The sequence below is a fragment of the Bifidobacterium rousetti genome (assembly GCF_008698235.1).
GTDB lineage: Bacteria > Actinomycetota > Actinomycetes > Actinomycetales > Bifidobacteriaceae > Bifidobacterium > Bifidobacterium rousetti.
Genome location: NZ_PEBH01000012.1, coordinates 1 through 57,519, shown reverse-complemented (window position 1 = coordinate 57,519; position 57,519 = coordinate 1). Strand labels below are relative to the sequence as shown.

Annotated in this window: 55 protein-coding genes (1 of these 55 only partly in view); 23 read left to right on the top strand and 32 right to left on the bottom strand. The window is 61.5% G+C overall.

Translation table 11 applies throughout. The features are described 5' to 3' along the window. The 3 genes from CSQ85_RS11410 to CSQ85_RS11400 all read right to left on the bottom strand — a co-directional run. On the bottom strand, positions 1–1,085 hold the 5' portion of the coding sequence (locus CSQ85_RS11410; RefSeq protein WP_055427642.1) for a sugar ABC transporter substrate-binding protein. 226 nt of this gene lie to the left of the window's left edge; 1,085 of the gene's 1,311 nt are visible here — the first part of the coding sequence; its start codon is at positions 1,083–1,085; its stop codon lies off the left edge, out of view. A gap of 412 nt (positions 1,086–1,497) precedes the next feature. Next, positions 1,498–2,424: an ROK family protein gene (locus tag CSQ85_RS11405; RefSeq protein ID WP_055427665.1), complete on the bottom strand. Its 927-nt coding sequence runs from the start codon at positions 2,422–2,424 to the stop codon at positions 1,498–1,500. A gap of 134 nt (positions 2,425–2,558) precedes the next feature. Further along, a complete protein-coding gene (locus tag CSQ85_RS11400; protein WP_107043692.1) occupies positions 2,559–3,677 on the bottom strand; it encodes an ROK family protein in 1,119 nt (372 codons plus the stop codon). A 233-nt stretch (positions 3,678–3,910) separates the two neighbouring features. On the opposite strand from CSQ85_RS11400, the gene CSQ85_RS11395 reads away from it, so the two are divergent. Further along, positions 3,911–5,236, top strand: a complete 1,326-nt coding sequence (locus CSQ85_RS11395) for an ABC transporter substrate-binding protein (RefSeq protein WP_150381237.1) — start codon at positions 3,911–3,913, stop codon at positions 5,234–5,236. Positions 5,237–5,368: 132 nt separating this feature from the next. Here the strand turns inward: CSQ85_RS11395 and CSQ85_RS11390 are convergent, their stop codons facing one another. From CSQ85_RS11390 to CSQ85_RS11370, 5 genes are all read right to left on the bottom strand, one after another. Further along, the gene (locus CSQ85_RS11390; protein ID WP_107043690.1) at positions 5,369–6,655 is read right to left on the bottom strand and encodes an MFS transporter; all 1,287 of its coding nucleotides are present in this window, start codon (positions 6,653–6,655) and stop codon (positions 5,369–5,371) included. Further along, positions 6,652–7,401, bottom strand: coding sequence for a class I SAM-dependent methyltransferase (locus tag CSQ85_RS11385; RefSeq protein ID WP_107043689.1), 750 nt, complete (start codon positions 7,399–7,401; stop codon positions 6,652–6,654). Before CSQ85_RS11385 ends, CSQ85_RS11390 begins: the two co-directional genes overlap by 4 nt. A 14-nt stretch (positions 7,402–7,415) precedes the next feature. Continuing rightward, on the bottom strand, positions 7,416–7,925 hold the full coding sequence (locus tag CSQ85_RS11380; RefSeq protein WP_150384116.1) for a hypothetical protein: 510 nt from the start codon (positions 7,923–7,925) through the stop codon (positions 7,416–7,418). A 137-nt stretch (positions 7,926–8,062) separates the two neighbouring features. Beyond that, on the bottom strand, positions 8,063–8,584 hold the full coding sequence (locus CSQ85_RS11375; protein WP_150384115.1) for a periplasmic substrate-binding domain-containing protein: 522 nt from the start codon (positions 8,582–8,584) through the stop codon (positions 8,063–8,065). Further along, positions 8,581–9,525, bottom strand: a complete 945-nt coding sequence (locus CSQ85_RS11370; protein ID WP_190972687.1) for a ThiF family adenylyltransferase — start codon at positions 9,523–9,525, stop codon at positions 8,581–8,583. Before CSQ85_RS11370 ends, CSQ85_RS11375 begins: the two co-directional genes overlap by 4 nt. A 619-nt stretch (positions 9,526–10,144) precedes the next feature. On the opposite strand from CSQ85_RS11370, the gene CSQ85_RS11365 reads away from it, so the two are divergent. Both CSQ85_RS11365 and CSQ85_RS11360 read left to right on the top strand, forming a co-directional pair. Continuing rightward, positions 10,145–10,762, top strand: coding sequence for a DUF4192 family protein (locus tag CSQ85_RS11365; RefSeq protein ID WP_107043687.1), 618 nt, complete (start codon positions 10,145–10,147; stop codon positions 10,760–10,762). An 89-nt stretch (positions 10,763–10,851) separates the two neighbouring features. After that, entirely contained in the window at positions 10,852–12,411 is a 1,560-nt protein-coding gene (locus tag CSQ85_RS11360; RefSeq protein WP_107043686.1) for a ParB/RepB/Spo0J family partition protein, read from the top strand. A 115-nt stretch (positions 12,412–12,526) separates the two neighbouring features. On the opposite strand, the gene CSQ85_RS11355 is transcribed toward CSQ85_RS11360, so the two are convergent. Both CSQ85_RS11355 and CSQ85_RS11350 read right to left on the bottom strand, forming a co-directional pair. Further along, complete coding sequence (locus CSQ85_RS11355) at positions 12,527–12,859, bottom strand: hypothetical protein (RefSeq protein WP_043164796.1); 333 nt, start codon at positions 12,857–12,859, stop codon at positions 12,527–12,529. Between the two features lie 28 nt (positions 12,860–12,887). After that, positions 12,888–13,394, bottom strand: a complete 507-nt coding sequence (locus tag CSQ85_RS11350; RefSeq protein ID WP_107043685.1) for a hypothetical protein — start codon at positions 13,392–13,394, stop codon at positions 12,888–12,890. Positions 13,395–13,682: 288 nt separating this feature from the next. Between CSQ85_RS11350 and CSQ85_RS11345 the strand changes: the two genes are divergently transcribed. The 11 genes from CSQ85_RS11345 to CSQ85_RS11295 all read left to right on the top strand — a co-directional run bounded on the left by CSQ85_RS11345 (position 13,683) and on the right by CSQ85_RS11295 (position 23,691). After that, positions 13,683–14,087, top strand: a complete 405-nt coding sequence (locus CSQ85_RS11345; protein ID WP_107043684.1) for a MobC family plasmid mobilization relaxosome protein — start codon at positions 13,683–13,685, stop codon at positions 14,085–14,087. Continuing rightward, on the top strand, positions 14,078–15,529 hold the full coding sequence (locus CSQ85_RS13540; protein ID WP_107043683.1) for a relaxase/mobilization nuclease domain-containing protein: 1,452 nt from the start codon (positions 14,078–14,080) through the stop codon (positions 15,527–15,529). Before CSQ85_RS11345 ends, CSQ85_RS13540 begins: the two co-directional genes overlap by 10 nt. A 51-nt stretch (positions 15,530–15,580) precedes the next feature. Beyond that, complete coding sequence (locus CSQ85_RS11335) at positions 15,581–16,483, top strand: DUF3801 domain-containing protein (protein ID WP_107043682.1); 903 nt, start codon at positions 15,581–15,583, stop codon at positions 16,481–16,483. Between the two features lie 39 nt (positions 16,484–16,522). Next, a complete protein-coding gene (locus tag CSQ85_RS13440) occupies positions 16,523–17,533 on the top strand; it encodes a hypothetical protein (protein ID WP_223846961.1) in 1,011 nt (336 codons plus the stop codon). Continuing rightward, positions 17,533–18,990 carry an antirestriction protein ArdA gene (locus CSQ85_RS11325; RefSeq protein WP_190973025.1) on the top strand — a complete coding sequence of 486 codons (1,458 nt, stop codon included), beginning with the start codon at positions 17,533–17,535 and terminating at the stop codon, positions 18,988–18,990. Before CSQ85_RS13440 ends, CSQ85_RS11325 begins: the two co-directional genes overlap by 1 nt. An 18-nt stretch (positions 18,991–19,008) precedes the next feature. After that, positions 19,009–19,722, top strand: coding sequence for a hypothetical protein (locus tag CSQ85_RS11320; RefSeq protein WP_107043680.1), 714 nt, complete (start codon positions 19,009–19,011; stop codon positions 19,720–19,722). Then, positions 19,719–20,027, top strand: a complete 309-nt coding sequence (locus tag CSQ85_RS11315) for a hypothetical protein (protein WP_107043679.1) — start codon at positions 19,719–19,721, stop codon at positions 20,025–20,027. Before CSQ85_RS11320 ends, CSQ85_RS11315 begins: the two co-directional genes overlap by 4 nt. 2 nt (positions 20,028–20,029) lie before the next feature. Continuing rightward, entirely contained in the window at positions 20,030–20,458 is a 429-nt protein-coding gene (locus CSQ85_RS11310) for a hypothetical protein (protein WP_107043678.1), read from the top strand. Next, the gene (locus CSQ85_RS11305) at positions 20,455–22,122 is read left to right on the top strand and encodes a VirD4-like conjugal transfer protein, CD1115 family (protein WP_107043677.1); all 1,668 of its coding nucleotides are present in this window, start codon (positions 20,455–20,457) and stop codon (positions 22,120–22,122) included. The genes CSQ85_RS11310 and CSQ85_RS11305 overlap by 4 nt, the downstream gene beginning before the upstream one ends. A gap of 58 nt (positions 22,123–22,180) precedes the next feature. Further along, on the top strand, positions 22,181–23,299 hold the full coding sequence (locus CSQ85_RS11300) for an amidase domain-containing protein (RefSeq protein ID WP_107043676.1): 1,119 nt from the start codon (positions 22,181–22,183) through the stop codon (positions 23,297–23,299). Positions 23,300–23,376: 77 nt separating this feature from the next. Next, entirely contained in the window at positions 23,377–23,691 is a 315-nt protein-coding gene (locus tag CSQ85_RS11295) for a hypothetical protein (protein WP_146143583.1), read from the top strand. A 226-nt stretch (positions 23,692–23,917) separates the two neighbouring features. On the opposite strand, the gene CSQ85_RS11290 is transcribed toward CSQ85_RS11295, so the two are convergent. The 10 genes from CSQ85_RS11290 to CSQ85_RS11245 all read right to left on the bottom strand — a co-directional run bounded on the left by CSQ85_RS11290 (position 23,918) and on the right by CSQ85_RS11245 (position 33,825). After that, positions 23,918–25,159, bottom strand: coding sequence for a hypothetical protein (locus tag CSQ85_RS11290; RefSeq protein WP_223846960.1), 1,242 nt, complete (start codon positions 25,157–25,159; stop codon positions 23,918–23,920). A 21-nt stretch (positions 25,160–25,180) separates the two neighbouring features. Further along, on the bottom strand, positions 25,181–26,254 hold the full coding sequence (locus CSQ85_RS11285; RefSeq protein ID WP_223846959.1) for a CHAP domain-containing protein: 1,074 nt from the start codon (positions 26,252–26,254) through the stop codon (positions 25,181–25,183). Between the two features lie 515 nt (positions 26,255–26,769). Next, positions 26,770–29,166: a VirB4-like conjugal transfer ATPase, CD1110 family gene (locus CSQ85_RS11280; RefSeq protein WP_107043674.1), complete on the bottom strand. Its 2,397-nt coding sequence runs from the start codon at positions 29,164–29,166 to the stop codon at positions 26,770–26,772. Next, entirely contained in the window at positions 29,159–29,539 is a 381-nt protein-coding gene (locus CSQ85_RS11275; RefSeq protein ID WP_107043673.1) for a PrgI family protein, read from the bottom strand. Before CSQ85_RS11275 ends, CSQ85_RS11280 begins: the two co-directional genes overlap by 8 nt. 43 nt (positions 29,540–29,582) lie before the next feature. Further along, positions 29,583–30,428: a hypothetical protein gene (locus CSQ85_RS11270; protein ID WP_107043672.1), complete on the bottom strand. Its 846-nt coding sequence runs from the start codon at positions 30,426–30,428 to the stop codon at positions 29,583–29,585. Positions 30,429–30,446: 18 nt separating this feature from the next. Beyond that, positions 30,447–30,653 (bottom strand): hypothetical protein, encoded by a 207-nt coding sequence (locus CSQ85_RS11265; RefSeq protein ID WP_025263185.1) that lies wholly within the window; start codon positions 30,651–30,653, stop codon positions 30,447–30,449. Between the two features lie 104 nt (positions 30,654–30,757). Continuing rightward, on the bottom strand, positions 30,758–31,129 hold the full coding sequence (locus CSQ85_RS11260) for a hypothetical protein (RefSeq protein WP_223846957.1): 372 nt from the start codon (positions 31,127–31,129) through the stop codon (positions 30,758–30,760). Positions 31,130–31,240: 111 nt separating this feature from the next. Beyond that, positions 31,241–31,801 (bottom strand): TetR/AcrR family transcriptional regulator, encoded by a 561-nt coding sequence (locus CSQ85_RS11255; RefSeq protein ID WP_181281148.1) that lies wholly within the window; start codon positions 31,799–31,801, stop codon positions 31,241–31,243. A 63-nt stretch (positions 31,802–31,864) separates the two neighbouring features. Next, on the bottom strand, positions 31,865–33,166 hold the full coding sequence (locus CSQ85_RS11250) for a sensor histidine kinase (protein WP_150381232.1): 1,302 nt from the start codon (positions 33,164–33,166) through the stop codon (positions 31,865–31,867). After that, positions 33,163–33,825: a response regulator transcription factor gene (locus CSQ85_RS11245; protein ID WP_107043669.1), complete on the bottom strand. Its 663-nt coding sequence runs from the start codon at positions 33,823–33,825 to the stop codon at positions 33,163–33,165. The genes CSQ85_RS11250 and CSQ85_RS11245 overlap by 4 nt, the downstream gene beginning before the upstream one ends. 198 nt (positions 33,826–34,023) lie before the next feature. Between CSQ85_RS11245 and CSQ85_RS11240 the strand changes: the two genes are divergently transcribed. The 6 genes from CSQ85_RS11240 (at position 34,024) to CSQ85_RS11215 (ending at position 39,315) form a co-directional block, all read left to right on the top strand. After that, positions 34,024–34,428, top strand: a complete 405-nt coding sequence (locus CSQ85_RS11240; protein WP_107043668.1) for a hypothetical protein — start codon at positions 34,024–34,026, stop codon at positions 34,426–34,428. Positions 34,429–34,464: 36 nt separating this feature from the next. After that, entirely contained in the window at positions 34,465–35,151 is a 687-nt protein-coding gene (locus CSQ85_RS11235; protein WP_107043667.1) for a hypothetical protein, read from the top strand. 32 nt (positions 35,152–35,183) lie between these two features. Then, positions 35,184–36,248: a peptidoglycan-binding protein gene (locus CSQ85_RS11230; RefSeq protein WP_150384114.1), complete on the top strand. Its 1,065-nt coding sequence runs from the start codon at positions 35,184–35,186 to the stop codon at positions 36,246–36,248. 9 nt (positions 36,249–36,257) lie between these two features. Next, positions 36,258–36,986 (top strand): ATP-binding cassette domain-containing protein, encoded by a 729-nt coding sequence (locus CSQ85_RS11225; RefSeq protein ID WP_150384113.1) that lies wholly within the window; start codon positions 36,258–36,260, stop codon positions 36,984–36,986. Continuing rightward, positions 36,983–38,095 carry a hypothetical protein gene (locus CSQ85_RS11220; RefSeq protein ID WP_043164834.1) on the top strand — a complete coding sequence of 371 codons (1,113 nt, stop codon included), beginning with the start codon at positions 36,983–36,985 and terminating at the stop codon, positions 38,093–38,095. The genes CSQ85_RS11225 and CSQ85_RS11220 overlap by 4 nt, the downstream gene beginning before the upstream one ends. Before the next feature lie 218 nt (positions 38,096–38,313). Further along, positions 38,314–39,315 carry a LacI family DNA-binding transcriptional regulator gene (locus CSQ85_RS11215; RefSeq protein WP_043164836.1) on the top strand — a complete coding sequence of 334 codons (1,002 nt, stop codon included), beginning with the start codon at positions 38,314–38,316 and terminating at the stop codon, positions 39,313–39,315. Positions 39,316–39,366: 51 nt separating this feature from the next. Here CSQ85_RS11215 and CSQ85_RS11210 read toward each other — a convergent pair whose 3' ends face one another. The 3 genes from CSQ85_RS11210 to CSQ85_RS11200 form a co-directional block, all read right to left on the bottom strand. Then, positions 39,367–40,680, bottom strand: a complete 1,314-nt coding sequence (locus CSQ85_RS11210; RefSeq protein WP_043164839.1) for an N-acetylglucosamine-6-phosphate deacetylase — start codon at positions 40,678–40,680, stop codon at positions 39,367–39,369. 74 nt (positions 40,681–40,754) lie between these two features. Then, complete coding sequence (gene nagB, locus CSQ85_RS11205; protein WP_043164840.1) at positions 40,755–41,567, bottom strand: glucosamine-6-phosphate deaminase; 813 nt, start codon at positions 41,565–41,567, stop codon at positions 40,755–40,757. 96 nt (positions 41,568–41,663) lie between these two features. Further along, positions 41,664–44,825, bottom strand: coding sequence for a glycoside hydrolase family 2 TIM barrel-domain containing protein (locus CSQ85_RS11200; RefSeq protein ID WP_043164843.1), 3,162 nt, complete (start codon positions 44,823–44,825; stop codon positions 41,664–41,666). Positions 44,826–45,187: 362 nt separating this feature from the next. On the opposite strand from CSQ85_RS11200, the gene CSQ85_RS11195 reads away from it, so the two are divergent. Next, positions 45,188–46,669: a glycoside-pentoside-hexuronide (GPH):cation symporter gene (locus CSQ85_RS11195; RefSeq protein WP_107043664.1), complete on the top strand. Its 1,482-nt coding sequence runs from the start codon at positions 45,188–45,190 to the stop codon at positions 46,667–46,669. A gap of 172 nt (positions 46,670–46,841) precedes the next feature. Here the strand turns inward: CSQ85_RS11195 and CSQ85_RS11190 are convergent, their stop codons facing one another. Continuing rightward, positions 46,842–51,137, bottom strand: a complete 4,296-nt coding sequence (locus CSQ85_RS11190) for an LPXTG cell wall anchor domain-containing protein (protein ID WP_150384112.1) — start codon at positions 51,135–51,137, stop codon at positions 46,842–46,844. 389 nt (positions 51,138–51,526) lie between these two features. Here CSQ85_RS11190 and CSQ85_RS11185 point away from each other — a divergent pair, with 389 nt between their 5' ends. Further along, entirely contained in the window at positions 51,527–52,540 is a 1,014-nt protein-coding gene (locus tag CSQ85_RS11185; RefSeq protein WP_043164848.1) for an Abi family protein, read from the top strand. Between the two features lie 102 nt (positions 52,541–52,642). Here CSQ85_RS11185 and CSQ85_RS11180 read toward each other — a convergent pair whose 3' ends face one another. The 8 genes from CSQ85_RS11180 to CSQ85_RS13190 form a co-directional block, all read right to left on the bottom strand. After that, positions 52,643–52,963: a hypothetical protein gene (locus CSQ85_RS11180; RefSeq protein ID WP_043164997.1), complete on the bottom strand. Its 321-nt coding sequence runs from the start codon at positions 52,961–52,963 to the stop codon at positions 52,643–52,645. Between the two features lie 65 nt (positions 52,964–53,028). Next, positions 53,029–53,436 carry a hypothetical protein gene (locus tag CSQ85_RS11175; protein WP_043164849.1) on the bottom strand — a complete coding sequence of 136 codons (408 nt, stop codon included), beginning with the start codon at positions 53,434–53,436 and terminating at the stop codon, positions 53,029–53,031. A gap of 130 nt (positions 53,437–53,566) precedes the next feature. After that, on the bottom strand, positions 53,567–53,806 hold the full coding sequence (locus CSQ85_RS13435; RefSeq protein WP_033495367.1) for a hypothetical protein: 240 nt from the start codon (positions 53,804–53,806) through the stop codon (positions 53,567–53,569). Positions 53,807–53,810: 4 nt separating this feature from the next. Continuing rightward, positions 53,811–54,407: a ParA family protein gene (locus CSQ85_RS11170; protein ID WP_043164867.1), complete on the bottom strand. Its 597-nt coding sequence runs from the start codon at positions 54,405–54,407 to the stop codon at positions 53,811–53,813. A 43-nt stretch (positions 54,408–54,450) separates the two neighbouring features. Further along, on the bottom strand, positions 54,451–54,978 hold the full coding sequence (locus CSQ85_RS11165; protein ID WP_043164869.1) for a WhiB family transcriptional regulator: 528 nt from the start codon (positions 54,976–54,978) through the stop codon (positions 54,451–54,453). After that, complete coding sequence (locus tag CSQ85_RS11160; protein ID WP_043164871.1) at positions 54,975–56,186, bottom strand: helix-turn-helix domain-containing protein; 1,212 nt, start codon at positions 56,184–56,186, stop codon at positions 54,975–54,977. Before CSQ85_RS11160 ends, CSQ85_RS11165 begins: the two co-directional genes overlap by 4 nt. After that, positions 56,183–56,329, bottom strand: a complete 147-nt coding sequence (locus CSQ85_RS13195; RefSeq protein WP_190973027.1) for a hypothetical protein — start codon at positions 56,327–56,329, stop codon at positions 56,183–56,185. Before CSQ85_RS13195 ends, CSQ85_RS11160 begins: the two co-directional genes overlap by 4 nt. 50 nt (positions 56,330–56,379) lie before the next feature. Then, positions 56,380–56,553 carry a hypothetical protein gene (locus CSQ85_RS13190; RefSeq protein ID WP_162834849.1) on the bottom strand — a complete coding sequence of 58 codons (174 nt, stop codon included), beginning with the start codon at positions 56,551–56,553 and terminating at the stop codon, positions 56,380–56,382. Between the two features lie 470 nt (positions 56,554–57,023). Here CSQ85_RS13190 and CSQ85_RS11150 point away from each other — a divergent pair, with 470 nt between their 5' ends. Continuing rightward, the gene (locus tag CSQ85_RS11150) at positions 57,024–57,473 is read left to right on the top strand and encodes a helix-turn-helix domain-containing protein (protein ID WP_150384111.1); all 450 of its coding nucleotides are present in this window, start codon (positions 57,024–57,026) and stop codon (positions 57,471–57,473) included. Positions 57,474–57,519 lie beyond the last annotated feature (46 nt).

The following is a 57,519-nucleotide window of genomic DNA, read 5'->3' as shown; positions in this document are numbered from 1 at the left end:
TCGACGTAGTTGGGCATCCACCCGTCCTTGGCGAACACGTAGTCCTTCTGGATCTCGGGGCTCGCGGCGATCTTGATCCACTTGAGCGCCAACTCCTGACGCTTGCTCTTCTGGGCGACGCCCCACACCGAGCCGGCCATCATCGCCGGCTGGAGCTTGCCGCTGGCGCCGGGCATGGGGAACGATCCCAGATTGTCGGTCGTGAGGTCGGGGTTGTACTGCTGGATGGTGCGGATGCCGGCGCTGTTGTTCAGGATCGCGCCGGTCTTGCCTTCGGCCAGCAGCTGGCTGAAGTCGGGGTTGCCGGTGTCCAGCGAACGGGACGCCTCGGAGGACCACTTGTGCTGGAATTCCAGCCATTGGTCGATGCCCTTGAGCGATTTGTCGCTCGACAGCGTGCTCTTCCAGGTTCCGTCCGACTGCTGTTCGGCGAAGTCGCCGCCGGCGTCCCAGATCCACCGTGCCGCCGACTTCCAATCGCGTCCGGGCATGTAGAACGGGGAGAAGTCCTTGTCGGTGTTCGCGTCCCGGAGCTTCTGCAGGTCGGCTTCAAGCTCCTTGTACGTGCTTGGCGGATTGTCGATTCCGGCCTCGGACCACATCTTCTTGTTGTAGATCACGGCGCCGGCGGCCCCCAGCGCGGGGATGCCGTACAGTCTGCCGTCAATGGTGGCGGGCTCCTCAAGGCCGGACAGCCAGGTGTGCCCCTGCCTCATATCGTCGGCCTTGTCCGTCAGATCCAGCAGGCCGCCGCTCACGGCGAACCCGGCGACCTGCGTGTTGCCCAGATCGATAACGTCCGGCGGCGTGTCCGTGGACAGCGCGGTCGTCACCTTCGTATTGATGTCGGCCCACACCTGGGTCTGCACATCGACCTTGACGCCTGTTTCCTTGGTGAACCGTTCGTTGATCGCCTTGATGGTGTCCTCGCTCTGGTCTCCCTGCATGATCCACACCGTCAGCTTGCCGCCCGCGGACGCATCCTGCTGCGATCCTCCGGACGGGGCTCCCATCGAGCATCCCGACAGGGTGAGCGCCGCTGCGGCCGCCAAGGCGATGGCCGCGGAAATCCTCTTCGTTCTCATGGTGGTTTCCTTTTTCCTGGAATGCCTGCCCGGCGCCGCCGTTCGGAGGAATGGCGCGACGTGCCGCTGCGCACGACGGTCCCGGGGCCGTATCCGTCCGCGCTGCCATGCGTGGACGATGCTGTTTCGGACGCCGTCGCCGGCGCCCGAAACAGCGCCTAGGAACGTGATGTCACATCGTTCCTCGACATGACGTCACGGCAGGAATGACATGACTTTTGTTAGCCATCCTTGCTTAATTCCTTTAGCTGGTTTCAACCTCCTTGATAGCCAAGGATATGACGTCTTTATCTTTTTTGCAAGTCAGTCGAACAAAATAAGGGGCACGCTACGGCCTTGCTTGGCGAAACCGGACGAAACGCGTGGCATTCGGCCCGACGCGCCGAAGGGGGCGTTGCGTCGGGAGGTGCGGTCAGCAGGCGATGAGGGATGCACCGAGTGCGCCGATCGGAATCGACGGGTCGGCGAGTCTCAGACGTTCCGTCAGGCGCAGACCTGCGATGAAACCGCTGGAGGATTCCCTCCTGCGCAGTTCCCCGCGCAATGCGTCAAGCAACGGGGAGCCGACGCGCGAAACGCCGCCCCCGATGACGATGACCGAAGGGTCCTCACCCTGGGCGACGATCTGCACGACGTCAGCGAGGGCATGCAGCAGGATGCCGAGAACCCGCCCGGCTTCGGCATCGCCTTCGGCGGCCTTCGCGAGGATGTCGGGCAGCGGAGGATCCGCCATGGGCCACATGCGTCGCAGGGCTCCTCCCGAGCATGCGGTCTCCAGACATCCGCGTTGGCCGCATTTGCATGCCACGAGGTTGGGATCCACCGGAAGGTGGCCGATCTCCCCGAGGGCACCCGTGTCGCCGCGTTCGACGAGACCGGCGCGGACGAATCCGGCCGCCAATCCCGTCCCCAGATTGACGAACGCCATCCTTCCCCAACGGAGCCGTTCGGGAAGCGTCCCATAGGCTCCCAGCGCGGCGGCGTTCACGTCGTTGTCCACCCACACGGGCAGACCAAGCATGCCGGACGCGCGGCCCCCGAGCTCCAGTTTCTCGATTCCGAGATTGACCACGTTCTCCACCTGCCCGGTGTCTCGGTGGACCAACCCCGGGATGCCGATGCCCACCGATCTCACCTCGTCGAACCTCATGCCGGCCACCTGCCGCACGATGGCGGCCACGTCCTCCACGACCTCATTGCCGCCTTTTCGGGCCGTCCTGCGTCCGGACGCGAGGATGGCGCCGGCCGCGTCGGTCAGCACCGCCTCGATCTTCGTTCCCCCGACATCCACTCCGACGCGCAGGTTCTCCGTTCCCGTCGCGCCACCGGCGTTCATCATCATGGCAATCTCCGTTCCCGTTGGACGGACTTCTCTTTCGTCCGCCGATCATTATGTTCGGAATCCTTACATATTGGATTCGGGAAGCGATGATACACCACGCCATGCGCGCCCTGCGGCGGCGGCCGCATCCATCAGGACGAGACGGCTGCCGCGGACAGTCCGCGCCTGCCCACGATCTCGCGCAGAACCGAGACCGCCTGCCCCCGCAGGGTGGCGTCGTCGCCAAGCTCGCACCGACGCACTCGCATGTTGCTCTGGTAGTCGTTCCGCGACAAGGAGTTGACGGTTTCGCCGCATGCGCCGAGCAGCGTCTCGCCGACGATGTCGGGAGGCCCGTAGACGGCGATGTCGTGAAGGTTCAGCAGACTCGCCGGCATGGCCAGCGCGCCGCCGAGCCTTGCGCCGGCCTCGGCCAGGATGTCCGCGCGCCGCTCGGGATTCCGGCGGATGCGGTCGCGCAACGCGATGGCCGATACATAGGTCTCCAGACAGCCGCGCTTGCCGCAGGTGCACGCAGGGCCGGCGGGATCGATCACGACATGGCCGATTTCGCCGGCCGCATGGTCGTCGCCCTCCACGAACTCGTCGTTCAGCAGCACCGACGCGCCAATGCCCCGGGTGATCTGCACGAGCAGGCAGTTGGGATTGCCGTGCCCGAGGAAGCGGTCGGCGAGCAGGGCCGCGTTCGCGTCGTTGTCCACTCGGACCGGCAACGAGAACTCGCCTTCGAGCATGTCGCGAAGCTCCACGTCGTCCCAGCCGAGATTGGAACTGGAGATCACCCTCCCTGCGCCGGAGACCACGCCGGGAACGGCCACGCCGATGCCGACGAGCCCCGAACCGGCAAGCCGGATCATCTGGCCCACAAGCGAGAGCACATCGTCGAGATCGACCCGGTCGCCATCATCGAGCACGCGTTCGCGGCGCTCCACGATCCTGGCCCGCAGGTCCATCACGGCGCCGGTCATCACATACGGGCGGGACAGATCGACGCATACCAGACGAAGCATGTCCGCGTCGATGGCCAGCAGGGTGCCCGGCTTGCCCCGGCCGTCGCGCCTGCCCGACCCCAGTTCCCGCAGCAGGCCGTCGTCAATCATCTCGCCGGTCACGTCCGTAGCGGTGGCGCGGGAAAGCCCCGTCTCCTTGCACAGGTCGGCGCGCGACAGCTGCCGGTCGGGAAACAGCAGTCGGAACAGCAGTCTGCGGTTGTTGGCCCTTGCATCGCTGGGATTGGATTTAGCGTACATGGGAGCCTCCTCGGGTGGGACGATTGCGGAAAATGCGGAATCACATTATCGGGACGGACATCCCGGCGTCATCCTCGAACGGCTTTCAGGATAACACCCATCAGGGGACTGACAATATGAAAACCCCGGCACTTTGACAAGTTTCCCATCTTTGTACATAATCATGTTCGACATCCAAACAAAATAGTTGCGACATACGGCCAAAGATGGTCGAGCACGGAAAGAAAATCAACATGAACAACATCACACGCGCAGCCATCGCCACGGCCGCCATCGGAGCGCTGCTCATCCCTCTCGCGGGATGCGGCAACACGACCACGAGCTCGGGCAAGACCGAACTGACGGTATGGTCGTGGGACGCCAGCATCGATCGCGCCGCCAAAAACTTCATGAAGGCCAACCCCGACATCACGGTGAAGGTGAGCAACGTCGGCAGCACCGAGGAGACCTACACAGCGCTCAACAACGCGGCCCAGGCCGGCAACGGCCTGCCCGACGTCACCCTGATCGAATACCTCGCCATCCCGCAGTTCGTGCACTCGGACACGCTCATGGACCTGAGCAAGATCTACGACACCGTTAAGCTCAAGGACACGTTCACCCCCGGCACATGGAACTCCGTGAACATCAACGGCGGCCTGTACGCGATGCCTGCCGACTCGGGCCCCATGGCCTACTTCTACGACAAGGACGTGTTCGACAAGGCCGGCATCAGCGAACCACCGGCCACCTGGGACGAGTTCTACGAAGACGCGAAGAAGATCCGCGCCACCGGCTCTTACATCACCTCCGACTCCGGCGACGCCGGCCTGTTCAACGCAATGATGTGGGCCATGGGCGGCCACGCCTACAAACTCAACGACGACAAACTGACTATCAATATCACCAAGGACAAAGGCGCCCAGCGGTTCATGAACCTCTGGCAGAAGATGCGCGACGAAGACCTCATCGACGTCCACACGAAGACCTGGACCGACGACTGGATGAAGTCCCTAGGCGACAGCTCCATCGCCAGCCTCATCAGCGGCGCATGGATGGCCAACAACCTCCTGCAGGGCGTGCCCCAAGCCACCGGCAAATTCCGCGTAGCCCTCCTGCCCACCATCGACGGAACGCCCATCAACGGCGAATATGGCGGCAGCGGACTGGCCATCACCAAGAAGATCCCCGACGGCAAACTCGACGCCGCCAAGAAGTTCGTCGAATACGTCACCACCAACGACGAAGGCATCGACGCCCGCGTATCCAACGGCAGCTTCCCCGCCACCACCAAGACCCTCGACCAGAAGGACTTCCTCGCCAAGACCACGCTCAGGAACGCCGACGGCAGCGACAACGAGTTCTTCGGCGGCCAGCGGTACAACGAAGTCTTCTCCCAGGCCGCCAAGGACGTCACCGGCAAGTGGGAGTTCCTGCCCTTCGAGCCCTACGCCCGCTCCATCTACAACGACAATGTGGGATCATTCTTCTCCGGCAAGACCGATCTGAAGACGGCCGCCGCCAAGTGGCAGAAAGCGTTGCGAAATTACGCTATAGATCAAGGTTTCACTGTCCAATAGCCTAAAAATAATAGGAATGCTTTTTCGATAGAATATTCTTTTAGCATGCCAAACAATGACGGCTTTTCGGATATTAACTTCCGAGAAGCCGTCAGCAACTAAAGGATTAAAGGGTATATATCTGAAGAGATATTACCATTCCTTTGGTTTTTTGAAAGATAAAATTCCATCTTTGCCTAATGTCCATAAGGCAGAGGAGCCTAATCCAAGTACACAGATATATAATGCGATTTTCTCTCCAATGGCGCCGGCGCACAATCCACCAGCAAGAGCTCCGATTGGTTCGGCAACGAGTGCAATCATGCGTTCCGCAGAACTGACCTGACCAAGCATTCCCTCCGGCGCTACAATCTGCTTGATTGATTCACCAAGAATTACACTGACAGTTATAGCAAAACTCCAAAGGAATTGGGAGATACATACTGTAATCAGGACAATAGATGAATGGCCTGCAAAGATTGATGACAGAGGAACTAGGACAGCGGCCAGTGAGGGAACAATCAGCGAGTAGATATAAAGTGGGCCAGGCGTAATTTTTTTGATTATCGTGCCGGTTACAGCTGCGCTTACAATTCCCGCAATTCCACTAAATGTTGCAGCAAGTCCCACCTCAGTAGCATTCATGTTCAGGTTCCTGACAACGAAAACATAATAGACAGTGAAGAACGCTGATGTGAAAAAATTGAATTGCCCTGCGGAAAATGCAATTGATTTGATTATTCCGTTTGAAATAACATATTTGAAACCAGCCAGATAGTCATTGCCAATTTCATCAGCATCTTCCGCATCGTGCTCCTGTTGATCGTATTGTGCATATTCCTGCTTGTTTTGATGAATATTAACAAAAACAAGAAGAGAGCTGGTTAGATAGGATGCGAAATCAAACAACAGAGAAAAAGCTGAGCCTACCGTATTAAATAACCATCCGCCGATACTGGGGCCAATTCCTTCTCCGACCGCATTTGCTCCTTCGATCAGCGAGTTGGCATGCGGAATTCGTTCTCGGGGAACTAGCGCGACAGTATATCCGGTTCTTGATATATCGAATCCGAGCGAGGCGACACCTATGACAAGCATAAGAAAGACCAATGCTGGGAATGATATGATATTTAAATAAAGAACAACGAAAAGCGCACCAGTTGCCATAGCGCCTATGAGATTGGACAAAAGCATTGTCTTGTCGGGGCCTATTTTGTCGCACCATTTGCCAATTTGAATACCGAAAATAGCGGCCGCAAGAGATTCCGCTGCCGTCAGTATGCCGACTTCAAAAGATGAACAGTTTAATGTAATAACGGCGATTAGAGGTATAACAACTGCCGTGGCATTGCTTCCCGTTACAGATATTATCTGTCCGACAAGCACCCGCGAAAAGGATTTTGATATAAATGTATCTTCGATTTTAGCGACCATGTTCATAGCAGATCCTTATACTTTTCAACTTTCCAAATATCCTCGGCCGGCCATTTAGCAGCCCATTCCAGTCTGGGGCTTTCCCGGTAATACTGGTGGTCGGAGTTTTTCGCAGTTAGTTCGATAAGCTTCTTTACGCGAAAGCCCGTTTCCTCGAACGCATCGATCCATGCAGAGTGGCTTAGCGAGACAACAAGCGGGCTATTATCACTTCTTTCGAGACGTACCTTCTTGAAAGGGTACAAAATCGATGTTTGCAATTCTCCTGTGGCCCTTGAATAGCAAAGTTGAGATAGTTCCGAATAAGTGCATATTATCAGTGGCGCCCCGATTTTCAATGTTCGATTTATCTCACGTAGTGCTGGTGTAGGGAGAGAAAAATCGAAAGCACCATGATTGCAATATGCCGCATCAAAGGAATTACTACAAAAAGGCATCCTTTCCGCCGGTGAGCATATATAGTGACAATTAATATGTTTGACCGCAGAGTCAATCATACTTTTGGAAAGATCGATGCCATAGCAATTCATGCCGCGATTCGCCCATCCAATCATGTTATTCCCAATTCCGCAGCCTATATCAAGTATTTTCGAGTGCTGGCAAAGGTGCGACAACAGGTTCAACTCTGATTCACTCCGATACCATATTCCCCATGAGGGGAAAAGATTTTCATTGTTAAATTCTGGATGTGCATCAATGTATGTTTGAGCATTTGAATCCCAGTATTTTCTATTTTCATCTATGTAACGCATTGAATATCGCCTTTCTAATAAAAGAGATCATCATCCCATCCAATCCAACCACTGTGCGGTATTGATACATGTGAAAGACGGGTGATTTTTAAGCCTCGCATTTTTCCGATTCGCAGTATCCCTTCTTTATTAACACGTGCGAGATTCAGGTGTGTACTTGATGCCGTTTCAAGAGAAGCGTCGTCAGATGTATTCATATGATCGCAATAATTATTAAAGATTAGATTCATACTTTCAGCACTTGCCCAAGGGTCCGCTTCAATCAAGAACTGGAGTACATTATCTGACCTAATTGATCCCATTAGATAATCGTCATACGAAATTTTCTGGCAGTGAATTCTAATACCATAATCATTAAGCATTTGACTTGCTAACCATGTACACACCTCTTGGTTTGGCGGATAATCAGGATATGTAAGCCATAATTCATCATCACATCCATCCTTATGTGGAGGGTTGTGATATGACATGGATTCCAATTGATTATGAGTCAAATCTTCTAGCGCGTCATACCTTAGACCCATTAGTTCATTCTTAAGCGATGAATACTTGGGAGGGATCTTTATAGCAATATTCAAATTAGTGTTAATAATCCGATTTTTTCCATTTTCGCAAAGCTTTTTCCAAGTCTGACTTGGTATCCCTATGCCAGTTATGGAATCTAAATTTCCCTTACTGTAAGATCGTAACGCTGCGTTAAAATCTTACAGTATTGAAATGTTATTTTTGAGCCACTTGAGCCTTGTGCAGTCATTGAATTGCTGCCGTAATTGACATTCTGTTTCTCTGGGATAATGCCTAATAATGGATGGGCAAGATATGACTGCATATCATTTATTTGCATCGATGTATGCAGGATCAGCGATCTCTTGCCATCCACCTTGACTCTTTGGAGAACCTTCAGAAGGGATGACATACCCGTCTTTGCTGTTGCCAGTTGCATCCATGAATGGAGTATAGTCCCGGCGTCAACGTTAGCTGAATTCATCATCTCAGCATTCAGTGACACTTTCCATGTATCATTACCCAATTTTTCCGTCGTCTCCGCCAATCCCGGCAGGTATCCATCCTCAGATTCGCGAAATAACGGCAAAACCATTGATCTTGATACATATATTCCTGTCCAATCATTACTTTCATTGAGTATCTTTCGAGGTAATACGTCTATCGAAATATTCTTCATTCTTTTGCAGCCACCAATGTATATCGTTCAAAATTCATGTTGAACGTTGTCGCATGATTATCCAATCCCGCCACATATTCCAGCATTTCCTGAGCCATAAGTGCTCCTATCACCGTATTTGTTGGACCAAATGAATAAAGCGTACCGTGTTGCCTGTCGTAAAGGTCCTCCTTATATACTTGTTTAGAACATATAATCGGTCCGTAAAATCCTTTTCGAATTCCAACTCCACCCGAGATGCAAGGAATCTTTTTGCTAAGTAATGCTTTCTGACATATATCCGTTATTGTCCCGGTGGGATGATCCATGCATATCGCCGCCAAGTCAAACGACGATTCGTTGCCGATAATATCTTCAACATCCTCTACACTTCGAATAGTTTTCTGAAGGTTGTTGATTTCTAAATCATCGCCATAATATTCTCTGGCGTATCGCTCGGCCGCCATCACTTTGGGGGTTCCGACATCATTCTTACGATATATGAACTGGCGATTTAAATTTGACAATTCTACGGAATCGCTATCTACTATGGTAATTCTTTTAACGCCTGCCGCCAGTAGGTGTTGGAAGATTACCGAGCCGGTTCCTCCCATGCCGAGTATAAGGATCTTAGACGAGGTTACCTTCCGATCGGCTTTGTATGGGTCTAAGCCCTTTGCTGCCCAATATCCTAACGTCCGATTTTCGCGGTCCAGACTTCTGTTTTTCATTCTGTATAAGAAATGATGATCGTTAATTATCGAGATAAGTTCCGTGATCCGTTTATTGTCTTGTGAAAGTGAATTATATTTTTGGTCGTCAATACCGGCAACTAGTTCACTAATCACTTTGTAATCATTTTCAGTGACATTTCTTATAAGTAGGGACCGAACCTCATTGGTCAGTTTTAATCCTTCTTCGGTAAAGGAAATCTCGGTATCCGGCCTGATCGCTGTATACATTTTTACCCTCATTTTAAGGGGGATATCACTTTACTTGAGTGACATCCCCCATCAATTCTGTACCTGTTGATTAGCAGCGATGGACCATTACAACCTGCGCATCATCAATCAGAATATCTTCAATGGTGAATTCATCAGTGTTCTTATCCATAATCATCCTCCTTTCCTTCATTAGGGACAGTGATGTTTTACAGCGTTATGTCAAAGTTGACGATTTACTGGACTCAAGTGTCATCTATAGATGACATCCGCTCCACTTGCGGAGAGAATGCTCCAGGCGGGGCTGTTCGACATACTCTCCGCAATCGGCGCGGGGACGCGGCCCCGGGCCATGCGCTGCGCGCATGACCGTGTTGTCTGGCCGCTCGCACGCTCGCGGCGGTGGGCCGCGCGGAATCTGACGAGGGGGTTGCGGCCACCACCAGCATGCCATGCGCTCCGTCTGCGTTCCCTGCGCCGTGTCCCGCGCCGCTCCCGTGCCTGCGCTGCGACGGCGAACCAGCATGCCGTCTTCGCTATGGCCCGGATCGTCGCGGTCCACGCCTCCGGTCTCTCCGCCTACGCGCATGGCAGGCGGGTGGTGTCCGAAATGGAAACCACACGGAAAGGACCGATGGATATGAACGACATGGTGGACACTCGCACGGCGGGAACCGGACTGGCGAAGCGCGTACGCGACGGGTTCCTTCAGGGCCGGCGTGAACTTGGCCCGGCACAAGCGGCCGACAAGTGGTTCGCGCCCCTGATGGACAGGTGGAACGGCCTGCTGTCGCGCGACGAGGGCGGTTTCTCCCATGAGGAGCGCGTCACGCTGGCGGTGCTGATGACCGAGTGCCTGAGCATGCGGGACGCGCTGATACTCGCATCGCTGCGCGAAATGGGCGGCGGCGAACTGCACATGCTGTACGCCCAGCCGCATTCGATGGAATCGGCGGCCGTGGTCATGCGCGAACTGTCACGGGCGTTCAAGGACGCCGACTACCAGCCGGACACGCGACGCGGGGAACGCGCGACGGCGTTGCTGGAATCGGTGACGGCCGACGCGCCGGACGGATACGAGGCGCAGCCGATGGCGTCGTGCGCGTACCTGCTGTGGATGGCCGACCGTTCGACCGCCGCCGCGGTGCGCGCGCTCAAGGCCTTGGCCTTGGATGACGACTGTTCGCTGGCGTCCCTCGTGCTCGCGGCCAGCGAACACGGCATCCGCCCCGCATGGACGGAACGCCGCCGCCACTGAGCGTCGGCCGCGGATTCAATCCGGTCGGGGCTTCCGACGCCGGAAGCCCCGACCAATCCCAATCATCCGATTTTTTCAAGGAGACAATCATGGAAACCGCAATCATCGAACGTCCCGTAATGACCGACGAGAGCATGGACGAATCGAACATCGTCATGCTGGACGTGGGTCTCATCGACCCGAACCCCGCGAACCCGCGCCGTGACGTGGGCGACGTGTCGGAACTCGCGGATTCGATACGCGCGCAGGGCATCCGGCAGAACTTGCTCGTCACTCCCACGCCGCGGGGACGCTACCTGCTCGTCATCGGGCATCGTCGCCTCGCCGCCGCCAAACTCGCCGGATTGAGCCGGGTGCCCGCCGTGGTGGCCGATTTGTCGGAACGGGAGCAACGCGAGCTCATGCTCGTGGAGAACAGCCAGCGCGCCGACCTGACCGTCATCGAGGAGGCCGACGGCTATCAGGGGCTTCTCGATTTGGGCGTGGGCGTGGACGAGGCGGCGCAACGTACCGGCCGTTCCGTGTCATTGGTGCGCCGACGCCTGAAGATAGCCGCCATCGGCGAGAACGCGCGAAGCAAGGCCGGAACCGCCCAGCTGAGCATCGACGACTGGGAGACCATAGCCGACTTCGACCGGTATCCAGACCTTCAGGAACGGCTCGCCGAGGCGGCGGGCGGCAAGAACTGGAACATGGCCGTCAAGCACGCCCGGCAGGAGCGGACATGGCGCGAATGGCTCGACACGGCGCGAGCCGAATTGGAACGCATGGGCATCGACGCGGCCGACGAACAGCCGAACACGGACAACTGGTATGACTCGCCGAAGGGATTGCGACGCACCACGATGCTGACCATGGGCGACATCGCCAAGGCCATCGACGCATGGCGCGACTCCCATGACGGTGCCACGCCCGTCGTGGGGGTGCGGGCCGAAGGCGCGTCATGGGCGCGCGGCATCGTCCTGTACGAGACCGTGGACGAGGAGGCGGAGACCGCGGCCCGCGAGGCGCGGGAGGCGCGTTGGCGAGAGGAACGGGAACGCGAGGAACGCGAGGCGGCACCGGCCAAGGAGTTCGCGCGGGCAAGCCGTGATTTGCGCATCGCGTTCGTGACGCATCTCATGGAACTGAAATCCCAGCCGAAAGGCATCGGCAGGGCCGTCGCCCTGCTGTCCGCGAGATTCGCGCTCGATGCGCTCACCGAGGGATTCGACCAATGGGACAGTCACGCCGAAGACGTCTGGGAGCAAATCACCGGCATCGACACGACGGGCGACGACACCGATGCCGAGGAGCCGGAGGACGAGGCCGAAGACCCGTTACGCGCGTCCGTCACCGCGATGATTGCCGGCGACCCGCAACGGGCCGCGTTCGGACTGCTCTACGCGTTGGCCGAGGAACGCGTCAGCTGGGAAACGTGGCGCGGCGCGGCGACCATCGCGGAACACGCCGCGCCGCTGTACGAGGCTTTGGAAACGCTCGGCTACCGCACCTCGGACATGGAGGCCGAAGCCCTCAACGGCTCCCTCGTGCCAATCGATGACGACGACAATGGCGGGGATGCCGGCATAGGGCAGGACGGCGAACCGGACGACGACGGGACGTCGCAGACCGACGACGCGTCCGGCGAACCGGAAGACGCCGAATAGGCGACGGACTGGGCGGAACCGGAATAAGGGTTCCGCCCAGTCCGGGCGCGGACGGCGAAACGTGACGGCGCATGCGCGCCCGCACCTGCCGGAGCCAAGCGGCGGCGGGTGACGCTCAGCCGTGGCGGGCGGAGCGTCGTCGGAGCCGCGCGTCGCACCAATCCATGAGCATGCTCGCAAGCACGGCCGTGAGGAAAGCGGCGACGATTAACGTGAAAGAGCCGTCCAATGCCGGAGCGTCCGAGCCGGCGAGGAAATGCATGAGCAGGAACGCCAGCATGAGCAATCCCGACAGCATGGCGAACGCCGTGAACACGGAATTCGCGAGGAACACCACGAGCCGCAACGGGTGCGCGAGCAGGGCAAGGCACGAGGCCACGCCCCGCATCAGCGTGCGTATCACGCCCGTCGCCAGCGACAGGCCAAGCATCACCAGCAGCATCGGCATCGCCGTCACCTCCCGTATGTCGCCAATGTCATCCAGCGTAGCCGCCAGGACGCGGGAAACCGAATCGCAACCCCTCCGGGTCCAATCCAATCGAACCGGACGTGTCAGCATCCATGGCATCAGCCGCATTCTCCGTTGCGGCGTTGTCCTCCGTCAGGGCAGTCTCCGGCGCATCGGCGGCGGATGCCGGTCGGCCGCCGGATTCGACGGCCGAATCCTCGCCATCATGGATTTCACTGTGACCGTCGGCGGGATTGGCCTGCCCGTAGTCGGGAGTGACGGCATGGAACGCCATGCCCGTCTCCCTCGGCTCCATTCTGAGCGTGCGCACAAGCTGGGCGCGCGGCATGTGATGGTCGTCGCAGAACGACTGTGCGGCGTCGCGGAATCGTTCCGCGGCCCAGCGCATGTCGTCCAGCAGGATGCCCAAACGCGACAGTTCGCCGCGTTTGCGCCGAAGCGCCTCCAACTCGGCATCCAATGCGTTGTCTGCGATGGCGCGCATCGCCCGGTTGCGTTCCCTCGGCTTCGCCATGACGGTCTCCTCACGGTGATTGTTCTTCGTTGCCCCGCATCGTAGAACGACGCCGGCCATGATGCCGGCGGACACGAAACGGAACCGGCGCCGGCATGCGAAACGTGACATGGAGTCCGCCGCGCATGGCGTGGCGCGAAGGTGAAACTGACCGGTGCGCAACCATCCCCTCCCCGGAGGGGCGGTTGGTGTGCAGCAAGCATCGCCGGTGTACGTACACCGGCGCGGCCCCGCGAGGCTCGGGGCCGATCGCGGGACACCCGTGGAACCCGATACGAGGAGGCAGCGATGGGCTGGAAAGGCAACCGTTCCAGGACGATCCGCAAGGCGGTCACGTTCAGCGAGGAGGAATGGCGGTGGGTGGCGGACTCGCTCAAAGTGGAGAACCGTCAGCGCATCCAGGCCGGGCTCAGGCCCGTGGGATGGATGGCGTTCGCCCGCAACCGGATCAGATGCGCCCACCGCGTCAACATCACCGTGCCCGCGAACCTGCATGACGTGAGCGCCCAACTAGCGAGGATCGGCAACAACGTCAACCAGATCGCCCGTCACGCGAACACCACGCGGGAGACGGACCTGGCCATGCTCTCGCGCGTGTTCGACGAGCTGCGCCAGGCGGAACGGCTGGTCGCGGGCCTGAGCGTCCGGGTGGAGACCGACGTTGACCCCGAAGGGGTGCCCGAATGGCTGTAGTCAAGATCGGCAAGATCAAAAGCACGCTCGCCCGCAGCATCGCCTACGTGACGAACCCGGTCAAGACCGACGGCTACCGGTGGGCCTCGACCACCGTCGGCGATGACATCACGGACGTCGAGTCCATCGCCCGCGGCTTCGAACGTGCGTTGGACGCCACGAAAGGCGGATCACGCCGGCAGGGGGCCGTGTTGGCGCTGCACGTGATCCAATCGTTCGATCCCACCGACCAGGTCACGCCCCGATTGGCGCATCTGATCGGGGAACGGTTCGTCCGGGAGATCACCGGAGGCACGCACGACTACGTGATCGCCACCCACACCGACAGGTCCCACATGCACAACCACATCCTCATCTGCCCGGCAGACCGGATCACGGGCAAGGCCCTGCGTCTGCGGAAAGGGACCTTGGGCGAATGGCGGAGGATCAGCGACCGGCTGTGCCGCGAATACGGGCTGCACACCCTCATGCCGGAACAGTCCGGGCGCGTGGCCCCGTCGATTGGGGAACTCCACCTGAGCGCCAGAGGCGGCAACTTCAAGGACCGGCTGCGCACCAGCATCGACACGGCCTGCATGAACGCCCATGACTTCGCGGGATTCCGCCGCGAACTCGCGACGCTCGGCGTCAACGCGACCGTTCGCGGCGGACGCATCACCTACACGCCATGCGGGCAGACCCGCGGAATCCGAGACCGGAGACTGGGCGTGGCATACAACATGCTCGCCGTCATGGGCAAGATCCACCGGCGCACGCTCAGCGAGATCACCTTCCACGAGGCCATGATCACCCGTCGGACGGACACGGCGGTGACCGTGCGGGTGCCCGGCACGCACGGACGCCTGCACCTGGCCATACCGTGCGACCGGCTCGTGCGCGACGGAAGGATCTGGCACGCCTACCTGTCCGACGACGTCAGACAGGTGCTCATCGACGGGAACGGCGGCTATGTGCGGTCAACGGACTGCGAGGGCCTGTACGCATGGTTCGCACGGCCCGCGCTGCGGCTTGAGGACTACTGCCGGCAACGGTTCGGCGGCCGGGACATGACCGGCGTGAACGGGCGCGCGCTGCGTCAGGCGATCGCCTGCGACCGGCTCGCCGACAGCCTACGCGAGCTCAAGGTGCTCGCCCAGGTCATTGATGAGGGCGACGGCCGATTGGCGACGCTCGGCCGACTCACCGACTCCGTCGAACGCAACGCGAAGCACATGCGCGCCCTGATTGCGCTCATCGCCGACAACCACGATCAGGGAGCCGACGTCACGGGACTGGAGGCCCAGCTCGCCATCGAGGAGCAGGAGACCCGCAGCCTGGCCTCCGACGCCATTGCCCTGCGCCGGCTCATCGCCCGCACCACGCCAACCTCCGAACGCTCCGACGGCGCACGGCGCGCGCAACGCCGCGATGACGGGCATCGTGTCCGCCGCAGGAACCGGTGAGCCGGCGGAAGCTGGAACGCAACGAACCACGACGGATGACGGGAGAATCCCATGGCGGCCGAGGATCAGGCACAGGAACTCATGATGCGCGTCAGCGAACAAGGCACACGCGTCATCATCGACGTGACCAAATACGGGCTCGACAAGGCGCTGCACCTGCTCGGCATCGGCGTGCGCGCCACCGGCGAGACATTACGGCGCATCAGGACCACCGGCAAGGTGGACGGCAAAACCCTGCATCGCACCGGCGAGCCGATCAACGTGCAGGAAGTCACCGGACGATACGCCCGGCAGCTCGAACACGACCTGAAAAAGGCCGGCATCACCTTCCACATCGAGCACGACCGCGACACCGGCCGCACCTTCCTCCACTTCCAAGGCAGGGACGCCGACGAGGTCAACCACGTCGTCTCGCGCATCGTCGAACGCCTCAACCGGGAACTCGCCCAACAGGAGACCGCCACGATTCCCGAACCCGGTGGCGCCGACCACGCGCAGCCGCCCGCGGAGACGACGCCGATGCCGGAACGGGAGGAGCCGAACCCGTTCCTCGAACCATCCGACGACGCGCTGCGCCTCGCCTTCGACGCCGAATCGCCATCGAACGGCCAGTTCGACTTCCGCACGGTGCCCTGGGACCGTGACGCCGCGATCATCACCGACCAGCTCGACCGGCTCCACATACCCCACCACACGCAACGGGTCGCCGACGACACAGTGCGCTTCACCTACCCGGCCGGCCAGGCCAGACGCATCGCCGACGCGATCGAATCCCTGACCGCACGCTCGCGGGGCCTGGACTGGAACCGCATGGACATCCCCGCCCCGGACGGCGGCGTGCGACGCCCCAAAACCAAACAACAGACCCTGAACGACATCCGCAAGCGGGCCGGCAAACGCATCGAAGGCCAACGCCGCACCGCGCCCTCGAAACAACGCACCCGCACCCGGTGAACGGATGCGCGACGACCATGACCGGAAAGGAGCATCGCCATGCCCGAGCTTTCAGCCAACGCGCGTTGGCTCATGGACAACCTCATCGACAATGACCGGCAGGCCCTGGCGGACATCGCACGACGCGGCGAGCAATACGCGGCCGCCGGCATGCCGCAGGACAACCGGCTGGACCAGGTCGCCCGCATGGTCGTCGATGACGCCATCCGACGCCACAACCAGGCATGGCCCGACGCCGAGATCGGCTTCCCCGCGCCGGACCTCGACCAGGCCTCCGACGAGATCGCCCAACGCATCCGCACGCAGGCCGCACGATCATGGAACACGCCCGACGCCATACAGACGCCGACGCAATGGCAGTCCGAACATCCCGGGAACGCGCAGACCCCGGCCCCGGAGCCGAAGCAGGACGGGACGGCCGTCGGCCGTCCCGGCGGCGAGCAGCCGACGCAACCCGCGGCCGGCGGAAGAACAAAGGAAATCTGGCCGCGCGTGAACTTCCCCAACAGCTACGTGCACCTGTACCGGATGACCTCCAAGGACGGGCGCGTGTTCGACAAGATGCGCGTGGCGATACCGCAAGGCACCAGCATCCGCGGCGTGGACCTGACCGGATGGCAGCTCGACCGCTTCCTGACCGACCATGCACGGGACGCCAAACTGAACGGGCGCGACGTGACCGTCAGCTTCAAACCCGGCGAACCGGTGGAACTGTGGCGGGGCAAAGGCGAGCAACGCGAGACCATGCGCATCGACGACGCATGGCAGCTGTGCCGCGCCGTCAAAGCGCAACGCATGGCCTACGCGAGGCAACGCGCCGAAAACAAACCGGTCACCGCCACCACCGGCACCCGATCCGGCGAGGAACCGCCAGCAGCAGCACCCGGCCCGGAGAACCCCGGACAGGCGGCCGAGCAATCCCGGAAGGCCGGCAAGAGCCGGACGCTCGACGCCATCAAGGACAGGGCCGAACGCCGTGCACAGACACCATCCACCACGCCGGCAAGAACGCGGACGCAATCACAGCAATCACAGACAAGGAGCCGATGATGGCGGAAGACGATCTGACGATCAACGTATGGGTAGGCAACCTCGGCCGATACAACGAGGGCACGCTCATCGGCGGATGGCTGCGCCTGCCCACGGACGAGCAGCGGATCGACCGGTTCCTCACCGAACAGGTCGGACTGACGCTCGACGCGCAGCAAGCCTATGAGATCGGACGCCAAGGAGACGTCGTCTACGAGGAATACGGCATCTTCGACCACGAATACACGGGACTGCTCGCCGCACTCGACTACCGGCCCGGCGAATACGAAGACCTCCACGCCCTGAACACGCTCGCACAAGCAGCCCGGATCTTCACGCAAGACCAGCCCGAAGCATTGGAGGCGGTACGGCTGGCGGCCGACATGAACGGCGTGCACGACCCGATCGGACTGGCGAACCTGCTCGTCCAATCCGAGGACATCGAATACATGACCTACGACCCGCCGCAAGGCATCACGCAGGAGAACACGCCCGACCTGGACGAGATGTACGGCTGGCATTGCGTCAACCAAAACGCCGAACTCGCGAAACTCCTTGACGGCCCATACGGCATGTACTTCGACGTGGCGAAATACGGGCGCGACGCCGCCATCAACGACAACGTCACCCTCGCCGACCAGGGGTTCCTGATCGACGCCACCATCCCCGACACCAAACGGTATTCCGACACGGAACTCAAGCAGATCATCGACGCCTACACCGACGACGAGCCCGGCCTCGACGCCACGATGCCGACGGTCTCCGATGCATTGCAGATGGTTGAACGCTGGGGAGACACGCACGACAACGTGATGCGATCGGACGGCACGGAACGCATCACCGAACGCATCATGCGGGCCAACGACACCGATGACGAAACCCTGCGCCGACAGGTCCAAGGCCTCGTCAAACCGGTGGCCGACCAGCTGGACGGCGACATGCCCTCAGGCTCTGCCACGTTCGCCAGACTCGTCGCCGAACACGCAGCCGAACACGCCAATCCCGACCAGATGCCGGCACGGGAACCGTTCCAGCTCGAATCACTGCTCGAACCCGGCGAACGCATCATGGAATACACGCTCGCCGGCACGGCGACGAACTGGGGAGCACCCGTCTACCAGTGCATCATGCCCACCGATTCCACCGACATCAGCGCAGGATTGGAGGACACCCTCCAACGCATCATCGCCGACCGGACCGGGCATGGCGACGCCGCCGCGATACTCGCCGAAACCATGGGCGCCATGCCCGCCGGCGAACTCGACCCCGCCGACGGCATCACCCCGATCGACCAGGGATACGCGCTGCCCGCACCCCTCACCTCCTTCAACCCCAAACCGGCGAAAGAGGAAGAGCCGAACACGTCGAAAGGCAAGGACACGGTGCTCGACGGCATACGTCAACGGGCCAGCCAGCGCGCCGACGACCCCACAGCCCATCCATCCGCACCGGACCGGACGAAGACCCGCAACCGATAAGCCGCCGAGGAGACCAGCATGACCACCATGGACACCGCCTACCGGCAACTGCAGGACGAACTCAAACGCCTCGGCTACGAGCTGCGCATGGAAGGCTTCGGCATCCTCCAGCCCCAAGGCTCCTACGGGGACATCGAACCACCGTACCGGCTCGTCACCCTGCGCGAGATCCCCATCGAACCGTTGCCCGAATGGTCGGCCGACGTGCACCCGCACGACATCACCTACCGGTTCGATGCCACGCGATACCAGCACGACCGCGACCAACGGGACACCGTTGACGTGCGCGACTACGAAACATGGACGCGCACCGTATGCGACGAACAACACGTGCAGGGCCGCGTGCTCATCGACATGGACAAAACGGCGGAGGAACGCATCGCCGACCTCGCCACCGCAATCCACTACATCCAATCCGCGAACCCCGCATGCCGATCCTACCCGGTGGACCGCAAGACCCGACGCAACGAACTGCCCGACCGCACTCGCATCAGCCAACCGATCTACGACTACCGGGACCCGTGGAGCATACGGGTCATGGCCGCACGGGAACAGGCCCTCGACACGCTCGCCTCCAAACACGTTCGGGTGGCCAGAGCCCGCGCCGAATCCGACGCGCTCACCGGAGGCGGCCGTGACGCCCGCGCCATCGGACGCGACGCCATCAACGCCGTCCAAGGCAAAGCCCCGAACATCGACAAACCCACCAGAAAACGCAGGCCAAGCCGATGAGCGACGCCCGATACCCGCAGGCCTATGCGCGCGGCATCCTCACCGATGACGCCAGATTCCACACCGACGGCAACGGCGGGACGACGGCAACCCTGACCGTAAACGCCGGCACCATGGACGCGCCGCTCATCATCCGCGTGCACGCAGCCGGAGACCATGCGGCATACCTACGCGAACAGGGTGCGCTGCAGGGGCGACGGCTCATCGTCCACGGCATCATCCATGAGGAGGAAACCGCCGACGAAGCATACATCCTGGCCGACGAAATGGCCCTGCACACCAGCGTCAAGGACACGCTCCCGTGAACATGGCGCGAACGATCACCATCATCGACGCAGGCGAGGAAACCAACGGCGCTCCAATCACACACGAAATCCCCGCCACCTACGATACGGGAACACCCATGGGACGCATCCTTGCCGCGATGTGCGACGGAGGCGACACCATCGAGAACCGCCAAGGCCTCACGCGCATCACCATCGCCGCCGACGCGGGAAACGGACGGACGGTGCCCGGACGAGATGAGCCCTCGGCGGCGGACACCGCCGTCATGCAGCCTGCGGCCGACGATCCGCCATGGACCAGGGAACAAACGCTCACGAACATCCGCGTCCGCGCCGAACACCGCGTCAACAGCCGGATTGCGCAGCCGGCCGATGCCCCCGCAGGCGATGACATGCGACGAGCCATGATGCAGCACCGCGGCGGCTTGGAAAGAGACAGGGGAAACCAATGAAACGTCTGCAAGCCATACTGCCCGCGGCCATGGGACTGTTCACGCTGTTCTGGCTGGGCGACAAGATCGGCTACCAGATACGCGCCGACCTGGATGAAGGCATGAGCGTGATTGACCTGATGAACAGGTTCTGGCTCGACCTGTACCATCCATTCCACCTGTCCACGAACCATACCGACCTGCTGTGCGGACTCGCCGCAACGGGCGTCGGCCTGCTGATCTGGGCATACAAGTACACGGCACGCCTGAACCTGCGCAGCGGCGAGGAACACGGCTCCGCACACTGGGGCACCCCGAAGGACATCAAACCGTTCATCGACCCCGTGGAATCCCACAACATCCGATTCACCGCGACCGAACGGCTCTCCATAGACACACGACGCACCCTGCGCAACCTCAACGCGCTCCTGCTTGGCTCATCAGGCTCCGGCAAAACCCGCTACTACGTCAAACCCAACCTATTGTCCGTGGACATGAACTGGGCCGTCACCGACCCCAAAGGCGAACTCAAACGCGATACGGAACACGCCATGCGCGACCGCGGCTATCAGGTCAACACGCTCGACCTCATCCACCTCGACCGATCCGACCGGTTCAACCCCATGCGCTACATTGACTCCAAGGAACCCCAATCCGCGATCCTGCGCCTGACCGACAACCTCGTCATCAACGCCACCGGAGACCGCAAAACCGGAGACAGCTTCTGGCAGGACGCCGAAAAAGCACTCCTATGTGCCCTCCTCGCATGGACCTACTACACCGAAGACAACCCCACCCTCAACCAAGTCACCGACACCCTCGACCGAATGGGAGCCAGCGAACAGGACGAAGACAAGGAATACATCATCGACGCGCTCTTCGCCGAAACCCAAACCGAAATCCACCGCATGCGCGAACATCCCGATGACTACGACGAGGAAACCCGGAACATGCTCGATGGGCTCGCGTTCGCATGCGCCCAATACAACACGTTCCTCAAAGGCGCCGGCGAAACCAAGAAAAGCATCATCATCACCACCGGCGTCCACCTCGCACCCCTCCAAGTGCGCGAGGTACGCCGGATTCTCGACGGCGACGACATCCGGCTCGAAACCCTCGACCAGGGCAAACGCATCATCTACCTCGAACTACCCGACACCAACGCCACGTTCTCCTTCATCGCCAGTGTCTTCTACCAATGCCTCTTCGAAACGCTTGTACGCAAAGCCGACGCCGAACCCGACGGCGTGCTCGACCGCGACGTGCACTGCATGCTCGACGAATTCGCCAACATCGGCAAAATCCCCAACTTCGTAAGGCTCATCGCCACCATACGAAGCCGACGCATCAGCTGCAGCATCATCCTTCAGACCGTCAGTCAAGGCAAAAGCCTCTATCGGGATGACTGGGAGACCATCGCCGGCAACTGCGACAGCCAGCTCTTCCTCGGCGGCAACGAACCCAGCACCACCAAATACATCAGCGACCGGCTCGGAGACCAAACCATCGACGTTATCGAAACCAGCGAAACCAAAGGCCTCAACGGCAGCTGGACACGCAGCACCCGCAAGAACGCCCGAAAACTCCTCACCCCGGACGAACTCGGCCGAATCCCCACTGGCCAGTGCATCTATCTACTCAGAGGCATACCACCGTTCCTCAGCGAGAAGTTGTGTCATCTATAGATGACACAACTTGTATGTATCGGTCAGTCTCTTGAATATGCATGAAATCATGCATTAAATGCAAACAAAAAAGATTATCCCGGTATTGACGGTTCTCGCAGTGACGAGCTTGACGCTTCCTGCGAATGCATATGCGTATGGAAGCGACAATGTGGAGATGCAAGAGATCCAGCAGACGCTTCATCAGTATTCGCAAGAACTATTAGCCGAATATCATTCGCCGCGTACGAGGTCCAAACTGAATATCCCACTTACCGCGGAGGAACAAGCCAAAGAGGGTCTTATCAGCAAGAATGTTGAAGTCGTACCGACAATTAGAAGCATTCAATCATCAAATGACGGAGAGTATCTGATTGATGCAGATATGACCGTGAACGTGAGTTTGGACGCAGACTCGGATACTGTTATTTATGTTAATGGTAAGCGAACGGACCATCTTGACCAGAGTTGGACTTCTACGCATGTCATGGAGCTTGCCCATGTGGGAAGGCAGCGAGGGTATTCAATTATTAGCGACAAAGTGATTGATGAACAAGATTCACCGGAATATGCCGACGCATCGGATGAATTGCCGACCGAAGACAAAACACCTGCTTCTTTGGATGAAAATGGCGCATTAGAAAGTGAGGCACTCAATAAGGCTCAGACATATGCCTTCGGGGACAACTCCGTCGGAGTAAATTATATTAAGGCGATGAATTATGCCGATAAATGGACGAGTCCTGAAAATAAAGATAAAATGAATCCTGCGTATCCGTCTTTTGGCTCTAACTGTACAAATTTTGTCTCGCAGGCTCTTCATCAAGGCGGAATGACGCTGACGCGGCTATGGAATTACTCTACTGTAATGCCGGATAAGCTGACAACACGCGCTTGGATGAATGCGGATAGCAATTATTCGTATATGAAGCATTATTCGCATAGTTATGACAGTTTGGATAATGTTTGGAAAGCATGGCAAGGCAGCATATTGTATGTCGATTGGACCTCAAATAATGAAATCGATCACGCTATGTTCGTTGTGGGTGTCGTCGTAAAAAACGGCAAAGCCAATCCAGTCATAGATCAGAAGACGGAGAATCGTCATCAAATCACGTTGACGGAGTCGTTGCAGCATGCCCATGAACAAGGAAAAAATAATATGACCTGGTATGGGCTTCAATATCGTTATGACTGAGAAAATGGACTCTGGCTGGCATGAAGAGTAAAAGGTATTTTCAGGTTATATCAGTCATTGCCCTGATATATGTCTGCATGACGGGCGTACTGATGTTTCAGGTGTCCGCGGCATATTCTCAGTGGGAAGAAGACCAAGTTTTCTGGAATTTAGCGACTTTAGTCTCAGCAGAGACCGAAAAGGCGAATGCGCAAAAATTTGGATTAACTGAATTTGAAAGACCTGAACTTCCGGAATATGCAGATCCGTCTCATAAATACAGTATATTCGCATGGAAATTGCTGAAGGAGAAGAACGATATCATAGCGAGCGATGAGCTCATGAAGCAACAGACGGAATCTCATCTTGAATACGCGAACAGTGTTCTTAATGAATACAATCGTCGCAATTGATGAGATAAGGGCTATTCCATGAATTCTGTGGGATAGCCCTCGTCTTTTTATTCTTTAGAGTCTCTTTAATCTGGTCAAGTTGACCAGCCCGGCCGTGACTGCCAACGACAGATTGGTCGAATTCAACCGCAGGCTCCCTGATATGTTCGACATCGTCGAGACCGACTGGCCCGGAAACTCGACGAATACCGCAGCGCCGTCTCCTAGCCATTCTTGCAAAGTGATGTTAACCCAGCTGGTCGGGAAATGAGGGGATTGCTGATTGCCCAGGCACCTCCCAAGTGGGATTGCCTTGCGTGACTGGCGAGGATAAACCTTCCGATGATGGTGCGGACTGTTGGTTCGATGATTGGGGATCCGATCCTGGCTGTGTGGAACCATCCGAATGGCCCGCATCAGATGTATCCTCGTTCTCTACAGTCGTCATGGAATCCCGAACGATTTGCATGACTTCGTTGAGGTCTTGGATGGTTCTGTCATAGACATCAAGACTCTGGTGGTCGCGCGTCATGAGTCGTGCATGGGTGATCTGCTCATTGAGTCGTGCTCGGGTGTTGTCGTCTCTGACCTTGTTCTCGGATTCTTTGTAGAGCCTATCGGCGTCTTCAATGGTTTGACTCAGTATGTTCTGTGCGTTGTCGATCTGTTGTTGTTTCTGTGATGCCTTGACCGTGCCAACTGTGTCATGCAGGTTCCTGATCTGGGTTCTGAGCTGGTTATTCTCTCTCCCTATTTCTGCACGATTGCGATCGAGACGGTCGGCCGTCAGACTTGGATCGCAATTTTCTGTTGAGATTGATGGCTGATATTGCATGATTTTGGCGAGCAGTTCCAAAGACTTGGGATCCTGCACGTCTTTATCCTGGAGCTTCACATATGGTTCCGCCTGTTTCAATACCTTGTCCCATGCAATCCGCACTATGTCAGCTTGCTTGATTACATGATTGCATGACGTGAGCGCCTTCTGATGGTCATAGTTCTTCTTCGCCATGACAAGACCTGCGGCTAATCCCGTTACGATGACCAGAACGAGCATGATGCCGGCGATGCGGGTAACAGGGATATGCCGATAGACGGCCACCTCATCCGTGCTGTCAGCCGATGAATCTTCTGCCAAGGACACATCATCCTTGGCATGTTCCCCTACCCCCATTGGTGTGTCTATCGTCGTTCCCGTCCGTTTGTCAGGCTTGGATACGGGAGTGCTGTTGTTCCGCGTATCACGAGAAAGCTCATCGTCGATGATGGGTGCGATGGGCAGCAGCCGATGCTTGGGTTTCCTGTCTGTCAACGGCTCCGGTGGAGCTCCAGCGGTTTCAGGATCTGCAATGGCATGTGCAGCCCACTGGTCGAGTTCCGGCCATGTATTGGGATGCTCGTGGATTTGCGTGAGGAGATCCCAGTTGGCGGAATCGCTCATAAGATCGGAAAGCTCGCAAGAATCAAGTCGGGGATTGATGCGGCGCATGATTCCTTCTTTCCCTCGGGATTAGTGGATGTAAGTGATGCTGGGATTGTTGGCCTGTTCCTTGGTGAGGGTCCTGAGCCATGCGTATGGAAGGCCGCCGCCGGATTCGCTGACGACGATGCTGCCGTCGTCCTTGATTTCCTCAACGATGGCGACGTGTCCGTAATCGGCGCTTGCGCCGAGATAGCCTTTGGCGAAGCTCGCCACGTCGCCGAGCTGTATGCCGCCGCCCGTCGGGTATCCGAATTTTCTGGCGCTTGACGCCCACATCCAGCCGTCGCCCATGTAACCGTCCACAGGTTTGCCGATCTGCAATCGGCGAGCGGCCGCCCACCATGTGCATTGACCGGTTGCATAGGTGGTGATCTTGCCTACGGGCGTGCCGGTCGCCGCCACATCCACGTTCAGCGTGCCGGACCGCATGACCAACGGCGGCGTGAGCTTGCCGATGGTTCGTCCTGCCGTGGCCGAGCAGCCGCCTCCCGCGTCGATTGCCGGCTTCACGTTGTCGAGATACCGTTTGGTGGTGTTGGGAATATCCGGGTATCTCATGAGATTGCCTTCGCCGGCGTTATGGGCGATGACCAAAGCCGTCAGGTCGTCAAGCTCGGCGAACGGCATGCCCGGATGCGTGGCTTTGAGTTGTTTGACGCCTTCCAGACGGTTTTTCAGGTATATGCCGCCGTAATGGGCATGGACCATGGGGTCGGTAATACCTTCAGGTGGCGTCCGGTCGGCACCTTCGGGATGCACGCCGCGCCATACGATCCTGTTCATCTGCAGCAGTCCCCATGTTCCGCCGTTGCTGTCGTCGGCATACGCATCCGGTCGGAAACCGGATTCCTGCTTCATGATCGCCGCGATGAAATCAGCGCTCAATCCGCTCGATCGAGCCGCCTCGCTCACCCATGGCTTCGCCTCGTCCGGAACCTCGATCACACTGGCCTCGCAGCCTCCGTCATCTCCGACGGCAACGGTGGGGATGAACCACAACAGCAGGCTGAAGACCATCAGCACCGCCGCCGCGCCCAATAGAAATGGAACGCTGACCGCAGCCGATGCCGATGCCGCGACACCGGCCTTCACCGCCGTCATAGTCCGAGAAACCGCCTGTGTGACTTGTCGTGCAATCTGCGTCGAAGCTCTGGCAGCGGATTCGGCCCCCTGAACACCTGATCGTACGGTCTTGCCGGAACGCCTCGCACGTTTGGCACGAACCGAAGCCGTTCTTCCCGCCTCGGCACGCGCCGTTGAACCTCTTGCGGCATGTCTTGTGCGAATAATGCCGGTCACGCCGTCGCGTACCCGGTCTGCAGGGACCATTGACGACAACAGATCGTCATCCTCGCTGGTCTCCGTCTGTGTCGATTGCGATTCAAGCACGGACCGTGTCGCCTTCACACCACGTTCCAAAACGCTGACGGTTGTTGTACAGATTGGGTGCGATACCTCGGATTGACTGTTCCTGATGGTGGTTCGTGGCTGTTTCAGCCCGGCCAGCGTTGGCCCATGGGAGAGTCCATTGACATGACGGACCTTCAAGCCATGAATCGTGCCGTTCGGCCGAACGAGATTGCGTGTGGCGTGGAAGGAGTCGGAGGTGACGGGTCTCATTCGGGTTTCCGATCCTCGAATTTCGTGGTATACAGCCGGTAAAGCAGACTATCGGCATCGATGCGCCCATCGAACGGTATGAACGCGGTACCACTCTTGGCCATGCCCTGACCGGGCTGCACCCCGGTGAAGAACGCCCGCTGCTCATCGGACAACTTCAGCAGTTCACACAAGGCGTCGGCATCCGTGGCGGTCTGGTTCAGCAGCAACAGGAAGTCGCTGTTCGCGAGCATCAGACGCGCATCCTGATTGGCCAGTAGCTCCTCGATGTTCTGCGTGATGCCGGTGGGGCACAAGCCCCATTTACGGGCGCGCTTGTACAGGCGCAGGAAGTACTCGGCCGCATACCGGTTCGAGAACAGCAGATGGAACTCGTCCACCCACAGCCAGGTACGCCGGCCGAGACGGCGATTCCTGACGACCCGGTTCCATATCTGATCCAGAACGACGAGCATACCGAACGTGCGCAGCTCCGCTCCCAGACCGGAAACGTCATAGACCAGGAACCGGCTGGACGTGTTCACATCAGTGGCATGGGCGAAGGCGTTCAGACTGCCGGTCGCGTAGATCTCCAATGCTCGTGCCGCATCACGGGCACCTGGCTCATTCAAAGCCGCGAGACGATCATGCAGGGTGACGAGCGTGGGCATGCCCAGTTCTGGATGCTCCCGCACCTCGCGATACATGCCGATGACCGTACGGTCGATCAGACTGCGCTGCATGCGGTCGATGCCGTCCTGTCCGCCGATCAGCACGCCGAGCATGTTCAGCACGCTCGCGCATTTCGACCGTATCGGATCGCCCTCGGAATCATCCTCATACTCGATATCCAGCGCATTGATATGTGCGCGCGACGATTCCCCGATTTCGACTCGCTCGCCGCCAAGACCGGTGCACAACGGCGTGAACTCACGTTCCGGGTCGATGACGATCAGATCATCGTCCGAACGGGTCAGATAGATCTGGGTTATCTCGTTCTTCGCCGCCTGGCTCTTGCCCGACCCGGTCGTTCCCAAAATGAATCCGTTGCCGTTCATGCCTTTCGTACGGTCGATGACCACGGGATTGCCGGTGCGGGCGTTCGCCCCATGGAACACCCCGCCCGGCTCGAACAGCTCCTGCGATGTGAACGGCACCAGAATTGCCGCGCTCGACGTGGTCAGCGTGCGGCGCATCGGCGGCAAAGGATTACCCAATGGCAGCACGGCGTTCAGTCCCTCCACCTGCATGTAGGCCAAGGTCTCGGCCACGCATGACTGTCCATCGATCGCGGCCGTCACGTCACGGACCGTCTGGTCCAGTTGCTCGCGACTGTCCGCCGACACGTCCACGATCATGAGGGAATCCACCAGACGGTCGCCGTTATGCTCTAGATCATCGCGCAGCTCGCCCGCCTGGGTCATGGATTCCTGAAGATCATGAGGCAGCATGTCCTCGGGCAGATGCTGTTTGCGGTTCTTGCGCCGCTCGTCGATGGCCTGCATGTCCATCTCGGCGATCGTCCGGTTCACGAGCTTCAATCCCTCGGCCTTGCCCCGCGGGGACAGATGGATGCTGACCGTGATATCCGCCTTGATGTCCGTGATGGACGACACCAGCTGATCGCTCAGATAATCCGGGAAGTCACGCACCAAAAGACACTGATGCCATACTTCCGTGGTGCCCGAGCTCAACCGGAGCCAACGGCGATCCGACACGTCCACGGCGAACGGGGCCACGTAATCCTTCGTGGACATGCCATGCGATTGCAGGAAATCATCCTCGGTGAACGAGAACCGGACACCGTGCCGCAGCATCCCGTGCAGCACCGCCAGACGCGACTGACGGTTCAAGCGGACGCCGACGCAGCCGCCCACCGATCGTAGTTGCGCCGTGGCACGCAACGCGGCACGGTTCAGCAGCGTGACCGCACGTTCCCCGTCCCGTTCATGCAGCGTCAGCGTCAGATACTTGTCCGTCACCGCGCCCTGCGAACGGCCGGCGAGACGCCGACGCACATTGCGGTTGAAGTCCCCGCGCAATCCATCCAACGCATCGCCCCGAAGCGGCATGGCGATGCTGCGCGTCACCTCCTCGGGATCCAGCATGCGCGTGGCGACCGTGATCTGGACACCCATGTTCTCGCCGACCGAATTCAGGAAACGACCCCACCGGTCCACGACGTCCAGCTGCTGATCCTGGGTCGCGACCTGATAATTGATGTCGCTGATTCGCAGAGACACGCTCCACCGGTCGCCGCCAAGGAACGCGATGCCATTGGACAGCATCGAATCATAGCCAAGCAGCTCCTTCGACGAACGCGGCATGCGACGATTCCCGGAACGCCTGTTCCCGGCCTTTCCATGTCGCTTGCCATTGCCTTTGACCGCCTTGCTGCCGCTGATGTCAGACATGACGACGTGCCTTCCTTCCCCTGATTCGTCTACGGGTCTTCTCCCTCAATGACGGTTTGCCGGGAAACCTCGCGGGAACATAGGATTCAAGCAGGTAGACCCTCGGGCCGAAACGCTGGCGCAGCATGTATCCCAGATACCGTTCAGGCTTCAGCCCCTTCGGACGCCACCAGCCCCACAGCGCGAACGGCAGGCACACCGCAAACAGCAGATACGACCCCAGATCGGACAGTCCCAACGACCAGAACAACGCAGCCTCGCCTCCGCCCAGAACGAGCATGCACGCGGCGGCCGCCAGTTGGCGCCAGCTCAGACCCCACATCACCTTCGCCTCGACATTGGCGATCTCCTTATATACGCGCATCTGCAACATGAAAGAATCCTTTCCCCGATTGGATCCGGTTTATAGTAGGCGGCTACTCGCCGCCGGCTATGGCCCGGCTGACACGCTGACTCACCGCGATCACGAAGAACAGCAGGATGCCCGCCATCATGAGATTGCCGAAGTTGCCCGTCACCCACGCCACCATGCCCTCGTCAGCGGAATCCGGGATCTTCACGGCATCGACCACGATCCGCTGATAGAACACCAGACAGATGAACACGCACACCGCATTCACCGACGTGCGCGCATACGATTTGAAGAAACCCACGCCGATCGGCTTGGTGTCCTCATGCACCAGAAACGCGAACGGCAACGACTGAAACGCCGTCAACGCATACAATTCGATGAACCGCACATACAGCACCACTGTGAACACCACCGACGCCAACTGGGACAACAGCCACGGAATCACCAGCAGAAAGAACAACGCCGCCTGCCCCATCACCCCGGCATCGCGAATCTGGTCGCGCATCAGATCACCCAGCTGACCGCCGTCGCCCGTCGCCTCATACGACATCTGCGAGGACACGCCCTGCATGAGGAACTGCGTGACCTGATTAAACATCCGAATGAACAAACCGGCGTTCTGCACGGCGATGAACACCAGCGCGATCTTGAACATGGTGCCGGCTACGATCTTCACACCCAGATCGCGATCCGCTTCGATGCGCGTCGAGTTGCGCGCCAGCTCCAACGTGAACATGACCGCGAGCACCACCGACGTCAAAGGCTTGACGGCGACTCCATGCACATTCACCGCCAACTGATAAAGAGCGGGATTCCATGTCTCCGGCGCCTGGGACAACAGCCCGGCAGTGATCGAACCGGCACCTCCGCCGCCGATCATGTTGAGCATGGCTACGATGAAGTCCTCCACGGCAGGCCCCGAACCAGCTCAGCCCAGAGCCACCGCGTTGAAAATCTGCGCGGCCGCGATGATCATGCCGCCGCCCACGATCTGCCACAGTCCAGACTGCGTCTGCGGCCCATTGTGATCCTTCAGGCCGCCACCAAATGTAACGGCACCCCACACCAGCCACAGACCGCCGCCGATAGTGGCGAACCTGACGAACAACTGAAGCACCTGATTCAACAAATCCACGACGGCCTCCTCTGACGATGATCAAGGAGCCCGACAGGCAACGGCCTCCGTTGACACCCATCGTCAGGGAAAACCGGCAGGATAGCGGCGGACAACGAATGGTTTCATTGTCCTTCATGTTTTGATTGGGACGAAAAAAGGAGGCGAGCAAACTCGCCTCCTCGATTCATAGAGTCAAACTTAGCGGAACCAGACCTGAGCGTGGTAACTGGTCGAGTACCCGTTGCGTATGCGCGGCTGGACTGCAGAGTCCACACGGTGCTTGCTACGCGCCTGCCATGCTGCGCATAGGAGCGACCTTGGGTTCCTCCGTTGGTCCAAGTCTGGGCCAAGGCATAGTCCGTGCCGGCATGGAGAGCGTAGGTTCCGGCCGCGTTAGCGGCAGGAACGGTGAAAGCCATCACGGCTGCCGCAGCTGCGGCGACGGCTCCGACTTTGCCCAGCAGACCGATTTTGCTTTTGGTGGTGGTGTTCATGGGAGTTCCTTCCTCCTTGGGTTGTCCAACCTTTCCGGTTGGTGCTCCCATAATATGCATTGACTGACTAGTCAGTCAACAAGAATCGTTGATTCTTGTCATACGATTCCCTTATAGCCTGTTATCAGAGAGTTCAGCCGCTTTGCTCAGACCGGTTAGGGACAGATAGAAATCAAGGGCCTGACGGAGCTGCTGCTTATTCTTCCATCGATCAGACCTTATGACGGCGATGTACATATCGATTAGGGTTCCTGCCTTAATGCTGTTATGGACGTCGTTGGACTGCCCAAACAAGACTAGTTCAAGTGCTTCCTCCCACTTCATGTGCCCCGCGTTCTCCGCTCGGGCTTTTTCTTCATGCAGCAGCAACCCGGAACGTATTCGCGCATCTTCATAGTGCATGTCAGCAATCGCGGCGAGAATCCGAGCGAAATCGCTTCTGCCGCTACATTGGGACACTTTTGCGCACAGGCGCTCATCGCACCATTGGATAAGCGTATCCCGTAATGCTTCCTTCGTGTGAAAATGGAACAGCACTGTGCCACGCGTCAAACCAAGTCGGTCAGCGACGCCCTGCAATGTGGTCTTCGCATATCCCTGTGTTTCAAATTCGAGAGCCGCGGCTTCGAGCAGGGCTTCGCGCGTTCTACGTCTCCGTTCCGCACTATTCATCGATATCCTCGCATTCATTGACTAATCAGTCAGTATGGGTAAGGATATCTTATCGTGAATAAATCATCTAATGGTCATGCCGATATGTCGATTTAGCATGATTCCGGCGCGGAATACATCGGCTGTGGGACGGCTAATGTTGAGGCTGGCGCCGATGGCGTCTGTGCAGGCTTTGGTGATGGATAGTCCGAGGCCGTGGCCGGGTTGGTTGGCCATGCGGGTTGCGTCTCCTCGATGGAATGGTTGGATGAGGTCGGCCGTGGCTTCGGGGTGGTCCGGCTGTCTTGTGGTGTTGGTGATGCTGATGGTGACGTGCTGCTTGTCGTCGTGGATGGTGCAGGCGATGGTGCCGTGGTCGGTGTTGTGGATGATGGCGTTGCGTATCAGGTTGTCCACGGCGAGCGAGAGGTAGCGCGGGTTCGTCTCGATGAAGGGGCCGTGGTATGCGACGAGTCCGTCGGCGTCGATGCGCAGGTGACGTGCCTGCGCCTGTTCGCGGTGGGTTTCGAGCGTGTCGCGTACGATGCGGGCGGGGTCCACGGCTTCCGTGCTGGTGTCGGGCACGGTCTGGATGCGGGAGAGTTCGAGCAGGCTGTTGATGAGTTCGCCGCTTTTGCGGTTCGCTTCGATGGCGTGGCGGATGGCTGGTCTGACGTCCTCGGGGAACCGGTCCTGGGCCATGAGCGCTTCGAGGCTGGTGCCGATGGTCGTGATCGGTGTTTTCAGTTCGTGGCTGGCGTTGCGGATGAACGATCGTTGCAGTTCGTTGGATTGCTCGATGCGGTCGAGCATCGTGTTGAGCGCGTCGGCGAGGCTGGCGGTCTCGGCGTCGGGATGATCGAGGCTGATGCGCCCGGCGGGATAGTCGGGGTCGAGTTGGCCGGCCTGGCGGCTGATGGAGTCGAGGTGTGCGGTGAGTTTGCCCGACAGGTTCCAGACGAGGAGCACGGCCAGGAGCGCGGATACGGCGAACACGGCGAGCGATCCGTAGCGCATCCATTGCACGACGCCGTCCCTGACGGTGAGCACCACGCCCTCCGTGCCGCCCTGTCCGGCGTTCGGGGTCGGAATGGTGCCGGTCACGTCGCAGGGGTCCGCGTTGCATGAGTCGGCCGTGCCGGGAACCCCGTCCTGGGGTGTTGCCGGTTCCGTCGTGATGGTGTTCTGGTTGCTGCCGGTGGCGATGGTGTCCACCTGATGCTGGAACGCCCAGTCGAGCGAGATGTTCTGCACGAGGATCACGGCGAGGAGCATGCCGAGCAGGAGCAGTCCGACGGTGACGGCGAGGCGGATGCGGAAGCTGGCGGGTTTGCGCGGGTGCGCGGCGTGCCCGGCCGGCTGGTTTGTCGTGTCGGTGTCGGTCATGGTATGCGGTATCCCTCTCCGCGCGACGAGGCGATGAGCGAGGGGTCGGGCAGCCTGCGCCGTAGCGAGTAGACGGCGGTCTTGACGAGGTCGGGCTGGTCGTGCGCCTCGGACGGCCACAGGGATTCGAGGAGGGCGCGGGTGTTGATCCACCCGCCGTCGGCGCGCAGCAGTTCCTCTAGGAGCGAGTATTCGCGGGGTGCGAGGTCGAGGGGCCGGCCGTCCGCGTAGGCGAGCCGTCTGACGGTGTCCACCGACAGACGTCCCCGTGAGATTACGGTGGGCGCGTCGTCGGCGTCGCCTCGGCGCAGGAGCGCGCGGATGCGGGCGAGGAGTTCGGGGTAGGCGAACGGTTTGGGCAGGTAGTCGTCGGCCCCGAGGTCGAGGCCGTGCACGCGGTCCTCGATGCTGCCGGCCGCGGTGAGCATGAGCGTACGCACGGGGATGCGCAGCCTGTCCACGGTGCGCATGACCTCGTCTCCGGAGAGCACGGGCAGGTCGCGGTCGAGGAGCATCACGTCGTATTCTCCCCGTGAGAGCAGGTCCAGCGCCTCGACGCCGGTGCCTGCCAGTCCGGTCGCGTATCCCTCGTGCCTGAGACAGTCGTCCAGCACTGCCGACAGGTCGGCGTCGTCCTCGACGATCAGGATCCTCGCCATTCTTATTGCCTCCGATTCCTCGCATGGTCTCCATGCGATTGCCTTCGTGCTCTCCATTGTGCCCGGTGTGGGTGTGCGTTAGGTGAGCGCGACACGCACCCATCGCACACGGAGAGCCGGCTGTAATGGGCATCGTCCGGCAGCCGCCGGGCCAAAGCATCGCCCCGGCAGCGGCGAACCCATGCAAGGGAGGAACACATGCGAACCATATCTGTATTCAGACTGGCGGCGGCCGCGGCGCTGGCCGCCATGCTGGCCGCGCCATTGTCGGCGTGCGGCCAACAGCAGCCGACGCAATCATCCGACGCGCCCTCCGCGACGACGTCGCAGGACGCGGCGCCGAAGACCGACAGCCAGGGCGGCGACGCGCCGCAGGGATCGAACCCGGCCTCGAAACAGGCTGCCGAACGATACCGCGACTGTCTCACGGCAGCGGGAGTGCCCGCGCAGATCATGGACGGCAACTGGGTCGTGCTCCAATGGACCGGCGACGGCTCCGGCTCGGTGTCCTCGGGGTCCACGGACGGTGACCGGGACAAGGCCATCAAGGAATGCCAGGCCAAGGTGCCCGACTACCACGATCCCGACTTCAACACCAAGTAGACAGACCGGCACCAGCCGATGGAAGGGGAAACCACCATGACCACCAGCACATCATCCATCCTCCGCCAAGAAACGCTGCGCAGGGCCGCCGCGCTGCTGTCCTGCATGGGACTGCTCGTCTCGCTGACGGCATGCTCGACGCCCTGGAGCCGGGACACGGCCGACGACGCGCAGACATCCGGCACCAGAATCGCGCCGAGCATGAGCGCCCTGTTCGACCAGTACCTCGCCAAGGACACACTCAGCCAGTTCGAGCGCGACGTGCTCCAACGGGCCAAGAAGACCGGCAAGATCAGCGCCGAGGACTACGAGACCGCGCACGACAAACAGGCCGCGTGCATGGCCGAGAACGGGTGGCAGGAACAGACCCGCAAACTGTCCAACGGACTCTACCAGACCACCGGCGTGACGCCGGTGCCATCGACCGACGCCGAAGTGAACAAGTACATGGAGGCATCCAACACCTGCTCCGAGGGCACCAGCAAGATCATCGAATCCCTCTACCAGCTCCAGCAGGGCAACCCGGGTCTTCTGGCCGACCCGTACGAGACCGCCGTGGAATGCCTGAAGAAAAGCAGCCTCGTCGATGACTCCTACACCGGACGCAAACTCGAAAACGCGTTGAACGGGGACGGAGCATCCAAGGGACTGCCGTTCGACGCCTCGTCGGACGCCGCCCAGTCATGCTTCACCGGAGCAGGCCTCGCCGTCAACATCGGCTGACGAACAAGCATCCGACGAAAGGAAACGACCACATGAAAACACGAATCCTGACCCCGCTGATCCTGACCGGGCTGGGCATGCTGTCCGCGGGCGTGCTCGTCACCGCGCTCGTCATCCCCACGCCCACACCCGACGGACTGTCCGCGGCCACGAGCCCAGACACCGTCACGGCCAGCCGCCAGCAGTTCGACGACGAACGGACCGTCGAGGCCTCGTTCGAGACCAGCGCGGAACAATCGATCACCTCGCGCGCCGCCGGCACCGTCAGCGAAACCCTGTGCACGCCCGGCCAAGCGGTCGAATCCGGCAAACGACTGCTGTCCGTGGACGGCAAACCCGTCATCGCCCTGCACACCGACACGCCCCTCTACCGCGAGATCGGCACCGGCGACACCGGGCCCGACGTGCTCGCCCTGCAACAGGAACTCGCCCGCCTCGGCTACAACGCCGAAGGCAACGGCACCTACGGGTGGCGCACCAAGGACGGCGTCAACCAGCTGCTCTCGCAGGCCGGCGACCGCAACCCCGACGGCAGGATCGGACCGGCCGACGTGGCATGGCTGCCCCAAGCTGCCGCCATGCCCACCCAATGCACGGCCGGACTGAACGCCAGCCTGACGGACGGTGCCGAAATCATGAAGACCGGCGGCCAGCTGACCGCCGTCACCTTCCCCACGCCCGCGGACCTGAGGGACGGCAAACGCACGCTCACGCTCTTCGGCGTCAAAACCAGCATCGAAGCCGACGACACCGGCAAGATCGACGGCAGGATCTCCGAACGGAAGTTCCTCGACCAGGTCCAGGCCAGCGACGGCTACAAGACCACACTCGCCGACCAGGGCGGCAAGAAACCAAACGCCACCCTCGCGCTCGAACAGCCCATCGACGCGATCAAGGTCCCGCCCTCCGCCATCACCGGCCAGAACGGCACCCACGCCTGCGTCTCGCCCGACGGCAAAAAGGCCGTCCCTGTCACCGTCATCGGCTCCGCGCTCGGAGCCACGCTCATCCAACCCGAGCAATTCGGCACCACCATCGGCAAGGTGGCCCTCGGCCACAGACTCGACGATGTCCAATGCCCCGCCGCAACCAAATAAGGAACGAACATGGACACCAGCATCCTGCCCCTGGAAACGGTCGCGGACCCCGCTCCGGCACGACCGGCCCCCACCGCCCCGGCCGACGCCGAAGGCTCCCCGTCGGTCACCGGCGAACACGTGGGCCACCGGTTCGCGGACGGCCCCTGGCTGTTCCGCGACCTTGACTTCACCCTTACGACCGGCGAAGCCGTCGGCCTGTGCGGGCCGTCCGGCTCCGGCAAATCCACCCTCCTGTCCATCATCGCCGGCTTCGAGCCGCCCGCCGAAGGAACCATCCGACGCAGCCGGGTCAACCGCGTGCGCTGGGTGTTCCAGAACCCCCACGGCATGCCACGGCGCACCGCCATCGACCACGTCGTCCAACCGCTCCTCGGCCAAGGCATCGACCGCACGCAAGCCGAAGACGAAGCCATCGCCATCATGAGCACGTTCCACCTGACCAAAGTCGCCGCACGCGAGTTCCGTGAACTATCCGGAGGCGAAGCCCAACGCCTCATGCTCGCCCGCGCCATCGCCAGCAAACCCGACCTCCTCCTCGTGGACGAACCCACCGCCCAACTCGACCAGCGCACCGCCAACGACATCGACTCCACCCTCACCGGACTCGCGCAAGGCGACGCGATCGTCGTCATCGCCACCCACGACCCCAACACCCGGGCCGCGTGCACCCGCGTCATCGACCTCGCGTGGCACAACCCGAACCCCAACATCGACACCAAGGACGACACACGATGAAACCAACCGCCATCCTGTCCGAAGCATGGCGCAACATCGCCACCGGCACCACACGCGCCCTCGCCTGCGCCGGCATCCTCACCCTCATCGCAGCAGGAACCGCCGTATTCGACCTGACCGCCATCACCTCCCTCCAACACGAATCCCGACAATGGGCCACCAGCGCCGCCGCCATCCACATCATCTCCGGCAGCAAGCAAATCGACCCCACCACATGCGCAAACCTCACCCAAACCACCGGCACCACAGGCGACACCACCACGAACCCCATCCAAGCGGCCGGCGCGCTCAAAAGCAACGGGGAAATCACCCTGACCGCCATGCCCGCGGCCCCACTGGACGCATGGCAGGCCACGCCGGGACTCGCTAACGTGCTCGGCGTCGGAGCAAGAGAGCAAACCCAACCCGGCGTATGGATCTCCAGTCAACTCGCCGCCACCCTCCACGCGCGAGAAGGAGACGACCTGCCCACGACCCAGGGCGTCATGCACATCAGCGCGGTCTTCCCTTGGACCGACGACAGCCGTGACCAACGACTCGCCTACGCGATCATCACCCCAACACCCATCAACGCCGGCCAGCAATGGGACGAATGCTGGGCCACCATCAACCCCGCCAACCCCGACGCCGAAGACTTGCTCAACACCACCGCGACCGCCATACCCGGAGCCGCACCCGCCACCCAAACCAAACAAGCCAACACCATGCTCGGCACCAACCCTGACCTCGACACCCGCTACCGGCAGCGAACCACACGCCTCATGCTCGCCATCACACCCATCGCCGCATTCGCCATCGCCATCATGGCCACACGCGCACGACGCATCGAAATAGCCGACGACCTGCACATGGGAATACCCCGCCAAGGCATCCTCGCCACCAACGCGCTCGAAACCCTCGCATGGACCCTGCCGGCAATCCTCGCCGCCACCGCCATCACCTACACCACGGCCCGCTGGACCAGCGGACACGCCAACGCGATCACCCTGACAGCCATCCAACTCCCCGCACTCACCACAGCCCTCATCACCGCGCAAATCGGAGCCGTCATTGCCATCACCGCCATACACGACAACCAACTCTTCGCCTTCTTCAAAAACAGACAGTGAGCATGAGGAAAAGGTTCCGGTTCAGACTGCCATACGTCTTGATTAGAGGGCGAGCATGTTTTCCAATGACAAGCCCGCCCTCTATGCATTGCCCCTTTGTCGGGACGCTTGAAGTTTATCAGTTGTGGGTCACTTCCTGAGTGGGGGAATCCGCCATCTTGCAAATCCCGGGTTATGCTGTAGTAAAACCCTTTACTAAAGTTTGCGAGGAGGATGTCATGGCCACGCTCAAGGAAGTCGCGGAACGGGCCGGGGTGTCGCAGAGCACGGTGTCGCGCTTGCTGAACGACCCGTCGTTCTCCATCAAGGAGGAGACGCGCCGGCGGGTGCTGCGCGTATGCGAGGAGATGGGATACCGCAACGTGTTCCGTCCCGCGATCGCGGTGTTGGATGCCCCTCCGTCCGGGGAGGAATTGCAGGACGCATACTTCTCGGATCTGCGGAAGGTCCTTGTGGAGTGTGCAAAGTCGATGGAATTGGACCAGCCCACGTTCATCCGGTCCATACACGAGTTGACGGAACGTGCGGCGGAGTTTGATGGGTTCATCACCGTGGGCGCCACGGTGTTTCCCGAAGCGGACCTGCGCGCCCTGCATGCGGTGCTCCCGCATGGCGTGTGCATCGATACGAATCCGGCGCCGCACCTGTTCGACTCCGTACGGCCCGATCTGTCGCAGACGATGCTGGACGCCCTGGACGCGATGATCGCGGTGGGCCGCAGGCGCATCGCGTTTCTCGGCGGAGTGGGCAGCATCATGGGCATGCATGACTATCCCGAGGACATCCGTGAACTGTCGTTCCGCCAGTGGGCCGCGCACTTGGGATTGGGAACGGACGGATTGGTGTATTCGTCCGGCACGTTCACCGTGGAGAACGGCTACCGTCTCGCGGAGCAATTGGTGGCTGACCATCGTGAGGCCGGCAGCATGCCCGATGGCCTGATCGTGGCCGCCGACGTGCTCGCGGTGGGGGCGTTGCAGGCGTTGAATGCGCTGCGTGTGGCGGTTCCCGACGAGTTGGCTGTGGTGAGTGTGAACAACCAGTCGATCGCCCGGTACACGTCTCCGTCGCTGAGTTCGTATGCGATCGATCAAAGGGAGTTGGCCCGTATGGCGTTCTCCACCTTGATTGATGGGTTGAAGCATGAGCGGCGGGTGCGGCGTCACATCCTGCTGACGACCGAGCTGGTGCCGCGCGCAAGCTTCGTTCCTCGGGCGTAAGACGTCGTCTCGAAGACGGGCGGCACCGGTGTCGATTTTGCTGGAAGGAGTTTACTTCAGCTGGCGGCCGGCGCACCAGACGTGTTGGGCGGTCCAGTCGGTGGGGTCGAGGAGGTTGAGGTCGGCGGCGTATCCGGGGGCGATCAGGCCGAGCGGCGTGCCGGTGACGGGGTTGGCCCTGTCGAATCCGAAAGCGCGGGCCGGGGTGAGGGTGGCGGCCTCGACGGCGGCGACCGGGCTGAAGCCGAGTTCGTTGACCGCGCGCTGAACCGCGACCTCCAACGTCAAGGTGGAGCCGGCGATCGCGCCGTTGGACACGAGTCGGGCGTGGCCGTCGATGACGTTCACATCAAGTTTGCCGAGCTTGTACGCGCCGTCGGGGCAGTCGGTGGCGGCCATGGCGTCGGTGACGAACGCGATGCGGTGGGGCGCGAGGCCGAAGCCGAGCTTGACCATCGGGTTCTGCACGTGGAAGCCGTCGTTGATGAGCTCGATGGTGACGCGCGGGTCCTCGACGGCGGCCGGGATGGGACCGGGTTCGCGATGGTGCAGGCCGTTCATCGCGTTGAACATGTGGGTCATGATGCCGGCGCCCGCGTTGAAGCCGGCCTGGGCGGTCTCGTAGTCGGCGTCGCAGTGACCGACCGCGGGCACCACGCCGGCGGCCGCGAACTGGCGGATGGCGCCGATGCCGTGCTCAAGCTCGGGGGCGATGGTGATTTGGCGGATGCAGCCGAGACGCCCGACGGCGGGGTCGGCGCCCGAGGCGTCAAGCATGCGGTCCACGAGTTCGGGCACCGGGTCCTTGAGGCAGTTCGGGTCGTGCGCGCCCTTGCGCTTCAGGGCGAGGAACGGGCCTTCGAGGTGGCAGCCGAGGATGTCAGGGCGGGTGGCCATCTTCTCGTGCACGGTGCGGATGTTACGGCAGATCACGTCCATCGGGTTGGTGATGAGCGAGAGCACCTGGCGGGCGGTGCCGTGGACCGCGTGGCCGGTGCGAGCCACGTCGATGCCGTCGGGGCCGTCGTCGAAGCTCTTCTCCCAGGCGCCGTGGGCGTGGATGTCCACGTAGCCGGGGGTCAGGATGCGGCCGGCCGCGTCGATGACCGCGTCGTTGGAGTCAGCTGGAACGGCCGGGTCGATGCCGACCGTGCGGCAGGCGTGCTCGAACGCCTCCTCGCCGGTACCGTCCGCGGCGGCGAAGCCCGTGGCCACAATCACGCCACGTGCGTCCGAGACCACCCAATAGCCCGATTGTTCGCCGCAGGCGTCTACCTTGCGTGCCCCGCGGATCGCGACCGGCTTGGCCTCGTCTTCCAACGCCGCCGTCACGCGGGCGACGATCTCATCTCTGTCCTGCGTCATGATTTCCTTCCTGCATATGGGTTCGGGCTCCCTCTTGGCGAAGCAAGAAGGAGCCCGAATCGTTCGTCTGCCGATCAGATGCCCTGCCAGGCCGGCTTGTGGGCGAAGGCGTAGCGGTAGTAGTCCTTGTGACGCAGACGGCTCGCGGCCTCCTCGTCGATGATGATCGTGGCGTGCGGATGCAGCTGCAGCGCGGAGGCCGGGCAGAACGCGGACACGCCGCCCTCGACGGTCTCCTCGATGGCCTCGGCCTTGCCCGCGCCGAACGCGAGCAGCACGAGGTGACGGGCCTTCAACACCGTGCCGATGCCCTGCGTGATGCAGTGGGTCGGCACCTGGTTGATGTCGTTGTCGAAGAAGCGCGCGTTGTCGATGCGGGTCTGCTCGGCCAGGGTCTTCACGCGCGTGCCGGACGCCAGCGAGGAGCCGGGCTCGTTGAAGCCGATATGGCCGTCGGTGCCGATGCCGAGGATCTGCACATCGATGCCGCCCGCGGCCTCAATCGCCGCGTCATATGCGGGACCGGCGGCGGCGATCTTGTCGCCATCCTCAAGAGGTGCACCGTTGAGCACGTCGCCGGGCACGTGAACCTTCTCCGGGTCGAGGCCGAGCGGCTCGACGACCGTGCGGTGGATGGTGGAGTGGTAGGACTCCGGGTGGGTCAGCGGCAGGCCCAGGTACTCGTCCAGCGCGAAGCCGCGCACCTTGGAGACGTCGATGTGCTCCTCGTGCACGATCTTGGCGAGGGCGCGGTAGGCGGCCAGCGGGCTGGAGCCGGTGGCCAGGCCCAGCACCGCGTCCGGCTTGGCCTTGATGAGGTCCGCCACGCAGCGGCCGTAGATCTCGCCGGCCTCCTCCTCGTTCCTGACGATAATCACTTCAGCCATGATTGATTGCCTCTTTTCCTGTGGAGTGTGTTTGGGAAATGTATATATACGTGTACGGGCGGCGGCATGGTGGTGCATGCCGCCGCCCGTTGCCGGTCAGATGAGTTCGAGGTCCACGTCGAGGGTGAGCGGCCTGCCGGCGGACAGCTGGTAGGCCGTGTGGACGGGGGCTCCCCAGGAGTCGTCTCCGCCGACTCCCATCTGGGCCGCGAGCAGACGCAGGTAGTTGTGGCGCGGCTCGGGCAGGTCCTCATGTCGGCGCGCGGCTTCGATCATGTAGGTGTTCCAGGGCAGCAGGCTGGCCGTGAAGTGACGGTCGCCGCGTTGGGTGACGCGCAATCCGTGGCCTTGGATGTCGGTGGCTTCGAGCCAGCGGACGTCCTCGTGGCTGCCGGTTTCCTGCACCATGAGATACGGTGCCATGCTCGTCTTCGCGGTGGCGTTCCAGATGCCGAGCTTGCCGCCCTGCTTGCGGTCGCGGTAGGTCTCCTCGGGGCCGGGGCCGTAGTAGCGCAGACGCTCGTATTCGCCGGGCAGTTCCCATTCGACGCCGAACGCGGGCAGGCTGGCCGCACCGGTGGCTCCGCCGGGGTATTCGACGGTCAGTCGCATGCGCATGTCGGCGGTGATGCGGTAGGAGACCGTCACGGGCGTGTGGTCCGGGTCGGCGAGCTCGTACCGGTATTTGGCGGTGAGCCCTCCGTCGTCGGATTGCGCGATGCTCGTATCGGTCACGACGGCGTAGCGACCGGCCGCGAACCATGCGGCGCGGTCGAATCCGGAACGGTTGCCCCGGTCGTTGTCGGTCAGCGGGCGGAAGGTGACGAGTTCGGGGCGTCGGATGACCATTTCCCGGCCGTCCCGCTTCCAGGAGACGATGCCTCCCTGGGTGCGCGACAGGAGGATTTCCTCGTCGTCGCGGCGAATGCCCGCGTTCCATCGGCCGAGCGTGACCGTCGCGCGGCCGTCGTCGTCATGATCGGTCTCGGTGATGTCCCGTTCGGGGTTGAGTGTGCCGGTGAGCTGGCCGAACGCGAGCTCGTAGCCGGCCGGCGCCCATGCGGTGGCTTCCGCAGTCAGGAGATCGACCTCGTAGGTGACCTCGCGCGTATTCCCGTCCGTGTCGATGTCGGGGAAGGCGATGTCGTGGCGCTGGGTGTCTCCGGCGTCCACGTCGAACCGGTAGTCGGCGTGCCAGATCTCATGCCCGTCTTCGAGGAGCCGTGCGGCGAACACGTAGCCGTCGGTGCCGGCGAACAGGTTGCGGTTCTCGATGGTCACGCCGTGTCCGTCGGGGGTGAGCTTGACCGGCGAGTACAGCTGCTTGACCTCCTGCGCCTTGGGGCTAGGCGTGCGGTCGGCGAACACGATGCCGTTGCCCACGAATTCGTAGTCGGTCGGCCGGTCGGCCCAGTCGCCGCCGACGCTGAGGCGTTCGCGCCCGTCGGGCAGGCGCTGGACGAGTCCCTGGTCGATGTAGTCCCAGATGAACCCGCCGGAGTAGCGCTCGTACTGTTCGAGGTCGATGAACTCGCTCAGACCGCCGCACGAGTTGCCCATGGCGTGCATGTACTCGCAGCTGACGAACGGCTTGTTCGCCTCGCCCCGTTCGTCGCCATGTTCGAGCCAGTCGCGGATTTCGTCGGGCTTGGCGTACATGCGGCTTTCGAAGTCGCTGATCCCGTCGTAGGCGTGGTTCCAGTTGACGCCTTCGTAGTGGACGGGGCGGGACGGGTCGAGCCGGTGCGCGTGCGCGCTCATGGCCTTGAGGACTTCGCCCGCGTAGGATTCGTTGCCCAGCGACCAGACGAGCACGCTGGGATGGTTGCGGTCGCGCAGGATCATGCTGTCCAGCCGGTCGATGCACGCGCCCAGCCAGGCCTCGTCGTCGCCGGGGACGGAGGTGCCCACGGGAATGTCGCCGGGGCTGTTCCAGCTGCCGTGGGTCTCCAGGTTTGTCTCGTCGATCAGGTAGATGCCGTATTCGTCGCACAGCTCGTACCAGCGTGACTGGTTCGGGTAGTGCGAGGTGCGCACCGCGTTGATGTTGTGGCGCTTCATGAAGCGGATGTCCCACAGCATGTCCTCTTCGGTGACGGCACGGCCGCGCCGGCAGTCGAACTCGTGGCGGTTGACGCCGCGGAACACGAGACGCTTGCCGTTGAGCTTGAGGATGCCATCCTCGATGGCCACATGCCGGAAGCCGATGCGAGTGCGCGCGGTCTCCAGGACCTTGCCGTCCGCGTCGAGCAGGGTGACGGACAGCTCGTACAGGTCGGGGCGTTCGGCGCTCCAGGGGGCCGCGTCGTCGATCTCGGCCTCGGCGTGCAGCGTCCCGTCCGCTTCCGTGGCGGTGCGCCAGACGATGGCGCCGTTCTTGTCCCGCAGTGCGAGATCGGCCGTCGCGGCGTTCGCGGCGCCGTCGATCAGCACGTCCAGCGAAAGCGATCCGATCGACGTGGCGGGCTCCCAATCGGCCTCGGCGTGGATGTCGGAGACGTGGGCGGCGGGCCTCGCATTGAGCTCGACGGAGCGGAACAGGCCGTGCAGCCGCCAGAAGTCCTGGTCCTCCAGCCAGCTCGCACTCGAATACTCGTAGCAGGCGACCGCCAGCACGTTGCCGTCCTTCCTGATGACGTCCGTCACGTCGAACTCGCTGGGCGTGAAGGAGTCCTCGGCGTATCCGACGAACGCGCCGTTGAGCCACACGTAGATGGCGGTGGCCGCGCCCTGGAAGGTGAGCGTCACCGTACGGCCCTCGCGGATGGCCTGGGCGACCGCGCCCTCCGCGGAGAACTCGCGTCGGTAGACCGCCACATGGCCATGCTCGGGGATGGCCGGGGCCTTCGGGTCCTCGTGGCCGTCCCACGGGTACTGCACGTTCACGTACTGCGGGGCGAGCAGCCCCGCGGTCTCCAGATGCGAGGGCACCTGCACCCGGGAGAACGACGAGTCGTCGAAGCCCGGCGCGGCGAACAACGGCGACACGTCGCTGATCCAATCCGGCCCGTCGCTCGTCCCGTCGGGGAAGCTGTTCGCCGGCGCCGTCTCGACGCGGACCCGCCATTCGCCGTCGAGGCTCTGCGTGAGATCCGTGCCCTCGCCGCCGGAGGGGGCGTGCGACCAGCATGCATGGTCGGAATGGGCGTCGAGCCGGTGGACCGCGTACACGCGCGGGTCGGCGAGCCATGCCGTCGTCGGCATGGACGGGGAGACGATCGGATCGCCGTTCTTCCGCTGATCGTCGGTTGTGTTCATGATGTCCTCGCTTTCGCATCGGATTGCGTCGCGTCGTTGCCGCCGCAGTGCGGGAGCCTCCGAATGTGACTCCTTGCACAATGATGATAAAGATATTTACTAATTTACGCAACTTCTTGCGCTTGTCCCGACTGCGACCGCAAGAACGGCGGAAAGCCGTTACTTATCAACGATAATCCGGTCTCCGACCACTGCTGGCGCCCGCGCGGCGTGTTGGATTGGCGAACATGAATCGTTGGCATTGCTTGCGACACGCGGTAAAGTTTTTTACTTTTTCAAGAAAGTCCTATACTCGCGTCTTGCGGGATCGGAGCTGTTCCCGCGCACGGATTCTTTACAGGTCGCAAGGAGGCCACCACACCATGAGCGGATCCACCACACAGCGCACGGCGACGCCCGGACAGCCGCAGGCCGTGCCCACCAGGAACATGGGGCAGAAGATCGCATACGCGTTCGGCAATCTGGGCCAGGCCGCGTTCTACAACACGATGAGCACGTTCTTCATCACGTTCGTGACCACCGCGCTGTTCATCGACGTGGACAAGACGCTGGCCGCGCGCCTCATCGCGGTGATCACCGGACTCGTGGTGGTCATCCGCATCGCGGAGATCTTCCTCGACCCGCTGCTCGGCAACCTCGTGGACAACACGAACACCCGCTGGGGCCGGTTCCGTCCCTGGCAGTTCATCGGAGGCCTCGTGCCCGGCATCCTGCTGATCATGGTGTTCACCGGCCTGTTCGGGCTCGTGGACGTGAACACCGGCGTGTTCATGGTCCTGTTCGTCATCGTGTTCATCCTGCTGGACGTGATCTACTCGCTGCGCGACATCTCCTACTGGGGCATGATCCCCGCGATCTCCTCCGACTCGCACGAGCGCAGCACGTACACCGCTCTCGGCGCGTTCACCGGATCCATCGGATACAACGGCGTCACCGTCATCGTCGTGCCCGTCGTCAGCTGGTTCACCTGGAAGTTCACCGGCCAATGGGAGCAGGGCCGCACCGGCTGGGCCGCGTTCGCCATCATCATCGCCGTGCTCGGTTTGCTCACCGCGTGGAGCGTCGCGTTCGGCACCCGCGAGAACCAGGGCGAACTGCGCGCCAAGGCCGAGGCCAACGGCAACCCCATCGAGGCGTTCAAGGCCATCGCCCGGAACGACCAGCTCCTGTGGGTCGCCCTGAGCTACCTGCTGTACTCCGTGGCCAACGTCGCCACCACCGGCGTGCTCTTCTACCAGTTCAAATACGTGCTCGGCGCCCCGGACAGCTTCTCCATCGCCGGCGTCATCCCGGTCATCACCGGACTGGTCACCACGCCCCTCTACCCGGTGCTCAACCGGCGCATCCCGCGCCGCTGGCTGTACACCGCCGGCATGGCGTTCATGATCGCCGGCTACACGCTGTTCATCATCGCACCCATGAACCTGCCCGTCGTCATCGTCGCGCTCGTCCTCTTCTACCTGCCCGCGCAGACCATCCAGATGACCGCCATCCTGAGCATGACCGACTCCATCGAATACGGCCAGCTCAAGACCGGCAAGCGCAACGAGGCCGTCACCCTCTCCGTGCGCCCGATGCTCGACAAGATCGCCGGCGCCCTGTCCAACGGCATCGTGGGCTTCGTGGCCGTCGCCGCCGGCATGGTCGGCAACGCCACCGCCGCCGACATGACCGCCGCGAACATCCGCACGTTCAAGACCTGCGCCTACTACCTGCCGCTCGCCGGCATCGTCGCCAGCCTCGTCGTCTTCCTCCTGACCGTCAAGATCGACGAGAACATGCACGACCACATCGTCGAACAGCTCGAAGAACGACTCGCCTCCGAGAACACCGACGAACAGTAAGCAGCCAAAAGTAGCAAGGGAACGGCCCGACGCGAACGGTTTGAACCGTTGGCGTCGGGCCGTTGCCATGCCCGCCGGGGAGAGAAGAAGGAAGAGAACCGGCGGGGTTCCGGCCGGATTGCCGTCCGACCGGAAGAATCATCGCGGCGGAGAACGGTCCCCGCCGCTTCGGTCAGACCACGGATTGCCCGCCGGGAACCGAATCCACGGTTTCGACGTCATCCGCGTCGGCATCCTCGGCATCGACGGGTTGCATCGTGCCGGAGTGGCGGCCGGCGGCGTTGTTCCCGCGCCTGAACCTGCGGGCGGCGACCAGTCCCACGCCGACGGCGAGCAGGGTGATCGCCGCCGCGATCACGCCCTGGACGGCGGCGCCGGTATGGGCGAGCCCGGTCCGGTAGCCGTTCCAGTCGTCGGTGTTGCTGACCACTTCGGTGTCGGGGCAGACGAGCCTGCCGTCGATCGTGACCGCATCATCAGGCGCGGACGTCTCGTCCTTGCCGTCGAACGGATCCGGGTCGGAGACGACGCATTCGACCAACGGCGTGCCGGTGACCGTGGCGCGGTCGGTGTGATGGCCGGTCACGCCCTTGAGGACGCCCTTGACCTCGACGCTCTCGCCGGGCTTGAGGATGCGGCTGTCCCAATCGGCGGGGTATTCGAGATCGGTCACCCGGCCGTCGCCGGCGACCAGCTGGTCCTTGAGGTTCAGGTCCTTGGTTCGGTACCATGCGCCCTGCTTGGTGTCGGGGTCGGTGGTGCTGGTGTTGGTGATGGTGAACACGATGCGCGTGTCGCCCTGCATGGCCAGCGCGTCCTTGACCTGGTCGCGGTCGCCGGCCGGCCAGCCGGAGGCCTCGTCCCATTTCTCGATCTTCAGGCTCGGGGTCATGTCGGGCGTGTGCGTCTCGACCTGGTTGGAAGGACGTTTGGTGCCGTTGATGGTTTCGTCGAACCGGTTGGCGATGTGTTCGCCGGTCTTGACGCGCTTGCACTGGATGAACGCGGTCCATGCCTGCTCGCTTTCGTCGTTGCCGCTGACGAGATCGAGCATGCGCTGGGTCGCGGTAACGGTGACCACGCCCTTGTCGTCCTGCGCGAGGGTGAACAGTTCGCCACCGTACACACTGGCGTCGAAGCCGCTGCCGGCGATCTTCACGCCCTTGCGGGCGATCACCCTGCCCTGCTCGGTCAGGTCGCGCATGGCGTATACGGCCCATTGGCCGGTGTACTGGTCATGCTCGGCGTCGAGCGGGTCGGTGATGCTCCAGTCGGTGACCTTCTGGTAGGCGCGGTGCGCGGGCAGCACGGAGCTGTCGAGGCGATAGAGGAACAGGCCGTTGAGGTACACGCTCCGCTTGTCGATGGATTCGCCGTCCACCCTCACGACCACGTCCTTGGAGGGGTTGACGGGTTTGAGGGGGTTGGCGACCTCGTTGGTGTCCTTGCGGGTGTCGTTGACGACCTGCGTGGCCTTGTTCCTCACGATATGTCCGTCGGTGACCTTGATGACGGTCATCGGCAGGCTCACCTCGTAGCTCGTGCCCAGCATCGACTGGTCGATGGCCGGCTCCTTCAACGGGTCGTGGTCCTTCTTTTCGGCGTATTCCTTGAGGTTCTTGGGCTGGGGATCGCCCTTGATGGTCTCGCCGGTGGCCGGCCCCTTCGTGTCCGCGGTCTTGGCGTACACGTAGGCGACGCCGTCGATCGCCGCGATGTTGAACTTCGCGGTCACGTCCTTGCCGGTCGCGGTGTCGGTGACCTCGATGCGCTTGGCGTCGAGGGAGAGGTATTCGTCGTCCCAGTCGTCGGTCATGCCGAGCCTCCAGACCTTGTAGGCCTGGTTGGTCTGCTTGGCGTCGATGGTCACGCGGTAGTAGATCCGGTCGCCCAGGAGTGCGGTCTTGCCGTCGATGCTGATGGACGGGTCGGCCTGGGTGTCCTTCTTCACCGGCGTGAAGTCGGGCGGCTCGTTCCATACCTTGTTGCTCGGGGTGATCATGTTGTTCAGGGTCAGGGCCCACTGGTTGCCGATTTTGGTGTCCGTGGGCGCGTCCTTGGCGACCGTGCCCTCGAAGCGTACGATGATGCGCGGGTTCGCGCCGTTGCGCCAGTTGGTCTTCACGTACCCGTCGGAGAACACGAGGCGCACCGCGTGCTGCGCGTCGTTCCACTGGGTCTCGTACTCGGTTTTCGGGATGAACCTGCCGGTGGACAGGTCGGTGACCTCCAAGGTCTGCTTGTCCACTTCAAGATGCTCGTCATAGGTGTCGGTGACCGCTACCTCGCTGACCGAGTACGCGAGATTGCCGGGCAGGTGGGGCTGGGTCTCCAGACGGTATTCCAAGCGTTGGCCCGGGTAAACGACTCTGCCGTCCACGGACGCCTGGTCGCCTCCCTGCGAGGATTCGCCGACCACGTCCTTGACGACGGGCGGTATGTAGCCGCAGATCTTCGGCTCGTTCGTGGGGATGGTGTGCGTGTTGACGGTCTGGGAGCCCTTGTTCGTCAGCGCCTTGTCGTCCGGCGCGGTGCAGAACGACAGTTCGTCGCTCGCCTGCTTGCCGAAGTCGTCGCGTACCTGGCCTGCGCCCTTGCCGTTGGCGTAGGCCGCCTTGCCGGGAATGAGCAGCGTGACCTGCTTCGCGGTCTTCAGTCCCTTCAATCCCTCGCGGTAGGCCTGGCCGGCGGTGGCGGTCACCGTGGTGCCTTCCATCGTGATCGTCCACTGGTCGGTGACGTCCCTGCCGTGGTTGGCGATGTCGGTGACGCTGGACTCGCGATCGGTGCCGGCGTCGGCCTCGTACACCTTGATCTTCGACTTGTCGTCGGCGTCGAACAGGTAGTCGGCGGCCGACCAGTCGTCCGTGAGCGTCAGGGTCTCCGGGGCCTGGATGAGGTTCTTGGCGATGGTGCCGTTGACCACCGAGGCGACCCGGTCCCCGTCCAGAAGCGTCATATCGTCGGCGCCGGTCCGGTTGGTCTCCTTCGGGTCGATGACCGCCTCCCACTGGCCCTTCGTGTTCAGGCGGATCCAGCTCTTGTCGGGATTCGGCCGCCACGTATCGAACTGTTTCGTTCCGGCGTCGGCCTCGGGCTCGTGGTTCCACTGGCCCCACGCATGGTCCTTGACCTGCTGGAAGTCGGAGGGCTTCGACACGGTCACGTCGAAGCTGAACTCGTAGACATGGTCCATGGGCATCTCGCCCTTGTCCGCCGAACGCGCGGCCGACACCGTGTTCGACGCCTTGTCCCAATTGATCTCGAACTCGCCGGAAACGTCGCGGTTGCCGTCGGTCCTGTCGATGAGCCTGTAGTTGTCCACGGAGTATTCGACGCCGTTGGGTTCGATCACGTCGCGGAAACGCATCTCGTAGCCGCCGCGGCCGGTGCCGTACGTGATGGTGGTGCGGTTCGTCATCCGGTCGGCGCTCACGCCGTCCTCGATCTTCTTGACCGGGGGTTCGGGCGGCACCGAGCTCACCTTCCAGGATTCGGCCGGGTCACGGTCCGCGGTGTCCACGGCCGTCTGCATGCGGCCCTGCTTGGGCACCTGGATGTCGATCCAGTACGAGCCCTCGGCCCAGTGTTCCATGCCGAAATCCTTCGGCGAGGCGAGATTGTCGAGCTGGGTGTCCCCATTGCTGGAGAAGCTGATCGGCTTGCTCACGCTCTTCGCGGGCAGGTAGGGGCCGTTCTCGTAATGGATGATCGCGGTGCCGTTCAACGTCTCCTTGATCGCGGAACCGCCGTTGTCTGCATGGATGACGTCGCCGATCGGGTCGGTGGAGCCGACCTGCATGTCCGTCTTCTGCTTATGGCTTGTGGTCACGTTCAGCTTGTAATCGACCGGCGGCTGGTTCTGCGCCAGTACGATCACACGGAACGACGCGTTCGGGTTGGAATTGATCGACTCCTGCGCCAGCGAGTCAACGCTGCGCGTGCCAAGCTTGTCCTTCCAAGTCGTCGAGGTCGAATACTTCTGACCCTGATACGTGTAGTCTCCCTTCGCCTCGGCCTTCCACTGAGCCTCCCAACGGCTCTTCGCGTTCGAGCTCACGTAGCTGCCATTGAACGAACCATCCGCCAGACGCACGTAGCCCACCGCCACCAGACGGCAGTCCGCGTTCCCGTCACCCGTATAGGAACGCCGGCACTCATCGATCGCGTCGCTCAAAGTCTTGTTCATGTTCACGAACTGGTTCTGCCCGTTCGCCAGATCGGACGACAGACGCACCTTCGCGTCGCTCAGCGCCATCTTCATACCATCCAACGTGGCCGGCCATGAATCCTTGTAGATCCAATGCGCATCGGCCGTCTGCGTCGGGCCCCCACCCGAACCGCCGCCATCCTCTCCGGAACCACCGCCGCCGTTATCGGCCAACGCGACCGGAACCAGGCATGCCAGCAACGCCGCGGCGGCGGTGATCGACGCCACCGCACCGGTGCCCTTCTTCCCGAACCTCATACGAAATCCTTTCCCACATACGACAGAAGCGCCCCTCTCCGGGAAAGGGAGGAGACGGGGACTCCAGAACCCGCCTCCTCCCGGGTCCCTGGAAGAAAAGCACGCCCGCAAGCCCGACGGCCGGCCGCCGGACCCCGGACGCACCATCAGCATCACCCCGCATCGAGCGATGCTGCGGCGGACATGTGACGAAGATTGGCAACCCGTTCATGGATGAAACATGACGCGGATACTACATTTAGTGCATTGCTTTGCTTTGGATACTAGATGTACGGAGTGTTCTGTATCTTTACGAAAGGCGATATATTCGCTACAATTAGCGATGTTAAAAGCCACCATTGCCTCTCACTGAAGCACACTAGGGTGGCATTTTTCTTATCGGAGGAACGATGGACGAGAATGATACTCCACAGCTCCGCCCCTATCCGCAGCATCCGCCGAAATCATTGGATGATTTATCGGCCAAGCTCATTGACAACGGTTTGTCCGGAATAAGTCGCGAGCTCCTTGAGCGTCGAATCGAGCAAGTGGGATACTTTCGGCTGAAAGGATACTGGTATCCGTTCCTCACCCCGGTATCGGAGCAGTCGGCGAAGCGCTCATTGCCCTTCCGTCAAGATGTGCAATTCAAGGATATCTGGGATAGGTATCTGTTCGATCAGGAACTGCGGATGCTGGTATTCGACGGCATCGTCACCATCGAGATTTATCTCAAGAGCTTCCTCGCCCATGAGCTATCGGTATTCGGCGGCGAATTCGGCTACATGACACGGGAAGGACTCCCGGGGTTGAGCTATGACGACCATCTGGCTTGCCTTTCCTCGTTGCGTTCGACATTCACCAAATCAAATCTTCCGTACCTCAGGCATTTCCGGAGTACCTACAGTGATCCGCTGCCTCCGTACTGGATGATCGTCGGATGCCTGAGCTACGGAACACTCAAGGAGAACTTCTACCAAGGTGCGCCAGACCATATCAAGAGAAAGCTGGCCACCAAGCTGCATATCTTCAACCCCAACCCGAATCCCGCCGTACGCGGCGACGCCAAAATCCTCTCCAATTGGCTTGAGACTATCCGGCAGGCCCGGAACATGACCGCGCATCATGATCGCTTCTGGAACGAAACCAGCACCCGCATAGCGCCGAAACTGCCGAAGCATCGCAGCGGATCCCATGCAAAGGGTTGGTGGGGTAACGATTGGGATATCTTCCGTAAGTCCTCCGGCCCTGCTGCATTCCTCACCATGGAGAACTACCTGACATCCCAGATCGACGGACCCGCGTGGACGGAGAAATTCATCTCCCTTATGGATAGGCACCCTCAGATTCCGAAGTCTGATATGGGATTCCCTGACGGATGGCGGGTGTCGCCGCTGTGGCGAGTCAATGGCTCAGCTCATTGACGGGGCATCCTAATTGCATAAATGGGGAAACGCGCGCCTTTCAGGGACGTGGATCCAAGGAATTACCCGTCCCTGAAATGATAAGCGACAGAAACATCGTCTTTATTTGACGATGCGAGTAATTACATAGGCCATAAGACCTGCGATGACGGTGACGGCGGCAAGGAGCGCCAGTCTGGTTTCGCGGCGTTCCTTGGCCGCCATGTCGGCTTGCCGGTTGGCCAGGGCTTCGGCTTCGGCGGCGACGCCGCTGGCGGCGATGGCCGCGATGTGCGCGCTCATCTGGTCTTCGAGCGTGGAATCCTCGCTCGTGCCGTCGAAGGGCTCCTCGTTTTCGTTGTGGTTGTCGTTCATGGTTCTGCTCCGTTCCTGATTGTTGGATTGTTTGCTTTCCTGATTGTTGGTTTGCTTGATTGCTTGCATGTCAGCTTGCCTGCATGCAATCAAGTTTGATTGTTTGATTGTCTGCATGCGGGCTTGTTTGCTTGTCAGCTTTCGTTTTGCCCGGCGAGGATGGACATGCGGGCGGCGATGAGCGCGTGGCGCGCGATCTCCAGGTAGAGCTGGTGGCCCTCACCGTCGCCCCAGAACCGGTCGAACTGTTCGGTCGGCATCATGCTGGCGGGGTCGAACCCGTTCCACACGCCGCCGCAGAACACCTTCGCCGCCGCGTTCACCTCCTCGTCGGACGGCATGCCCGGATGTCCCTCCGCGGCGTCCGCGGCCGCGCGCATCTGCGCGCCGAACACGCGGGCCTGCAATGGCGAGAGCGTGTACGCCAGTCCCGCCGTGGAGCCCGCGGGGAATCCCGTGTTCACGCCGAGGGTGATGACGTGCGCCTCCTCGCCGATGCTGATCCGGTCGCCGAGCACGGAGACCTCCATCGAATAGTCCATAGTGTCTCCTTTCCGCAGACGCGCCGGCTTGCCGGATCGCGTCTGCATGTTTGACTGCCTGAATGTTTGGCTGTCGGCTTGTTTGCTTGCTGGATTGTCGGATTGCCTGATTGTTTGATTGTCTGACGGGTTACGGCTCGTCGTCGCCGTCGAGCCGGTCGAGCTCGCGTTCGATGGCGTCGCGCAGGAGCTGCTGCATGGGCAGGTCGTGCGCGGCGGCCGTGGTCTTGAGCCGGGTCTTGAGCGATACGGGTATGCGCAATGAGAGCATGACCAACGGTTCGCCCGTGGCCTTGGATGTCTTGTTCTGCTGGCGCAGCACGTCGTCGAACGGCACAGGTCGTGCCAGTGGCTGGTAGTTGCCCTGCATGGTCTCACTCCTGCTTTCCGGCGATTTGCTGAAGTTCGGTGACGAGGTCGCGGTATTCGCCCAGCTGGTGCGGGTTGGTGCCGAGCGAACGCTTGTAGGACTGGGCCTTCGGCACGATCGTGTCGAACCGGGGAGTGTCCATGGCGTTGAGGGCGTCCATGGTGTCGCGGAACGCCTTCGTGTTGTGTTCGGCCTTGACCAGCAGCAGCGCGGCGGGCGTGCTCATCCTGGCCATGTCGAGGGTGCTCCATGCCTGCTGGAGGTCCATGGGCGAGTCCGATGCCGGCACGATCACGAAGTCGGCCGCCTTGATGGCCATGTCCAGGGTCGGCCCCTGCGGCGGCGCGTCGATGATCGCCCATTCGTCCGGGTCGGCTCCCGCGGCGAGCTGGCGGAGCGTGGCCTGGTTGGCGGGCAGCACGTCGAACGTCAGCGGGTCCGCGGTCTGTTCCGCGGCAGCGGCCCACAGGCTCGCGCTGGACTGTGGGTCGGCGTCGTACACGACGGCCCTGCCGCCTCTGGAAACGATGACCGAGGCGATGTAGATGCTGGACGTGGTCTTCGCGACCCCGCCCTTGGCGTTGGCTATGGCGATGCGCATTCGTTCTTCTCCTTTGCGACTGTCGGCGATCATGCGAACCTGGTCAGTCGGTCGCTTGATTGTTTGCTTGCTGGATTGCTTGGATTCCTGCTTGCTTGATTGTTTGATTGTCTGACGGCTCATGTGGGGCGGGGCGATCGGCCGTCCTGCCCCGTGCGCGCAGGCGTCGTTGTTGGCGTTCGGCGCTGGCCTCGTCGGTGGCTTCGTCGAACACGTTCCGGTGGGCGCGTATCCAGTCCGTGAGCAGCCGCCAGCGTTGCGGCCACGGCAGGCCGCGGTCCCGGCAGGGGACGCCGTCGGCTTCGGCCATGCGCGCGATCCTGCGCCGGTCGGTGCACACCTTGCCGCCGTACACGCCCCATTCGAGTCCGCCGCTGGCCGCGTAGGCCAGGCATTCGGCGCGTACCGGGCATCGTTCGCACACGGCCTTGGCGACCGAGTGGAACGCCTTCGCGTCGCCGGGACGGTGCTCGAACTCCAGCGACCACAGGTAGTCGGACCATGGTTGCGGGAAGTCGCGGCATTCGCCGGCCTTCTTCCACGCCTCAAGACGCTGCCCGTCCCCGCTCATGGCCGCACCGCCTCCGCCGGCGCGCCTGTCTTCGTCTTGCGCCGTCCGGCGACGTCGTGGGTGGCGTGGTTGCGTTTGTCGTACGCGCATACCGGGCACGTCTCTTGCGAGATGACGCCTTCGATGTGTTCCTGGCACAGCGAGGTGCGCAGCAGCGCAGCCCCGTAGATCGGCACACGGCTCGCGGACGACGAGCTGACCGGTATCGCCCGGTTGGGATCCTTGACGACCGGCAGCGGGGCGTCTGGCGCCCGCTTGCCCGTCGGATCGGGATGGGTGAGCATTTCCAGCCGCAGCTGCACGTAGTTCGCGGCGAACCTGGCGCCGCTGGTGAGCCGGGGCAGCCAGTAGCGGTTGCGGTACGCCCAGTCCATCGTCGCGACGATCTCGCCGTACGGCCTGTCGATCAGCAGCGAGTGGACGGCCTTGCGGTCGGCCATGGTCGCCGGAACATCGAACCTCTGGTCCACGGCGAGCATGCGCCGGCGGATGCCGTCGAGCACGCGCACCTCTTGGCCTGCGCGTTCCGTGACCGGCTCAGGCAGCTTGCCGGGTTCGGGCACCCATAGCGGGTTCCTGCAACCCCTTGGAGGCAGGGCCCTGCCCCAATCGGTCGTTGGAACGGGTTCGGGCTTCGGGTCGGCGACCGGCTTCGTGGAGGCTTGTTCGGCGTTGAGGGGAGCATCCCCGAAGGGGATGAGGGGAGAATTGTTTATCACTTGTCTATTGGGTGACTTTCTGTCCAAGATTCCGGGACAATTTGTCCTCGGCTCCACGTCCTTCGGCTCGGGTGACAATCCGTCGGGTGACAAATTGTCCTTCATCGGATCCGGCTTGCCGTCGCCTTCCGCCAGCGCGTCCAGGTTCCGGGGCTTCTCCTCGATGTTCTCGGCAGGATGGTCGCCGTCCATGACGACGTCCCACACGCGCGAGCGGTGCCCCTTGGCGATCGGCTTGCGGGTGCGCGGGTTACGCGCCGACATCTCCTGGTCGCCGGGCCTGATGTAGCCCTTGCGCTCCAGCTCCTGCAACGAACGGATCACGGTGCGCTCACAGCACCCGCAATTGAACGCGATGGTCTCCACGCTCGGCCACGCGGCGGCGCCATCGTCGTAATAGGCGCGGCGGGCCAGATACACCAGCACGAACTTGGTGATGCCCTTGACGTCGTCGCGCTCCCATGCCCAGTTCTCGGCTCTGCTGCTCATCGCTCGACCTTCCCGCCGTCATGCGCCGGGTCCGCTTCGCGGCGTTCGCGCAGTCTCGCGCCGATGTCGTCGCCCAGACGGGCGGCGCGGCACAACGCATACGAGAGAACGCCGCCGGACATGCACACGGCGGCAACGACCAACCACCACATGGTTCGGCCGGTATCGGGGAAACGGTCCGCGGACGCGCGCCTCAGCGGCGCGAGCCCCGGGACGGGTGGGCGAGCATGGACAGCACATGAGCCTTCGCGATGCGCAGATCGACGTTGCCGCCACCCCGCGTCGTCCGCCGCACGGCGTCGCGCTGGCGATTAGGCTCGAAGACAGATGCCCGGCGAATGCCGGCAGTATTGGTAGAATCGGTCATGGCGATGACCCTCCTTCGGGGAATCGGAACGACGGGCGTCTGATCTTGGCGGATATGCGCGCCCGCGGCTCCATGGTTGTTGCCGTTCAATCCCCGCGCCGGGTTCCAGCCGGTCCGGGGATTCTCGTTTCGGGTTTCCACCCGCCATCCGTGAGATAGGCGTCGATGCCGAGCACATACCCAGGGGACAGGTTTCGGTGAATGGCCAGCCAGATCAGGTCGGACTGCTGCCACGGTATCGAGCCGTTGACCTTTCCCGCGACCGAGGATTTGGACGTACCCATCTCCCTCGCGAGGTCTCGGCAGCTCAGACCCGCCGCCGTCATATAACGACGCATCGGAGAATCCATTATTTTTGCCGTCAGTCCATTCACAATAGACAATATAGCAAGAAACTTGCACAGCGGCAAATCATTGTTGTAGGATTATGTCCATCGATATTGGACAACTCTAATCTGAAAGGACTTGATATGGCAAAAATCGAACCGTCGACCGAATCCAATGGACTCGGCGACTACCTGCAGAGGGTATTCATCTGGAACGTCAACATGCAGCTGACCGGCCGCGGGATGACCCAGCAGTCACTTTGCGCGGCACTGGGGCTGAAGAGGGGCGCCGTGTCCGCGAAGATGACCGGCAAGACTTCCTGGACCATCCAGGACATCGCCGCAGTGGCGGAATTCTTCAACGTCCCCCCGCTCTCCCTGCTGGATGCGTCGATGTACGAGCAGATGATGCGCGGAATGAGCAGTGACGGAGGTGCATCTTTGGTGGCAGTGGCCACCGCCGGGTTTCCTGTGCGAGCAACTGAAGGCCAAGCTGGCGGCCTGAAACCGTTGGAAACAAAAGGCTCCGGGCCACGATACCTCGTGGAACCCGGAGCCGGTGAGTACCCCCAGAGAGAGTCGAACTCTTCGTGACGGTGGCGTCATAGCGCCAATCCGCGGAAAATGGCGGTTCACGCAC

Coding starts and splice junctions, on each gene's coding strand:
- CSQ85_RS11405 (WP_055427665.1), bottom strand. CDS start 2,424: ATGATGAACGCCGGTGGCGCGACGGGAACGGAGAACCTGCGCGTCGGA.
- CSQ85_RS11400 (WP_107043692.1), bottom strand. CDS start 3,677: ATGTACGCTAAATCCAATCCCAGCGATGCAAGGGCCAACAACCGCAGA.
- CSQ85_RS11395 (WP_150381237.1), top strand. CDS start 3,911: ATGAACAACATCACACGCGCAGCCATCGCCACGGCCGCCATCGGAGCG.
- CSQ85_RS11390 (WP_107043690.1), bottom strand. CDS start 6,655: ATGAACATGGTCGCTAAAATCGAAGATACATTTATATCAAAATCCTTT.
- CSQ85_RS11385 (WP_107043689.1), bottom strand. CDS start 7,401: ATGCGTTACATAGATGAAAATAGAAAATACTGGGATTCAAATGCTCAA.
- CSQ85_RS11380 (WP_150384116.1), bottom strand. CDS start 7,925: ATGGGTCTAAGGTATGACGCGCTAGAAGATTTGACTCATAATCAATTG.
- CSQ85_RS11375 (WP_150384115.1), bottom strand. CDS start 8,584: ATGAAGAATATTTCGATAGACGTATTACCTCGAAAGATACTCAATGAA.
- CSQ85_RS11370 (WP_190972687.1), bottom strand. CDS start 9,525: ATGTATACAGCGATCAGGCCGGATACCGAGATTTCCTTTACCGAAGAA.
- CSQ85_RS11365 (WP_107043687.1), top strand. CDS start 10,145: ATGAACGACATGGTGGACACTCGCACGGCGGGAACCGGACTGGCGAAG.
- CSQ85_RS11360 (WP_107043686.1), top strand. CDS start 10,852: ATGGAAACCGCAATCATCGAACGTCCCGTAATGACCGACGAGAGCATG.
- CSQ85_RS11355 (WP_043164796.1), bottom strand. CDS start 12,859: ATGCCGATGCTGCTGGTGATGCTTGGCCTGTCGCTGGCGACGGGCGTG.
- CSQ85_RS11350 (WP_107043685.1), bottom strand. CDS start 13,394: ATGGCGAAGCCGAGGGAACGCAACCGGGCGATGCGCGCCATCGCAGAC.
- CSQ85_RS11345 (WP_107043684.1), top strand. CDS start 13,683: ATGGGCTGGAAAGGCAACCGTTCCAGGACGATCCGCAAGGCGGTCACG.
- CSQ85_RS13540 (WP_107043683.1), top strand. CDS start 14,078: ATGGCTGTAGTCAAGATCGGCAAGATCAAAAGCACGCTCGCCCGCAGC.
- CSQ85_RS11335 (WP_107043682.1), top strand. CDS start 15,581: ATGGCGGCCGAGGATCAGGCACAGGAACTCATGATGCGCGTCAGCGAA.
- CSQ85_RS13440 (WP_223846961.1), top strand. CDS start 16,523: ATGCCCGAGCTTTCAGCCAACGCGCGTTGGCTCATGGACAACCTCATC.
- CSQ85_RS11325 (WP_190973025.1), top strand. CDS start 17,533: ATGGCGGAAGACGATCTGACGATCAACGTATGGGTAGGCAACCTCGGC.
- CSQ85_RS11320 (WP_107043680.1), top strand. CDS start 19,009: ATGACCACCATGGACACCGCCTACCGGCAACTGCAGGACGAACTCAAA.
- CSQ85_RS11315 (WP_107043679.1), top strand. CDS start 19,719: ATGAGCGACGCCCGATACCCGCAGGCCTATGCGCGCGGCATCCTCACC.
- CSQ85_RS11310 (WP_107043678.1), top strand. CDS start 20,030: ATGGCGCGAACGATCACCATCATCGACGCAGGCGAGGAAACCAACGGC.
- CSQ85_RS11305 (WP_107043677.1), top strand. CDS start 20,455: ATGAAACGTCTGCAAGCCATACTGCCCGCGGCCATGGGACTGTTCACG.
- CSQ85_RS11300 (WP_107043676.1), top strand. CDS start 22,181: ATGCAAACAAAAAAGATTATCCCGGTATTGACGGTTCTCGCAGTGACG.
- CSQ85_RS11295 (WP_146143583.1), top strand. CDS start 23,377: ATGACGGGCGTACTGATGTTTCAGGTGTCCGCGGCATATTCTCAGTGG.
- CSQ85_RS11290 (WP_223846960.1), bottom strand. CDS start 25,159: ATGCGCCGCATCAATCCCCGACTTGATTCTTGCGAGCTTTCCGATCTT.
- CSQ85_RS11285 (WP_223846959.1), bottom strand. CDS start 26,254: ATGACGGCGGTGAAGGCCGGTGTCGCGGCATCGGCATCGGCTGCGGTC.
- CSQ85_RS11280 (WP_107043674.1), bottom strand. CDS start 29,166: ATGTCTGACATCAGCGGCAGCAAGGCGGTCAAAGGCAATGGCAAGCGA.
- CSQ85_RS11275 (WP_107043673.1), bottom strand. CDS start 29,539: ATGTTGCAGATGCGCGTATATAAGGAGATCGCCAATGTCGAGGCGAAG.
- CSQ85_RS11260 (WP_223846957.1), bottom strand. CDS start 31,129: ATGAACACCACCACCAAAAGCAAAATCGGTCTGCTGGGCAAAGTCGGA.
- CSQ85_RS11255 (WP_181281148.1), bottom strand. CDS start 31,801: ATGAATAGTGCGGAACGGAGACGTAGAACGCGCGAAGCCCTGCTCGAA.
- CSQ85_RS11250 (WP_150381232.1), bottom strand. CDS start 33,166: ATGACCGACACCGACACGACAAACCAGCCGGCCGGGCACGCCGCGCAC.
- CSQ85_RS11245 (WP_107043669.1), bottom strand. CDS start 33,825: ATGGCGAGGATCCTGATCGTCGAGGACGACGCCGACCTGTCGGCAGTG.
- CSQ85_RS11240 (WP_107043668.1), top strand. CDS start 34,024: ATGCGAACCATATCTGTATTCAGACTGGCGGCGGCCGCGGCGCTGGCC.
- CSQ85_RS11235 (WP_107043667.1), top strand. CDS start 34,465: ATGACCACCAGCACATCATCCATCCTCCGCCAAGAAACGCTGCGCAGG.
- CSQ85_RS11230 (WP_150384114.1), top strand. CDS start 35,184: ATGAAAACACGAATCCTGACCCCGCTGATCCTGACCGGGCTGGGCATG.
- CSQ85_RS11225 (WP_150384113.1), top strand. CDS start 36,258: ATGGACACCAGCATCCTGCCCCTGGAAACGGTCGCGGACCCCGCTCCG.
- CSQ85_RS11220 (WP_043164834.1), top strand. CDS start 36,983: ATGAAACCAACCGCCATCCTGTCCGAAGCATGGCGCAACATCGCCACC.
- CSQ85_RS11215 (WP_043164836.1), top strand. CDS start 38,314: ATGGCCACGCTCAAGGAAGTCGCGGAACGGGCCGGGGTGTCGCAGAGC.
- CSQ85_RS11210 (WP_043164839.1), bottom strand. CDS start 40,680: ATGACGCAGGACAGAGATGAGATCGTCGCCCGCGTGACGGCGGCGTTG.
- nagB (WP_043164840.1), bottom strand. CDS start 41,567: ATGGCTGAAGTGATTATCGTCAGGAACGAGGAGGAGGCCGGCGAGATC.
- CSQ85_RS11200 (WP_043164843.1), bottom strand. CDS start 44,825: ATGAACACAACCGACGATCAGCGGAAGAACGGCGATCCGATCGTCTCC.
- CSQ85_RS11195 (WP_107043664.1), top strand. CDS start 45,188: ATGAGCGGATCCACCACACAGCGCACGGCGACGCCCGGACAGCCGCAG.
- CSQ85_RS11190 (WP_150384112.1), bottom strand. CDS start 51,137: ATGAGGTTCGGGAAGAAGGGCACCGGTGCGGTGGCGTCGATCACCGCC.
- CSQ85_RS11185 (WP_043164848.1), top strand. CDS start 51,527: ATGGACGAGAATGATACTCCACAGCTCCGCCCCTATCCGCAGCATCCG.
- CSQ85_RS11180 (WP_043164997.1), bottom strand. CDS start 52,963: ATGCAAGCAATCAAGCAAACCAACAATCAGGAAAGCAAACAATCCAAC.
- CSQ85_RS11175 (WP_043164849.1), bottom strand. CDS start 53,436: ATGGACTATTCGATGGAGGTCTCCGTGCTCGGCGACCGGATCAGCATC.
- CSQ85_RS13435 (WP_033495367.1), bottom strand. CDS start 53,806: ATGCAGGGCAACTACCAGCCACTGGCACGACCTGTGCCGTTCGACGAC.
- CSQ85_RS11170 (WP_043164867.1), bottom strand. CDS start 54,407: ATGCGCATCGCCATAGCCAACGCCAAGGGCGGGGTCGCGAAGACCACG.
- CSQ85_RS11165 (WP_043164869.1), bottom strand. CDS start 54,978: ATGAGCGGGGACGGGCAGCGTCTTGAGGCGTGGAAGAAGGCCGGCGAA.
- CSQ85_RS11160 (WP_043164871.1), bottom strand. CDS start 56,186: ATGAGCAGCAGAGCCGAGAACTGGGCATGGGAGCGCGACGACGTCAAG.
- CSQ85_RS13190 (WP_162834849.1), bottom strand. CDS start 56,553: ATGACCGATTCTACCAATACTGCCGGCATTCGCCGGGCATCTGTCTTC.
- CSQ85_RS11150 (WP_150384111.1), top strand. CDS start 57,024: ATGGCAAAAATCGAACCGTCGACCGAATCCAATGGACTCGGCGACTAC.